This window comes from Streptosporangium roseum DSM 43021 (assembly GCF_000024865.1).
Lineage (GTDB): Bacteria > Actinomycetota > Actinomycetes > Streptosporangiales > Streptosporangiaceae > Streptosporangium > Streptosporangium roseum.
The window spans coordinates 1,592,470-1,650,140 of the sequence record NC_013595.1 but is presented as its reverse complement, the minus strand read 5'-3'; the positions used below and the strand labels follow the sequence as shown (position 1 = coordinate 1,650,140).

Sequence of the window (57,671 nt, the reverse complement as noted above, 5' to 3'; positions counted from 1 at the left end):
TCGAGCTGGGCCCGGACCAGCTCGGGCGACATCGTCGTCTTGGCGTGCGGGACCAGGATCAGCCCGTGATCCCGGGCGAAGGCCGCGAGCGTCGCGATGTTGTGCTCCAGCGCGCTGCGGTGCGCCACCATCACGGGGAAGCTGAACGCCCCTCCGAACAGCGACGACCCCACTGCCCTCTCGGGATCCACGATCCCCTTCACCCGATGCCCCCTTTGGTTGCCTGGGTGGACCCTATCCTCAAGGGCGCAGCGCCCGGCCGGGGGTGGCCCCGGTGAGCTCTCCCCCCGCGAGGACGGGGACTCCGGAGATCAGGACGTCGTCGACGCCGGTGGCCAGGGTGCGCGGGGCGGCGTAGGTGGCCCGGTCGGAGACCGTCTCGGAGTCGAAGACGACGACGTCGGCGGCCTGCCCGGGGCGGATCAGGCCCCGGTCGGCGAGGCCGAAGCGGCGGGCGGGGTGGGAGGCGAGGTGGACGGCGGCCTGCTCCAGGGTCCAGTCGCCGGTCTCGCGGACGTGGCGGCCCAGCATGCGGGCGAACGCGCCGTAGCCCCGGGGATGGGGGTGCCCGCCGACGTAGATGCCGTCGGAGCCGCCCGTGTGCCCGGGGTGGCGCAGGATCGCGCGCACCGACTCCTCGCCTTCGGGACCCTCGTCGGGCCGGGCCGTCACGCAGCCGGCCTCAAGCCGGGTGTCGATCAGGATGCGGCGGCAGAACTCCCCCGGCTCGACCCCGGCCTTGGCGGCGGCGGCCGGGAGCGACAGCCCCTCGGCCCACTCGGCCCCGGGCACGTGGGAGAAGGTGATCCTCGGCCAGAGCTCCGGATCCCAGTCGACCGGCTCGGACTCCAGCAGCTCCAGCGCCCGGTCGGTGTCGGCGGCGGGGATCCACGACGGCAGCGCGACCATCGCCAGGATCGTGCTGCCCCGCAGGTAGGGGTAGGTGTCGAAGGTGACGTCCAGCCCGGCGAGACGGGCCTCGTCGACCAGCGGCAGCAGGGTGGACGCCGGGCCGTGGTAGTGCGAGACGTGCACGGCGGCACCCGACCGCCGGGCGATGTCCGTCACCTCGGCCATGCCCGTCTTGGCCAGCGCGCCGTACCCGCGCATGTGCGTCACGTACGGCAGGCCGCCCAGCGGCGCGCAGAGCGCGGCGATCTCCTCGGCGTCGGCGTAGCGCCCCGGGGCGTACTCCAGGCCGGTGGACAGCCCCACCGCGCCCTCGGACAGGCCGCGCTCGACGCGGGCGAGCATCCCGGCCCGCTCCCCGGGGGAGGCGGCCCGCTCGGCGGCGCCCATCACGTCGTAGCGGATCGTGCCGTGCGGCAGCAGGTAGGCGGTGTTCAGCGCGGTGGCGCGGTCGTAGCCGGCCAGCAGCTCCCGCACGCTGAGCGGCCCGTCGGCCGACGGGTGGGTGCCGTTGACGGCCGCGAAGTAGCGGGTGGCGTAGGCGAAGGTCTCCGGTGTGGATGCGGGAGCGAAGGACAGGCCGTCCTGGCCGAGGACGAACGTGGTCACGCCCTGGCGGAGCGCGGCGAGCTGCACCTCCGGGTCGAACACCAGGGCGTCCCCGTGGGCATGGCAGTCGATCAGGCCGGGCATGACGTGCCGGCCCGGTGCGTCGATCACCGTCGCGGCCTCCGCGCCGGTCAGCCGTCCCACCGCGGCGATCCGGTCTCCGGTGATGCCGACATCCGCCCGGAAGGCCGGGGCACCCGTGCCGTCCAGCACCCAGCCGCCCTTGATCAACACATCGAATGACATGTTGGGATTCAATCATTCACGGGGAATTCAACGCATCCAGAGGTGCCTGTCAGATCCGGAGGGCGCCGCAGCCCGTCACCCGGAGGCCGTACCGGCCCGCGATAATTTAGGCCCCCCATCCCCCTTGACCTGACATATCAGAAATGGTGCCATCTTTCCCTAGTTAGGAATCTTTCCTAACTAGTTGATCGCAGAGAGGGCAGACCCTGTGCATGCGAGACCCCGTCTCCGTCACCCCTCGACCATCCTCATCCCCGCACTGGCGTCGGCACTGATCGCGTCGGTGCTCGTCCTGGCGGCACCGCCCGGCTTCGCCGCCGACTCCCTCCTGTCCCAGGGCCGTCCGGCCACCGCCTCCTCCAGCGAGGACTCCACGCTGGTCCCGGCCAAGGCCTTCGACGGAAGCGGCTCGACCCGCTGGGCCTCCGTGGAGGGCCACGACCCCGAGTGGCTCCGCGTCGACCTCGGCCAGTCCGCCACGATCTCCCGGGTCAAGCTGACCTGGGAGGCGGCGTACGGCAAGGCGTACCGGATCCAGACCTCGGCCGACGGCTCGGCCTGGACCGACGTCTACTCGACCACCGCCGGCGACGGCGCCGTGGACGACCTGACCCTGTCCGGCACCGGCCGCTACGTGCGGCTGTACGGCACGGCCCGCGGCACCGCCTACGGCTACTCGCTGTACGAGATGGAGGTCTACGGCAGCACCGGCGGGAACCCCAGCCCCACCCCGACGGTCACCCCCACCCCCACCCCGACGCCGACCGCGGGCGGACCGGCGGTGCCCTTCGGCGGGCACACGATCCCCTACGCCGCCGGGATGCTGCGTCCCGGCGGCGGCCAGGCCGCGCTCGACCAGAAGGTGGTCGACTACTACAAGCGCTGGAAGGCCGCCTTCGTCAAGCAGAACTGCGGCAACGGCTGGTACCAGATCATCTCCCCCGACGCCGACCACCCGTACGTGGCCGAGGCGCAGGGCTACGGCATGGTCATCGCCGCCACCATGGCGGGGGCCGACCCCGACGCCAAGAAGATCTTCGACGGCCTGCTGAAGTACGTCCTGGCCCATCCCTCGTCGATCACCCCCGGCCTGCTCGCCGCCGAGCAGGACACCTCCTGCAAGAGCGTCAACGGCGGGGACTCCGCCACCGACGGCGACCTGGACGTCGCCTACGGCCTGCTCCTGGCCGACCGGCAGTGGGGCAGCGCGGGCGCCTACGACTACAAGCAGCTGGCGATCAAGACCATCAACGCCATCAAGTCCGGCGAGGTCAACCCGACCACCAAGCTGATGAAGCTCGGCGACTGGACGAGCTCCGGCGACCAGTACTACTGGATCAGCCGCTCCTCGGACTGGATGATCGACCACTTCCGGGCGTTCCGTAAGGCCACCGGCGACGCGACCTGGGACACCGTCCGCACCAACCACCAGAATCTCATCACCTCCCAGCAGGCGACCTACGCCGCGAGCACCGGCCTGCTGGCCGACTTCGTGGTCAACACCAACACCACCCCGAAGCCCGCCTCTGGCCAGGTCCTGGAGGACCCCAACGACGGCAAGTACTGGTGGAACGCCTGCCGTGACCCGTGGCGGATCGGCGCCGACGCGGTGACCAGCGGCGACGCCAAGTCGCTCGCCGCCGCACGCAAGCTGAACACCTGGATCAAGGGCAAGACCGGCGGCGACCCGAGCAAGATCGCCGTCGGCTACTCCCTCAGCGGCACGCAGATCTCCAGCGGCAGCGAGCCGGCCTACTTCGCCCCGTTCGCGGTGGCGGCGATGACCGACTCCGGCAGCCAGGCCTGGCTGGACGCCCTCTGGAACAAGATGCTGAACACCTCGTTCACGCCCACCGACTACTTCTCCACCAGCATCCAGCTCCAGGTCATGATCACGGTGACCGGCAACCACTGGGTGCCCTGACCCTCCCGTCCGGTACGGCTCCCGCCCGCGGGCGGGAGCCGCACCGCGTCAGTCCTGGTAGGGGATGATGTCCAGGCGGGAGACCGTCCGGGGGCACGTGACGTTCGCGAGCACCGGCCGCCGGCCGAGCAGTTCCCGCGCCTGCTCCCGGGCGAGGTTCCAGCCGTTCCAGGGGTCGGGTGAGTACAGGCCGTTGGCCTGGACCACGTCCCGCAGCACGCAGCTCCGGGCCGGCTCGGGCAGCCGGTCCAGCGCCGGTACGGCCTCCGCCCCGAGGCTGCCCAGGTAGTCCTGGTCGATCTGCGCCAGGGTCCGGACGGCGAGCTGGGTCTCCGCGACCCGCAGGTCCGGGTTCCACACCGCGAACGCCAGCAGCGCGGCGCCCGTCATCACGACGAGGGTCCTGGGGAACCATCCGGCGTTCCCGCGCCGGGTCAGCCGTGCCGCGCCGGCGACCAGGACCAGCGCGAAGATCCCGCCCAGCCACCAGATTGCCGCCTCCACCGAGGCTCGCAGCCGGGAGAACCCGTAGGCGTCGACGTACAGGTCCAGCCGGTGCAGCGCGGAGACCAGGATCACCATGGTCAGCGCGCACAGCAGGCCGAGCAGCCCGGCCATCAGCCACCGGTCCCGCCCCGCGAGTTCGAGTGCCCCCGAGGCGACCGCCACGATCGCCAGCACGAACACGCTGACCACGACGAGCTGGAAGAACCCCGAGCGGGCGTACTCGGCGTAGGTCAGCCCGGTGGCCGACACCAACCACCGGGTGCTGCCGAACAGCACCGTCACCTGCATCGCCACGAACACCGCGAACAGCAGGTTGAGCGCGGTGAGCGGGGTCACCCAGAGACTGCGGCTCACCCTGAACCGCAGGTCCGGAGCCTTCGGCTCGGCCACGGGCCGCAGGCCCACCAGCACGGCGGAGGCGACCACGACGGTGAAGACCGCGAACAGCAGGATCCTCAGCGGCACCGACTCCGCCCAGTCCTGCGCGGTGAACACCCGCTCGACGGCTTCGGCGAAGACCGCGTCCGCCGAGGCGAACAGCGCCCCGAACACCGCCACCAGCCCGACGGTCAGGCCGCCCCCGAGCAGCACGGGCACCATCCGCCTGTGCAGCGGCGCCCCCTTCACCTTGACCGCCGCCGCCAGGAACCACGGCACCGGCAGCAGCCCCAGCACCACCGACGCCCCGCCTCTGGCCACGCCGAGCCAGCCCCGCCCGGCCCCCGACAGGGCGAGCGCGGCCAGCAGGAACCCGGCCAGCAGGAGCAGGCCGACGAGCCAGTCCGCGTCCCTGAACACCGCCACCGCGACCAGCCCGTACGCGATCGCCCCCAGCGTCGCCGACCACGGAGTGATCCTCTCGCGCGCGGCCGGCAGCACCGCCGCCCCCATGGCCACGGCGACCAGCACGACCCCCAGTCCCATGACGCCGTCCGGCAGCGCGAGCGCCGCGAGGAGCCCCGCGGCGGCACACGCCGGCAGCACCCAGCGGGCGGTGGGCGGCAGCTCCGGCCGGGGCAGCAACGGCGGCGCCACGTATCCCCCGGACGGCAGGCCGCCGCCCGGGGGACGCGGCACGTCCCCGTACGGCGGGCCGCCGGCCTGAGAACGCGGCACGTCCCCGTACGGCGGGCCGCCGGCCTGGTCGGGCCGCCCGGGGCTCTCCCCCGGCTTCGGTACGGCGAGGCGCCCCGGAGGGAGTCCCTGGGGCACGGACGGGTGTGCGGGCGTCCCATGACCGATCCAGGCGTCGCTGGAGCCCGGAGTGCTGGTGGCCCCGATGACCGTGCCGACGAACGCACCGGCCGCCGTGATGAGGACCCCGACCAGCGCACCCAGCAAAGGAGCCATGGCCCCGACGGCGACGGCCGGCAGCACAGCGCACACGAGGCCGATGATGCCGCCGAGGATGACGCCGAGGAACGCCGCGCCCCAGTTGCGGACCGGGGCGGGCCTGGGAGCCGGGACGGGCCGGCCGGGTGCGGCGGCCCAGCGCTCCGGTTCGGACCACGCGGGTCGGGCCACATCGTGGAACTCCCCGGGAAGGGGGTGGGGCCCCGGCCCGGAAGAAAAGGGCCCGGGTCCGGAGACGAGAGGCCCAGGACCGGAGGCGGACAGCCCGGCGGCGGGAGCGGGCATGCCGGGGCCGGGGGCGGGCAGGCCCGGGGCAGGAGCGGGCAGGCCGGGAGCGGGGACCGGCCCGTGCTCGGCCGCCTCCGACCTGACCGGCACCTCAGACGTGGTCGGCACCTCCGACGTGACCCGCCCCTCCGACGTGATCGGCACCGGGACGTCCCGGTGGTCGGGAAGGGGCTCCCCGCTGGGAGGAGGGCCGGGCACGAGCGCCTCGGGGGCAGGGGAGGCCTCGGGGGCAGGGGAGGTGGAGGGCGCCGGGACAGAGGAGGAGCCGGAGTGGGGGGTCGGCGGAACCCCGGGCGCGGGAGAGGCGGATCCCTCCGGGACGGAAGGCGGCCGGAGTCCCGGGGACGGGGACGGCCTGGAGAGGTCGTGGTCGGGTGGGTCGTCCATCGTGGTCCTTCCTGGAAGGCCGACCGCGATGCGGCAGCCGGTGCCCTCTTCGACATGGATGGAGCCGCCGTGAAGTTCGACGATCTCCTTGGTGATGGCCAGCCCGAGACCGGCGCCCCCGTCGTCGGCGGCCCGGCCCGCGTCGAGACGGGAGAAGCGTTCGAACGCCCGCGCCCGGTCCTCCGGCGGGATGCCCGGCCCCTCGTCGGTGACGCGGAGCCGGACCCCGTCTCCCTCGGCGTCCGCCGCCAGCACCACGACCCCGCCGTCGGGGCTGTGCCGTACCGCGTTGTCCAGCAGGTTCGCGAGCACCTGGGCCAGCAGGTCGGGGTCGGCACGGACGCTCAGCCCGGCGGGCACCTCGCAGCGGGCCGTGATCCCGTCCCTGACCAGCACCGCCTCGCGCAGCGCCTGGTCGCACAGCGGCCCGAGCCCGACGTCCTCAAGCTCGATCAGCCGGGCCCCCGACTCCAGCCGGGACAGGTCGAGCAGCTGGGCGACCAGCCGGCCGAGCCGCTCCGTCTGGGCCAGCGCCGTCTCCAGCGTCGCCTGGTCGGGTGCCGAGACGCCGTCCACCACGTTCTCCAGCACCGCGCGGAGGGCGGTGATCGGGGTGCGGAGCTCGTGGCTGACGTTGGCCACCAGCTCGCGCCGCTGCCGGTCCACCTCGCCCAGGTCGGCCGCCATCGCGTTGAAGGCACGCGCGAGCTCGCCGACCTCGTCGCGGGAGGTCGCGGTGACCCGCAGGCCGTAGCGTCCCTTGGCGATGGTCTGCGCGGCGGCGGCCATCTCGCGCAGCGGCTTGGTCATGCCCCGCGCGAGTAGCTGGACCATGATCAGGGCCAGCACCGCGGCCACGGCGACGCGCACGTTGCGCGAGTAGCCGGCGTTGATGCCGACCTCGTTGACGACGAACGCCGCCGCCACGGCCAGCAGGATCACCATGCCGAGCTTGACCTTGATCCGGCCGAGGAAGTCGAGGGGTCTCAATGTTTGACGCATCCCAGTGTTCGAGTGGCGGGGACGGCAGTTGGTTCACCGGCGGACGAGGGCGTATCCGACTCCGTGGACGGTCCGGACGACGCCGGGGCCGAGCTTGCGGCGCAGGGCGCGCACGTGGCTGTCGACCGTGCGGGTGGCGGCGGCCTCGGAGAAGCCCCAGATGTCGTTCAGCAGCCGTTCCCGCTCGAACACCTGACCCGGCCGCTCGGCGAGACGGCAGAGCAGGTCGAACTCCGTCCGGGTGAGCTGGGCCTCCGCTCCCCGCACGTAGACCCGGCGCTCGGCGGTGTCGATCTCGACGTCGCCGGCGCGGATGACCGGGTCCGCCACGGCGAGCTGGGAGGCCCGCTCCACCCGCCGCAGCAGCGCGTGCACCCGGGCGACCAGCTCGCGCATGCTGAACGGCTTGGTCATGTAGTCGTCGGCTCCGACCCCGAGCCCCACGAGCAGGTCGGTCTCCTCGCCCAGCGCGGTGAGCATGAGCACGGGCACCGGCCGGGCCGCCTGCATCCGCCGGCAGACCTCCAGCCCGTCAAGGCCCGGCAGCAGCCGGTCGAGCACCACCACGTCGGGGCCGGACCTGGCGTAGGCCGCGAGCGCGCCCTCGCCGTCCCCGACGACCTGGACGTCGAAGCCCTCGGCGGCCAGCCGGTGCCGTACGGCCCGCGCGATCGTCTCGTCGTCCTCCACCACGAGGACACGTCGTTGCTGAGGGGTTGCCATGTCCGGGAGCGTAGACCGCACCCGTGCAGATGACATGCAGGGAATTGTGCAGGTTTCGCGCACCCCGGATCCGCGCCCCCGACGAGGCGGAAGCCTCCGCGTCCGCGCACCCCGGCGAGGCACGGTCTCCGCTTCCGCACACCCCGCTGAGGCAGGGCCTCCGCGTGGACGGAGGCCCTGCTGGGGGGTCAGATCATGATCAGCCGGCGGCCGATGATCCGGTAGCCGACCCGGGCGAACGAGGCCGCCATGGGCGTGTTGCCCAGGTCGGTGGAGTCCCGCACCTCGGGTTCGCCCTCGGCGGTGAAGATGTGCAGCGTCTCGGCGACCAGGTCGTCGGCGTAGCCGTGGCCCCGGTGGGCGGGATCCACCCCGATGTAGCCGATCGTCGCGAACTTGGAGTTGCGGGTGGGCATCACGATGCCGACCAGGTCACCGGAGGCGTCGTGGGCCAGCCGCCACCGGCCGCGTCCTCCGGGGAACCCCGCGACGTCGGCCAGAGTCTCCTTCGCGGTCCCCATCACCCCCTTCTCCGCGAGGGTCCGCCGGTCCCAGGCGTCCAGGCTGCCCTCGGTGATCCTGGCCAGCAGGTCCACCACGGTCCCGTCGTCGTCGGCGGGAGTGAAGGTGAGCCGGGTGGACCTGGGGGGCAGGCCGTACTCGGGGATCCAGCGCAGGTTGAGCCGCTCGACGGAGTGGCGCAGCCCGGCCTCCGCCGCCGCCTCGATCCGGTCGGTGGCGTCGGCCAGGGAGTCCGGCCGCTCGCGCCAGTCACCCGGCAGGAACAGGTGGAAGTCGGGCCGCGCGCCGGAGGGGCTGGAGTATCCGGGTGTGACCAGCGCGGCGTAGGCGGCCCGCAGCAGGGCGGCGCCCACCTCGATCCGGTCGGGGCCGGTGCCGGGGTCGAACCAGTCGAGGCTGAAGGGATGCTCGGAGCCCGGCGGGCCCCAGAACGCGGCCCGCGCCACCACCTCGTCGCCGCGCAGCGCGACCCAGACCCAGTCGGACCGGTAGCCGAGCTCGTCGAAGGGGAGGTCGCGGGCGCCGACGCCGGAGGCCGGAAGCGGGCCGTAGCTGTGGAACAGGTCGAACCCGTCCGCTTCGAGCGGACGGAAGATCAGATCAGACAAGTCGAACTCCAGAAAGCGTGCGCTCCCCGGGTCTCAGGCGGTCTGTCGCCCGAGGCGGGAGCGCGTGACCAGGATGGCGGACATCTACTCCTCACCTCCTCTTGCTCGAAGGGATCATTAGGTTATCGATGGATTTGTCACTTCATCAAGCCAATAATCCGGCGTTATGGTGACGGCGTGATCGACACCAGTGCATACCTCCGCCGGATCGGCTCCAAGATCGACGGACCGCCGAGCGCGGAGTCCCTGCGCCTGCTGCACCGGGCCCACATGGAGCGCGTGCCGTACGAATGCCTGGAGATCTGGCTGGGCCGTCCGACGACCGTGGACCCGGTGGAGTCGGCCGCGCGGATCATCGGCGGCCGAGGCGGCTACTGCTTCCACCTGAACGGCGCCTTCTCGCTGCTGCTGGAGGCGCTCGGCTACAGGGTGACCCGCCACTTCGGCGGGCCGCAGCACGGCCCCGGAGATCCGGCGGGCGCCGACGGCGGCCACCTCTCCCTCACGGTCTCCGGCCTGCCCTCCGAGGACAACCCCGGGGGCGAGTGGATGGTGGACCAGGGCCTCGGCGACGGGTTCCACGAGCCGCTCCCGCTCGTCGAGGGCATCTACCGGCAGGGCCCGTTCACCTACGGCCTGCGGCCCTCACAGGCCGAACCCGGCGGATGGCGGTTCGACCACGACCCGCGCGGCACCTTCCTCGGCCTGGACTTTCGGGCCGGGCGTGCCGAGATGCCGGCGTTCGCCGCGATGCACGAGCACCTGTCCACCTCACCCGAGTCCGGCTTCGTGCGCGTGGCCACCGTCCAGCGGCGCGACGCGGGCGGCGTCGACATCCTGCGGGGCCTGGTGCTCACCCGTCTCGGCGACCGCGAGCACTCCCTGACCGTGGAGACCGAACGCGACTACTTCGAGCTGCTGGCCGACGTCTTCGCCCTGCCGCTGGACGACGTCACCCCCGCCGAGCGCGCCAAGCTCTGGCAGCGCCTGTGGACCGCCCACGAACAGTGGTCCGGCCTGCGCTGATCCCGGGCATCAGGAGGGCAGGGTGACGGCGAAGGCCGCGACGGTGGTGCAGCTTCCGCCGATGTTCAGCGTGAGCGCCGTGCGGGCCCCCGGGACCTGGCACTCGCCCGCCGTACCCGTGACCTGACGGCAGGCGTCCAGCATCATCCGCACCCCGGTCGCGCCCACCGGATGGCCGAGGCCGATCAGGCCGCCCGACGGGTTCACCGGCAGGGACCCGTCGAAGTCGATCGTCCCGGCCTCCACGGCCTTCCACGACTCGCCGGGCGGGGTCAGCCCCAGGTGGTCGAGCGCGACGTACTCGGTGACCGTGAAGCAGTCGTGCGTCTCGATGACGTCCAGGTCCCCGGGGCCGGCCAGACCGGCGCGGGCGTAGGTGTCCAGGGCGGCCTGACGCAGGTGCGGGAAGAGGTACGGCCCGCCCGCGGAGAGGCGGAGCTTGTCGGCCAGCAGCATGGGCGCGGTCCGGTGCCCCCAGCCGGAGATCACCGGCCTGCCCGAGGCCGCCGGATGCCGCGAGGAGGCCAGCACCACCGCCGAGGCCCCGTCGGTGATGCGGCCGCAGTCGTACTTGCGCAGCCGTCCCTCGACCACCGGGTTGAGCGTGTCGTCCGGGCCGAAGCACCCGTCGGGGAACGACCACGACCGCGCCTGGGCCAGCGGGTTGCGCAGCGCGTTGCCGTGGTTGATCTCCGCGATCCGCGCGAGATGGGCGGAGTCGAGCCCGTGACGCGCGTCCACCGTGTCGGCGATCTCGGCGAACAGGCTCGGCCACGGGAAGTCGGCGCCGGAGGCCTCCCGGCCCGCCCAGGCGGCGCTGCCCAGGTGCCGGGCCGCCTGCCGGGCCCCGACGTTGCGCATCAGCTCGACCCCGGCCACCAGCGCGACGTCGTAGCGCCCGGCCTCCAGATCGGCCATCGCGGCCAGCAGCGCCATCGACCCGGACGCGCAGGCGGCCTCGTGCCGGGAGGTCGGCAGCATCGCCCACGCGGGATCCATCGAGGCGATCATGCCGCCGAGCTGGGCCTGCCCGGCGAACAGCTCCCCCGCCAGGTTCCCCACGTGCGCGACCTGGATCTCGGAGGCCGGTACGCCGGCGGCCTCCAGCGCCCCCAGGGAGGTCTCCCTGAGCATGTCGAACAGGCCGAGCCCCTCCGCTGCCCAGTTGCGGGCGAAATCCGTCTGGTGCCCCCCGAGGACGTGAACCGCGCTCATCGGCCGTTCACCCCTTCCGGGAGCCCGCCCAGCGACTCCTTCAGGTCCCTCTTGAGGATCTTGCCCAGGGGGTTCCTGGGCAGCGCCCCGACGACCTCCAGGCGCTCGGGCAGCTTGTAGGAGGCGATGCCCCTCTCCCGGAGGAAGCCGACGACCGAGGCGAGGTCCACGCTCCGGCCCGGCTCGGGGACGACCACGGCGCAGACCCGCTCGCCGAGCACCTCGTCGGCGTATCCGACGACCGCCACCTCGGCCACCGCCGGATGCCCGGCGACCAGTGACTCCAGCTCGGCCGGGGCGATGTTCATCCCGCCCCGGATGACCAGGTCCTTGGCCCGGTCCACGTACCGCAGGTACTGCCCCTCGTCCCCGGCGATCTCGAACACGTCTCCGGTCAAGAGGTAGCCCTCGTCGTCGAACGGGTCGGCGGAGGCCGTACCGGGAAGGTAGCCGGAGAAGACCGTCGGGCCGGCCAGGCGGAGCTCTCCCGGGACCCCGTGCTCGGTGATCTCACCCCCGAGGGGGTCGACCAGCCTGGTCCTGACGGCGCCCAGGGTGCCGGGCCAGGTGGTGCCGGGGGCGTCGGGCCGGGGGAAGAACCGCGCCCGATCCTCGGGGTCGGGCATGTGGACCGGGTCGGAGAGCAGGGCGACCCCCTCGTTGGACCCGAAGAAGTTGATGATCGCGATGCCGTACCTGTCCTGCCAGCCCTTCACCATCGGCGGCGGGAGCGGTGCGGAGCCGGAGCCGATCCGGGTCAGCGTGGTCAGGTCGGTCCGGGCCAGGACCGCCTCCTGCTGGAGGAGCATCGTCAGCAGCGCGGGCGGCGCGAGGGTGTAGGTGACGCGTTCGGCGGCGATCTGCCCCAGGTAGGTCGGAAGGTCGAAGGGGTGGTGCTGGACGAGCACGGCACCGGTCTTCAGCCAGGGCAGGAACACCCCGCCGATCCCGGCCATGTTGACCATCGGGAACGGGTTGAGGATGACGTCGCCGGCGGTGAGCCCGGGGGCGGCGACGCAGGTGACGGCGACCGCGAGCCAGTCGTAGTGGCACCTGGGCACCCCCTTGGGGGTGGCCTCGGTGCCGGAGGTCCAGCAGATGGTCACGGGGTCGGCCGGGTGGGCCGCGTAGCCACCGGAGGGGTCGGCGGCGGGATCACCGGTCGCGGTGTCGAGCTCGCCTCCCCAGACGAGGACCGGGACGCCCTCCGGCGCCCGGACGGCGGAGTGCGGCCCGGACGCGGTGACGAAGGCCTTCGCGCGGGCCAGCGCGCCGAGCTGGTTCAGCTCGTACTCGCGGTACTGCACCGGGAACGGGGTGACCACCGCGCCGATCCGGATCACCGCCAGGAAGGTGACCGCCAGCTCCACGCTGTTGGGGAGCTGCACGGCGACCACGTCACCCGCGCCGATGCCCCGGCCGAGCAGGACCCGGGCCACCCTGTCCACCTCGCGGTCGAGCTCGGCCCAGGTCAGCCGCTTGACGTCGCCCGGCAGCAGGCCGGCCTTGTTGGGCGGGTCCACGATCGCGGGCGCGTCCGGCCGGGCCTCGACCTGGGCGCGGAGCAGCCCGTCGACCGTGTCCTCGGTCCACCAGCCTTCGGCGGTGTAACGGGCGATCCGCTCTTCCGTGTGCAGGCGCTTCATCGCGACTCCAGGCGCTAGGGAGGATGCCCGCGACACTACGAAAACAGAAGCCAGGGGTCAATGGGCGGGTATTGATCCTTCTTCATTGGTCCATAGAGCGGTAAGTGGCTATGTTTCTGTCCGCGATGGGACATCGAACGGGGTGAGCAGGATCGACACTCGAGTGCTAGCGGGCCGCTACAGGCTGCTCAATCCCCTCGCCGAGGGCGGGATGGGCACGGTCTGGCTCGCCGCCGACGAGATGCTCGGCCGGGACGTGGCGGTCAAGGAGGTACGGCTCCCGCCGGACCTCGACCCCGTCAGACGGCAGGAGATCTGCGCCGCGGCGCTCCGCGAGGCGAACGTGGCCGCCCGGCTCAAACATCCGTCGATCGTGACCGTCCACGACGTGATCGTCGAGCAGGAGCGGCCCTGGCTCGTCATGGAGCTGCTGTCGGGCGCCTCCCTGGAGCAGACGGTCCGCGAACGGCAGCCGCTACCGGTGCGCCAGGCGGCCAGGGTCGGCGTGGGCATCCTCAGCGCGCTCGCCGCCGCGCACGCCGCCGGGGTGGTGCACCGGGACGTCAAACCGGGCAACGTCTTCCTCACCCGGAGCGGCCGGGCCGTCCTCACCGACTTCGGCATCGCCATGCTTGAGGACGAGACGGCGGACGGGCTCACCAGCCGCCTGGTCGGCTCGCCCAACTACATCGCCCCCGAGCGCCTGCGCGGCGAGCGCGGCGGCCCCGCCTCCGACCTGTGGTCGCTGGGCGCCACCCTCTACTTCGCCGTCGAGGGCCTGCCGCCGCACCCGGCGGAGACGCCCATCTCGGCGATCAGCCGGGTGCTCACCGAACCGGCCAGGCCGCCCGAGCGGGCAGGCGCGCTGGGCCCGTTGCTGATGCTCATGCTCGCCCCATGGCCAGACGCCCGGCCGTCCTTCGACGCCGTCGCCCAGACCCTGCAGGAGCTCGCCCTCGGCCGCCCGGCCGTCCCACTCCCGCTCCCCTCCCGACCGGCCGCGGCCCTCCCGCCCCCGTCCCACCCGCAGCCGATCCCCCTGCGCCCGGCGGCGCCCGCGCCCGCCCCGCGCGGGGGACGACGCACGGCCCTGTGGGCCGCCGCCGAGGTGGCGGCGGTCGCGGCGGTCATCGGGGCCGCCATGGGCGTGACCCACCTGCTCGCGGACCGTACGGTCCCGGACGAGCCGGTGCGGCTCAGCGAGAGGCCCGGCGTCTTCGCCACCCCGGTGAACCTGTGCGAACTGGTCCCCACGGCCACGTTCAAGGAGCTCCTGCCCGCCCTGAAGACGGAGGGACAGCCGACCAACGAGGGGGGCTGCCAGTGGACGACCCCCGGGATCGGCCTGGAGGTCCACCCGTCGGGCGCGGCCAAGCAGTGGGGCAAGAGCCCGCGCCAGGCCCACGAACTCTTCGTGAACCAGCGCAACGGCATCCTCCCCAACGGGGAGACCGCCTGGAGCTGGTCGGGCATCCAGGCCGGGAGCCGTTCGGCCAGGGCCACCGGCCCGCAGACGGTCAAGCCGGTCGGGGACGAGGCCTTCGGCTACGACCTCTACGAGAACCGGAAGACCGGCAGGCTCGAAAAGAGCCACGTGGTGCTCCGCGTCGACAACCTCGTCGTCGACGTCAGCTACACCGTGGTGGACGGCAGCAAGGACGGCCCCGCGATCCAGACCGGCACTCATACCGCCGCCACCTGGATCGCGAACGCGCTGAACAAGCAGAAAGCGACCGGATGAACCACCCAGACGTCCCTCGATCGCAGGGCAGGCACGCCGGCGGGCCCGCCTCCACCGGGGCACCGAGCCCGGCGGTGCTGGAACAGGCCTCGCTGGAGCAGGTGATCGGGCGGCTCGGGCCCATGGCGCCGCAGCAGGCCGCCACCGTCGGCCTCGCCGTGCTGGACCAGCTCGTGGTCGTGCACGGCCAGGGGATGCTCCACGGTGACGTACGGCCCGGCTCGGTGCTGCTCGGTCCCTACGACCAGATCATCCTCAGCGCGCCGACCTTCCGGTCCCCGACCTTCACCGCCCCCGAGGGCGTGACGGGCCCGGCGGCCGACCTGTGGTCGCTCGGTGCCACCCTCTACACCGCCGTCGAGGGGCGGGCGCCGTCACCCGGGGGATCCCTCGAGAACGCGGGCCCGATCGCGCCGGTCCTGTTCCAGCTGCTCTCCGGCGACCCCGCCCGGCGGCCCGACCCCGGCACCCTGCGCAACATCCTGCTCGGCATCTCCCAGAGCCGCGGCGAGGCCCCGGCCCCGCTGCCCCCCGCCCCCGCGGACCTGCTCTCTCCTCCGGATCCGCTGCCCTCCGCGGACCCGCTGTCGGGGCCGCCTCCCGCGGACGCGCTGTCGGGTCCCCCGGACGCGAGATCCGCCGCCCCCTCCTCCCACGCGCCGTCCCCCTCGGACGCGCTGTCCGGAGTCCCGCTCCCCTCGGCGCCCTTCGAGACGCAGTCCACCGTCCCGGTGCTGACCGCGACGGCGCAGCCCTCCACCCCGGAGGCGGCCTCACCGCCCCAGCCCGTCTTCGACTCCGCGGACACCATGCCGCCCCGGGCCGCCTCCGATCCGGCGGCCATCGCGCCGATCCCCGCGGATCCGCGCGGGCCGGGGGTTCCCCCGCAGGCCCCGCCCCCTTCCGGCGCCCCCGCCTCGCAGGAACTCGTCCCCGCCACCGGCGGGCCACGCGAGGTTCTCCCCGCCTCTCCGGCGCAGGGCGAATCGACGGGCCCGACCAGTCCCGCCGGTCCGGCCGGACCGGCCGGACCGGCCGGACGCTCCGACCGGCGGGCCGGGGTGCTGGTGCCCCGCCCGGTCGTGGCGCTGACCGGTGTCCTGGTCCTCGGCATGGCGGTCGCCATCGGCGTCCTGCTCGCCTCGCCGGGCGACGGCTCCGGCGAGGGCGACGCCACCGCCGCACCCGCCGCCGGCGCCAAGGGCCTGTTCGCCACCGCGCCTCGCGCCTGCAGCCTGCTCGACGACAAGCAGGTGAACGAGCTCGTGCCGGGCTTCAGGAGCTCGGAGGTCGAGCCCGCCGCGTGCGACTGGCTCAATCAGCATGACTGGCGCAAGCCCAGCCCGGAGAAGTTCGACCTCCGCGTACGGCTGGTCGCCCAGAAGCCGGACGCCTCCGGGGTCGAGCGGGCGAAGGAGTATCTGTCCGGCAAGAGGACGGACCTCGTGGCGAGCGGCAAGTTCGCGACCCCGAAGCCCGCGCCGCCCCAGAGCCTGAAGGGGATAGGCGAGGAGGCCTTCACCACGGGCGGCTACAACTCGATCAACCTCTACGGCGGCTCCTACAAGGCGACCGTGCTCTTCCGGGTCGGCAACCTGATCGCCCAGGTCGAGTACGAACGGGGCGGCGTCAAGGAGGACCGCGACGGCGAGATCGCGGCGGGCGCCCAGAAGGCCGCCCGCTGGCTCACCCAGTCGTTGAAGACCGATGGCTGATCAGCCGCTGCCCGTGCTCGCGGGCCGCTACCGGGCGCTGGGGCAGCTCGGCGCGGGCGGCATGGGCGTGGTCTGGCGGGCCCAGGACGAGCTGCTCCACCGCGAGGTGGCGATCAAGGAGGTCAAGCTCGGCCCGGGCCTCCCCGAGGCGCAGCGTGCCGAGATGCGGGAGCGCACCCTCCGCGAGGCCCGCGCCGCCGCCCGGCTGGGCCACCCGTCCATCGTGGCCGTGCACGACGTCATCGCCCAGGACGGCCGCCCCTGGATCGTGATGGACCTGATCCGGGGCCGCTCCCTGGCCCAGGTGATCCGCCAGGACGGGCCGCTCCCGGCGGAGCGGGTGGCGGCGATCGGCCTGGCCGTGCTCGACGCGCTGGCCCTGGCGCACAGCCGGGGCATCATGCACCGCGACGTGAAACCGGCCAACATCATGCTCGCCCACGACGGCGGAGTGCTGCTGACCGACTTCGGCATCGCCACGCTGGAGGGCGACGTCCAGCTCACCTCCCCGGACGCGCTGGTCGGCTCCCCCGGCTACATGGCCCCGGAACGGCTGCGCGGCACCGGCGACGGCCCGGCGGCCGACCTGTGGTCCCTGGGCGCGACCCTCTACGCCGCCGTCGAGGGGCAGAGCCCGTTCCAGCGCAGCGTGCCGGTCGCCACCCTGGGCGCGGTGCTCACCGAGGAGACCCCGTTCCCCTCCCGGGCGGGCGGCCTGGCCCCCGTCCTGCTCGCCATGCTGGTCAAGGATCCCCGGGACCGTCCCGGAGCGGCTGTTCTCCGCACGGCCCTGCACCGGGTCGCCCAGGGACTGCCCGCCGGTCCGCTCTCCCCTCAGACGCAAACGCAAACGCAAACGCAGACGCAGACGCAGCTGCAGGCGCAGGCGCGGGAGCCGGCCCGGGGGGCGGCGCCGGCTCCCGCGCCCCGCCGTACGGGATGGCTCGTCGGGGCGGGGCTGGCGGTGGTGGTGGCGGCGGGCGTGACCGCGGCGGTGCTCGTGACGACCCCGGGCGCCTCCGGGACGCCCGCGGCCTCTCCCGGCGCCTCCGACCCGCGGGCCGGGCAGTTCGCCGCCGCCCCCGAGCCGTGCACCCTGCTGACCCGGGCGCAGAGCCGGACCGTGGTGCCCGGCGCGACCCCGACGGACATGAAGGCCGAAGGGGACCGGGAGGCCTACTGCAGCTGGGACGGTCCGTCCGACGTGCGCCGGCTGCGCGTCTCCGTCGCCCACCAGGCGGCCGTGCCGGGGAGGACCGCCCACGTCGCGGCCCACGAGTTCTTCGCCGCCGAACGCACCAAGATCGCCGCCGACGAGGGGACCGGCCTCCTCGGCGCGACCGGTCCCCTCAGGAACGTGAGCCGGGTCGGAACGGAGGCGTTCTCCTACGACATCGTCGCCCTGGATCGGGCCCACGCCATCATCCGCTTCCGGGTGAGCAACCTGCTGGTCGAGGTCAACGTGTCAGAGGAGGGGAAACGCGCCGGCACGGAGCTGCGCAAGCACGCCCTCCACGCCGCGCGCCTGGTCGCCGAGGAGCTGAACAGCCGTGACTGAGGGCACCTCTCCGCCGGGGCCCGCACCGGAGCGGCGGGCATGAGCGACCCGAACCTGCTCGCCGGGCGCTACCGGCTGCTGGAGCGCCGCGACCGCACGGGCACCTCGTGGCGGTCCCGCGACGAGCTGCTCAACCGCGACGTCACGATCACCGAGGTACGGCTCCCGCCTCCGGGACCGCACCGCGACTGGCTCATCGGCCAGATCCGTGCGGCGGCCGACCTCCGGCACCCCGGCATCACCACCCTCCACGACGTGATCTCCACCCCCGAGCGGATGTGGCTGGTCCTGGAGTCGGTCGAGGGCCGTTCACTGCTCCAGACCGTCCGCTCCGACGGGCCGCTCTCCTCCGAGCGCGCGGCCGAGATCGGCCTGCGCGTTCTGGACACGCTGACCGCCGCCCATGAGCGGGGCTTCCACCTCGCGGCCACGCCCGAGACCGTGCTGCTCACCCCTGACGGCCGGGTCGTGCTGACCGGCGTGGCGGACCCCGCGCCCGCCGGGAATCTGCGCGACCTGGGCACCACCCTGTTCACCGCCATCGAGGGCCGGGCGCCGGACACCGGGCCCCAGACCGTCCCCCGCATGGCGGACGGGACTCCGATGGCCGCCCCCGCCGCCGCCGGGCCGACCGGTTCCGGGCCGCTGGCCCCGCTCGTGGAAGGCCTGCTGTCGGCCGACCCCTCCCACCGGCCCGACGCCACCTCGGTCCGCCTGTCCCTGGAGCGGGTCGCTCCCCACCCCGTCACCTCCCGCTCCCGGCGCGGGCCCCTCGTCATCGCCGCGGCCGCCGCGATCGTCACCGCCGTCGCCGCGGGCGCCTTCTGGCTCTGGCCCCGTCCGGCCCCGCCGGCGCCCGCCGTCCCCGTACCGCTCCCCGCCTCCTTCGCCAAGGCTCCCGACCCCTGCGCCCTCATCTCCGGGGAGCAGGCGGCCGAGCTGTCGCTGAACCCCCGCCCGTCGAAGGATGGGCCCGGCCGGTGCGCCTGGAAGAGCGACGACACCGGCCAGCCGACGAACATGCGCTACCGGCTCTGGATCCAGACCATACGGTTCTCCTCCGGAGAGAAGGCGCACGCCGGCTACACGCGCTTCCTCAAGGAGGACGGCGACCGGACCAGGACCTCGACCAACCTGCCGCTCATCCTGACCCGGCCTCCGAAGGCCCTGCCCGGGGTCGCCGCAGAGGCCTACTCCCTGGAGGCCACCAACCAGCTCACCTACTACACGGGGGTGGTCTTCCGGGCGGCCAACCTCGTGGTTTCCGTCCAGTACCAGCGCGGCGGCGAGACCGACCCCGGCGGCGACACCCGCGAGGCCGCGCTCCGGACCGGCCGGTGGGTCCTCGGAAGCCTCAGCCGGACGCGCTGAAGCGGGGCCGGCCGGTTCACGACGCGGTGGCCGCCTCCGGCTGCGGACCGTCGATGTGGGACCTGCGGGAGGTCTCCCACATCCGGACGTACACGACGAGGGAGACCAGTGCGCACCCGGCGACGTACCAGAAGAACAGGGATTCGTTCCCGGCCTGCTTGAACCAGAGGGCCACGTACTCCGCGGTGCCGCCGAAGAGCGCCACCGTGACCGCGTACGGCAGGCCGACCCCGAGCGCCCGGATGTGGGTCGGGAACATCTCCGCCTTCACCACCGCGTTGATCGAGGTGTATCCGGTCACGAAGCACAGGGCCGACAGCATCAGGAAGAACGCGCCCACCGGGCTGTCGGTGCCGGACAGCAGGGTGAGGATCGGCACGGTGAGCAGCGTCCCGCCGACGCCGAAGAACATCAGCAGCGCGCGGCGGCCGATCCGGTCGGACAGCGCTCCGGCGATCGGCTGCAGGCAGATGAAGACGAGCAGGGCCAGGAAGTTGATCCAGGAGACCGTCTCCTTCTCGATGCCCACCGTGTTCACCATGAACTTCTGCATGTACGTGGTGTAGGTGTAGAAGGCGACGGTCCCGCCGAGGGTCAGTCCGACGACGGTGAAGACCTCCTTCGGATACCCCATCAGGGTGCGGAGCGTGCCCTGCCCGTGCACCGGACCGGCGGCCCGGGACTGGTTGGTGAAACTCTCGGACTCCTCCATGCCGCGGCGCAGCCACATGACCGCCAGCGCCCCGAGCGTGCCGATGCCGAAGGCGATGCGCCAGCCCCAGTCCTGCATCTGGCCGGCGGTGAGCATCTGCTGCAGGATGATCTGCACGGTGAGCGCGACCAGCTGCCCCGCGACGAGCGTGACGTACTGGAAGCTTGAGTAGAAGCCGCGTTTTCCCGGGGTGGCGACCTCGGAGAGGTAGGTGGCGGAGGTGGAGTACTCCCCTCCGACCGAGAGGCCCTGCAGCAGCCGGGCCGCCACGAGGAGCACCGGGGCCATGACCCCGATGGAGGAGTGGCCCGGAGCCACCGTGATGATCAGGGATCCGGCCGCCATCATGAGGACCGACAGCGTCAGGCCGTTGCGGCGGCCGTAGCGGTCGGCGTACCGGCCGAGCAGCCAGCCGCCCAGCGGTCGCATGAGGAAGCCGACCGCGAAGACGGCGGCGGTGTTCAGCAGCTGTGCCGTCGAGTCCCCCTTGGGGAAGAAGACGGGCGCGAAGTAGATCGCGAAGGCGGCGTAGGTGTACCAGTCGTACCACTCGATGAGATTGCCGACGGATCCCCTGAGGATGTTGGCGACGACCCGCCGCTCGCCCGCCGTACGCTCCGGCGGTCCGTCTTGGCCGAGGTGAGGACCTGTTTCGGTGCTGCTCACAGCGCGTCTCCTTCGTTGTGATCGGGGGGTTGCCGTGACCTTACGGACGGCGCCGCGGCACGGCGAGGGGTACGCGCCCAGATCTGAGCTACCGTTGAGCCTTCGACTCCCTGGAGACATGGACATGCGCATCCTCCTCGTCGAGGACGACGACAGGTTCGCCGACGCGCTGACGACGGCTCTGCGGCGCCATGGCCACCAGGTCGAACGGGCCCGCTCGGGGGGTGAGGCGCTGGCCGCGGCCCCGGCGGAGCTGGTGCTGCTGGATCTCGGCCTGCCCGACGTCGACGGCGTCGACGTGCTGCGCCAGGTCCGCGCGGACTCCCAGATCGGGATCATCGTGGTGACGGCACGGGGCGAGGAGGCGCAGCGCGTCCGGGGCCTGCGGGCGGGCGCGGACGACTACATCGTCAAACCGTTCGGGATCGCCGAGCTGGAGGCGCGCATCGAAGCGGTCATGCGGCGGGTCAGGAGCCATCGCCGCGCGGCGCCCGGATCCGCCCGCTTCGGTCCCGTCGAGGTGGACCACGTCCGCCGGTCGGTCCGCCGGGACGGTGTGGAGGTCCCGCTGACGCGCAAGGAGTTCGACCTGCTGGCGGTCCTGGTCCGGGCGGAGGGGGCGGTGGTCACCCGGGAGGGCATCCTCGCGGAGGTGTGGCAGACCACCTGGGGCGGCGCCACGCGCTCCCTGGAGGTGCACGTGGCCAGTCTCCGCGCGAAGCTGAGCGAGCCGGGGCTGATCGAGACCGTGCGCGGGATCGGCTACCGCATCCGGAAACCCTGACATGCGCCGCCGCCTGCTGATCATTTACATGTCGCTGCTGGCCCTGTCGCTGGTCGCGCTCACGGTGCCGTTCGCGGCCAACGTGGCCGCGAACGGCACCCAGACCGCCTTCATCGAGCAGCAGGGGGACACGCTGCGGTTCGCCTCGCTGGCCGAGTCCGCGCTGAGCACCGGGCAGAGCGAACGGCTACGCGCCGAGCTCGCCCGCTACCACGAGCTGTTCGGCATCGGTGCCGCGGTGGTGGACCGGGACGGTCGGGCCGTCGCGGCCTGGCCGCCCGCCCTGTCGCTCACCGGCGCGCGGACGCGGAAGCTGATCGAGCGGGGGCTCTCCGCGGACCGGCCCGAACTCGGGACCATCTGGCCGTGGCGGGGCGAGGAGCTGGTGATCGTCGAGCCGGTGATCCGGGAGGGGGAGGTGGTGGGGGCGGCGGTCACCGCCGGGCCCACCGACCGGTTGCGCGGCCGGATCGCCAGGGTCTGGGCGATGATCGTTCTTGGCTGCCTGGTCGCGCTCGGCCTGACCTGGGCCGCCGCCAGACGCCTGGCCCGCTGGACGCTCCGTCCCGTGCACGAGCTCGACGCGGTCACCCACGACATCACGCAGGGGCGGCTGGACGCCCGGGCCGCCCGCACCACCGGGCCGCCGGAGCTGCGGCGCCTGGCGGCCTCCTTCAACGTGATGGCGGACACCGTGACCGACATGCTCGACCGGCAGCGCGCCTTCGTCTCCCAGGCCGGCCACCAGCTGCGCACCCCTCTCGGCGTGCTGCGGCTGCGGGTGGAGAACCTCGCGGATCATCTGCGCGCGAGTGGCCTGCGCGAGCACGAGCTCACCCTCGACGAGACCGACCGCCTGGCCCGCACGCTGGAGGGGCTGCTCGCGCTCGCCCGCGCGCAGAGGCACGAGGACGAGACGGCCGGAGCCGGGCTGGTCGCGGTCGACGCCGACGACGTCGCCGACCGGCGGGTGGACGCCTGGCGTCCCCGGGCGGCGGAGCTCGGGGTGACGCTCCGCCGTACCGGCGACGTCGGCAGGCCTGTCATGACCGTGCCCGAGGCGCTCGACCAGCTGCTGGACGCTCTGATCGACAACTCGCTGAAGTTCGGGGCGGAGGAGGTGACGGTGCACGTCGAACCGGCGGGCGACCTCGCGGAGATCCACGTCGTCGACGACGGGCCGGGGCTTTCCGGAGAGGCCCTCACGCGGGCGCTGGAGCGGTTCTGGCGGTCTCCCGCCCACCAGAACGTGGACGGCTCGGGGCTCGGCCTGTCGATCGTGGCGGTTCTGGTGACGGCTTCCGGCGGCTCCGTCGACCTGCTCGCGCGGGAACCGCGCGGCCTGGACGTCAGGGTCCGGCTGCGCCTGAAGCCTCAGGACCGGGTGCCGCGGTAGTAGCGGACCGCGCCGGGATGCAGGATGACCGGGTCCGTCGAGAGCGCGGCGCGCACGTTGAGCCTGCGGGCCTCCGGATGCGCCTGTTCCAGGGCCTCGCGATGGGTGAACAGCAGCTCGGTCAGGGCGTAGGCCAGCGTGTCGTCCATGTCCTCCCGCACGATCAGGTAGTCGGGTATGCCGATCGTGCCGCTCTCCGGCAGGCCGTAGGTGGAGGCGGGGATGGTGCGCTCGCTGTAGAACTCGCCGTGGCGCCGCCTCATCGGGCCCGCGTACGACCGCAGATCGACGAGGCGGATGATCCGCCGGGCCGCGAGCTCGCTGATCGTCTTGGTGGGCAGCCCCCCGGAGAAGAAGAACGCGTCGATCGTCCCGGCGCGCAGCGCCTCCGCCGAGGCCTCCAGATCCATGCTGCGCACTGTCAGATCCCGGTCCGGATCGAGGTCCGCGACGCGCAGCAGCCGTTCCGCGATGACCTCCGTCCCCGATCCGGCCGCGCCGCCGGCGATCACCTTGCCGCGCAGCCCGGCCAGCGACGTGATGCCCGAATCGGCCCGGACGACCAGATGGACGTAGTTGTCGTACAGCCGGGCGAGCGCCCGCACCGGCTGCGGGCGGTCGAAGGGCGGGGCGCCCCGTACGGCGAGCGCCGCCGAGTCGGCCAGGGCGAACGCGACGTCGGCCCGCCGGGCCGTGATCATCCTCAGGTTGTCCACCGAGGCGCCGGTGGTCAGCACCTGCGGGCGGATCCCGGGAAGGGCGCTGGAGACGGCCTTGGCGAGCCCGGTGCCGTAGTCGAGGTAGACGCCCCCGTGCTGGCCGGTGGCGATCAGCAGCGACGACGGCCGGGGCCTGTCGGCGCCGCACGCGACCACGACGGTCAGCAGCACGGACAGGACCGCCAGAGCCCTGGCCGCGGCCATGTGACAGCGCATGCGTGCGGCCTCCCGTCGCCGGTGGTGGGCAGCCTATTGGCCGTCGAGGACGAAGCGCACCTCCCGGCGGCGCAGGGGCTGGGTGCAGGCCGCGCAGAGCAGGACCGGGTCGAGGGAGGCGCCGCAGGGGCGGTGGGTGATGGCCAGGGCGGAGCCCTCGGGGGCGGCGAGCTCGTGCTGGGCCCAGTCGACCAGGAAGGCGAAGACCTCGAAGAAGGCCAGGCCCTTGTCGGTGAGGCGGTAGGAGCCGTCGGGGCGCGGGTCGAAGACTCCGAGCTCGACGAAGCGGCGCAGGCGGTCGGTGAGGACCGAGGGGGCGATGCCGAGGCCCTCCTGGAAGTCGACGAAGCGGCGGGTGCCCAGGAAGGCGCCGGCCAGGATGCTGGTGCTCCAGCGGTCGCCGAGGATCTCCATCGAGTCCGGGCAGTAGCCGATCAGGTCGGGGGCGGCGTCGGGGCGGACCGTACGCCGGTGCCGGCGGGGCGGGCCGCTCCGGGAGAAGGTGGCCAGCGGACCGGGCTCGGTGTGGGTGTCGCGGGCGCTCATCGGTTCCCGGCACGCGCCGCACCCGAGGTACGGCTCCGCGTCGTGGCCGCACAGGTGGTGCAGGAGCGGCGGGAGCCGTCCCCGGTCCGCCCAGTCCCGCTCCCATGTGTGGATGGCCACCAGCAGCGTCCACAGGCGCAGTCCCCGCTCCGTCAGCCGGTATTCGTAGCGGGTCCGCCCGTCGCGGTAGGCGGCCAGCTCGAAGATCCCGTGGTCGACCAGCTCCTTGAGCCTGGCCGCGAGCACCGACTCGGAGATCCCCAGCGCGTCCCGCCACCCGGCGAAGGTCCGGATCCGCAGCAGGAAGGCCCGCTGCAGGATGAGCAGGACCCACCGGTCCCCCAGGATCGCCAGTGCCTGCCCGATCGCACTGAGCTCAGCCCGCGCCGTCCTCCGCTCGGTGCCGCTCACGATCCGTCCTCCGGTGCCGCCTCGAATCCGCTGATGAAGTGCCACGCTAACCAACTCGATCTTGCCTTGGATAGTTTGACCCACTCCCTGACGGGACGATCAGGACCTCATGACCGTTGACGGGCTGACTTCTTTTATCGTAGCTTCCGGGGTATGGCGGAACCTGTGGTGGTCATCGACGAGTCGGGCGAGCCGAATCCGTACCTGATGGGCGTCTACGCCCCGGTCCAGGACGAGATCACGGCGGAGAACCTCAAGGTCGTCGGGGAGATCCCGAAGGATCTCAACGGCGTCTACCTGCGCAACGGGCCGAACGCGCGGTTCCCGGCCAAGGGGCGCTACCACTGGTTCGACGGGGACGGCATGGTGCACGCCGTGCACTTCGAGAACGGCAGGGCCCGCTACCGCAACCGCTATGTCAGGACCAGGGCGTTCGAGGCGGAGTCGGCCGCCGGAAGATCGCTCTGGACCGGCGTCATGGAGAACCCCAAGGGCAACCCGTTCGGCAACACCCGCGGGCTCAACCTCAAGGACTCGGCCAACACCGATGTGATCTTCCATCGGGGCAAGGTCCTCACGACCTGGTACCTGTGCGGCGCGCCGTACGGCATGGACCCCCTCAGCCTGGAGGCGCTGGGCGCGGAGACCTTCCTCGACACCCTGACCGGCGACTTCATGGCGCACCCCAAGCTGGACGAGCGGACCGGGGAGCTGTTCTGGTTCGACTACGGGCCCGGCAGGCCCTATCTGCGCTACGGGGTGGTCGGCGCCGGAGGCCGGGTGGAGCACTGCGTGGAGCCGGACCTGCCCGGGGCACGGCTGCCGCACGACATGGCGATCACCGCCAACCACGCGATCCTCATGGACCTGCCGCTCTACCAGGACATGGACGCCGCCCGGCAGGGCCGCTACAAGCTGACCTTCAACCGGGAGCTGCCCTCCCGCTTCGGGGTCATCCCGCGCCGGGGCCAGGCGCACGAGATCCGCTGGTTCGAGGCGGAACCCTGCTACATCTACCACGTCGTCAACTCCTGGGAGGAGAGCGACGAGATCGTCATGGACGTGTGCCGGGTGTCGCGGCCCGCGCCCGCCGGGAGCGGGAGCCCGCTGGCCCGGATGATCTCCTACCTCAAGCTCGACGCCCGGATGCACCGCTACCGGTTCGACCTGCGCACCGGCCGGACGCACGAGGAGTCCGTCGACCCGGACCACAACACCGAGTTCCCGTCGATCGACGCCCGCCTGACCGGCCGGAGGTCGCGCTACGCCTACAACGTCTCGGTCAAGGACGCCGCCACCAACCTCTTCGACGGCCTGGTCCGCTACGACAACGTGACCGGCGCCAAGGAGACCTACTCCTACGGCGAGCACCGCTACGGCAGCGAGGCGCCGTTCGCCCCGCGTGACGGCGCCACCGCCGAGGAGGACGGCTACCTCGTCAGCTTCGTCACCGACGAGCGCGAGGGCACCTCCGAGGTGCAGGTCCTGCACGCCGCGGACCTGAGTGCCGGGCCGGTAGCCCGGATCATCCTCCCCCAGCGCGTGCCGCTCGGCTTCCACGCCACCTGGGTCCGCGCCGACCAGCTGAAGGGCGGGACCGGATGAGACCGCCGCACGGGGCCCGGCGCGGCACGCCACGGGCGGGCTCGCGGCGCGCGTCACGGGCGGGCGCCGCGAGCACTTCACGGACGGGTGCCCGGAGCACGTCACGGGCGGGCTCGCGGCGCACGTCACGGGCGGGTGCCCGGAGCACGTCATGGACGCGTGAGACCCGGCGGGGGCCGCTCCGATGACGGCCTACCTCTACGACGCGGTCCGGACCCCGCGGGGCAAGGCCAGGCCGGGCGGCGGGCTGGCCGGCGTGACGCCGCTGGCCATGCTGGAGAGGCTGCTGCACGGCCTGCGCGAGCGGACCGGCGTCGAACGGGCCGACGACATGGTCGTCGGCTGCGCCTCGCAGAACGGCGACCAGGGCGGCAACCTGGCCCGGACCGCCGCGCTGACCGCCGGGTTCGACACCCCGGGCATGACCGTCAACCGCTACTGCACCTCGGGCATCGACGCGATCCGCACCGCCTTCGCGCTGGTGGAGTCGGGCCAGGGCGGCACCGTGATCGCCGGTGGGGTCGAGTCGGTCTCCCGGGTGCCGATGTTCTCCGACGGCGGGCCGTTGTGGGCCGACCCGGCGGTGGTGGACAAGGTCGGGTCGATCCACATGGGCATCGCGGCCGACGTGGTCGCGACGGCCGAGGGCTTCGAGCGCGAGGAGCTCGACGCCTACGGCCTGCGCACCCAGACCCTGGCGGCGCGGGCCTGGGCGGCCGGGCGCTACGAGCGCTCGCTGCTGCCGGTGAACGGCCTCCGGCACGACGAGCACGTACGGCCGGGGCTGACCCTGGAGGCGTTCACCGCGATGGCCCCCGCCTTCGCCGGGCAGGACGACCAGGACGCCATCGTCCGCAGGCACCGGCCCGGCCTCGGCGAGATCCGCCACCTGCACACCCGGGGCACCTCCCCCAGCCTGTGCGACGCGGCGGGCCTGGTCCTGGTCGGCTCGGAGCGGGCCGCCGCGGACCTGAGGACGCCGCCCCGGGCCAGGATCGTCGCCACCGCGACCGCCGTCGTCGACCCCGTCACCATGCTCACCGCGGGCCAGCTCGCGGTCGAGCGGGTCGTCGCCAAGGCCGGGCTGACCCCCGGCGACGTCGAGGTCTACGAGTTCGCCGAGGCCTTCGCGGCCCTGTGCCTGAAGTTCCAGCGGGACCTGAAGGTCGGCGACGACCGTTTCAACGTCAACGGCGGCACCATCGCCATGGGCCACGCCTTCGGCGCCACCGGCGCCCTCCTCGTCGCCGCCTGTCTCGACGAGCTCGACCGCCGCCGGGCCCGCTACGGCGTCGCCGCCGTCAGCGGCGCCGCGGGCAGCGGTTCGGCCCTCCTCCTGGAGCGCGCCGGATGAGGCCCGCGGCGGGTCCCGTGAAGCTGGGCGTCTCGCTCGGGTTGTGGCAGGACCGGCCCGCCGGTGAGGCCCTGCTGACGGCGAGGGCGGCCGACGAGCTGGGATACGGCGAGCTGTGGGTGGGCGAGATGGCCACCTACGACGCGTTCGCGCTGGCCACCGCCGTAGGGCTGGCCACGGGGCGGATCGGGCTCACCGTCGGGCCGCTGGCGGTCACCGTACGGGATCCCATGATGATCGCCATGGGGGTGGCCTCGGTGTCCGACCTCGTCGGCAGGCCGGTCGACGTGGCGGTCGGGACGTCGAGCCCGCTGGTCGTGGAGGGCTGGCACGGCCGCTCCCGGGCGCGGGCGGCGACGGCGCTGCGGGAGGCGGTGCGGGCGCTCAGGCCGCTGCTCGACGGCGGCAGGTCGGATTTCGCGGGCGAATGCCTGAGCAGCCGCGGCTACCACCTCCGGCTCCCGGCCCCGCGCTCCGAGCTGAGCGTGGCGGCCTTCGGCGCCTCCGCCGTGCGGACCGCCGCGACGGCCGACCGGATGGTGCTCAACCTGGTCACCCCGGCCTCCGCCGCCCGCCTGGTCGCCGACCTCCGTACCGCGTCCGAGGGGCCCCCGCCGAGGGTGGCGGCCTGGGTGACGGCCGCCGTCGACCCCGGCCGCGAGGCGGTCGACCGGATACGGCGGGGCGTCGTCGGCTACCTGGCCGCGCCGGGATACGGCGAGATGTTCGCCGAGGCCGGGTTCGGGGACGTCGTGGAGTTCGCCAGGACCCGGCCGCACCCCCGGGAACTGCTGGCCGCCATCCCCGACGGCCTGCTGGAGTCGGTCGCCCTCCTCGGCGACGTGGGGGCGGTGCGCGAGCGGCTCGGTGCCTACGCCGAGGCGGGCGTGGACGAGGTGGCCCTGGTGCCCGTCGCGACGGACGCCGACCCCGGCGGCGTCGCGACGCTCAGGGCACTGGCCGGATAATCACGATATATCTCGGATGGAACGCGGTGACGCACCCACACGTTGGACGGACGACGCAGAATGAACAGAGGCGGGGCGTCGGCTCCGCGTTCGGAGGATGTTGAGGATGTCGCCCGTCCAGAAATACGCGATCGGCGCCGGGGTAGCTGTGGTCCTGGCGTGGCTGCTCCTGCCCGGCTGGCTGACCCTGCTGGTCGTCCTTGGCGTCGTCGCCGCCCCGGTCGTCGGCTACCTGATGCTCGATCCGTCCCAGCGCGAGCGGCTCAAGCGCGCCCGCAGGCGCGGTCTGGGCCGCTGACGCGGTGCCGGGAGGCTCGCTTCCCACCGGGAGGCGAGCCCCGGCCCGTCGGTGCCGGCGGCTCCCGCCGGCGGACGGCCGTGAGCCGGTGGACGCCGGGGCGGGACCGGCTGCCGGGTGGCCGTGAAACGGCTGGTCAGGCTGGCGTCGGGGCCGCCGCGAGCTCGGCCTCCACGCGCCGGGTGACCTTGCGCTCGAACACGAACGACAGCAGCGGCACGGTGCCCGCCAGCATCACGCCCACGATGTACTGCCATGACCAGCGGGCCTTCATGCCCAGGTTCATCGCGGCCACCAGGTACAGCATGTAGAGGAAGCCGTGGATCGGAGAGACGATCTTCGACGGGCCCTCGATGCCGAACCCGTACCTGAGCACGATGCACGTGACCAGGACGAGCAGCATCACGCCGACGATGTACGCCAGGATGCGGAAGGGCTTGAGGGCGGAGTCCACGGTCATCTACCTCGGTCTTGGGGTTCGGACACTGAAACGATATGCGGCCTCAGGCTGCGGCCGGTTCGGGGCCGGGCTTCTGCTCCCGCTCAGCCGTACGGCCGCGCAGGATGTCGCGCACGAAGTGCCACCACATGAAGACCGCGAACAGGCCGAAGATCCACCACTGGGCGGCGTAGGCGAGGTTGCGCCAGGTGAGGCCGCCGGCCACGGTCGGCGGGAGCACGCTCACCGGCTTGGCCGCGACGGCCGGGGCCGGTGACTGCGCACCGGCCACCACGAACCCGTCGCGCAGTTTCGTGCCCCGCCACAGGTTGACCAGCTCGGCCGACGACACGGTCAGCACCTGGCCCTGCGGCAGTTGCCGGATACGGCGCTGCACGCTGTCGGTGGCCTCCGAGGGCTGCAGCCGTCCGGTGACGGTCACCTTGCCCGCCGGTACGGCGACGGCCGGGTCGCCGGCCCGGGGCACCCAGCCGCGCACGACGGGGATCGAGGTGCCGTCGCCGAGGTCGAGCGGGGTGAGCAGCCACAGGCCGCCGTCCCGTTCGGCCACCAGGAGCTGCTTGGACCCGTCGAAGGTCCCCTCCGCCGTCACCTGGCGGCTGACCGCGTCACTCGTCAGGTGCCTGCCGGGCTGGGTGAGGGTGCCGACCGCCACCGGGGCGGGGTCCCGGGTCGCCTGGGGCTTGCCGGAATCCTCGAAGACGCCGAGCTGCCAGCGGCCGAGCAGTCCGCACACGACAAGCGCTCCGATCGCGAGCAGGTGGAGCACCAGCACGCGAGGAGAGAACAGGATCCGGAGCATGACACCACGCTATCCGCCCCGGTCGGCGGTCCCGTCCCCAGGACCGCACCTCACGGGCGCCACCGGCCCCACACGTCACCGGCTCTCCGCGAAAGTGGCACAAATCGGTGTCGGAGGGCATGCCATATCGCTAAAGTCGACCCATGTCTGATCCTCAGATTGACCCGGCTGGCAACACCCAGCAGTTCCGCGCGTTCGCTCAGCGGAAGGAGCCGGAGGCCGCCCCCCAGAAGCGGTCGCCGGTCGTGCCGATCGTCGTGGTGGTCGCGGTGCTGGTCGTCGCCGCCATAGCCGCCTATCTGATCCTCTAGGGATCGGGCAACCGACAGCGCCGACGGCATCGCCCTCGGCGCTTTTCGCGTTCCCCGGGAGTCTTTCCACGCCGTTCCGGGAAGGATGCATACCGACCAGTCGGTGTGAGGCGGCTCACCCGCCCGAGTATGGACGGCCCGGGGATCCGCCAACTACATTGGACGAGTCGTCCAATAGTACGGAACGCCCTCGCCACCTGGGCTGCGCCGTACGCCAGGAGGCTCCAGACCCATGCGCCGCCAGGAGAGCCAGCAGGGAGACCGTATGAGCACGCGTCCCGGGATAACGATCATCGGCTCCGGCTTCGCCGGGCTGGGCATGGCGATCAAGCTGAAGGAAGCCGGCTACCACGACTTCGTGATCCTGGAGAAGGCGGCCGACATCGGCGGCACCTGGCGGGACAACACCTACCCGGGCTGCGCCTGCGACGTCCCCTCGCACATGTACTCCTTCTCCTTCGAGCTCAACCCCGGCTGGTCGCGCATGTTCTCCCCGCAGACCGAGATCTGGGACTACATGCGGACATGCATCGCCAAGTACGGCCTGGCACCGCACTTCCGGTTCGGCAAGGACGTCGTCGGGCTGGAGTACGACGACGACGCCGGCCACTGGCGGGTGAGCACCGGCGACGGCGGGACGCTCAGCACCAACGCGGTGGTCTCGGGGATCGGCGCCCTGCACGTGCCGTCGCTCCCGGAGATCCCGGGCCGCGAGAGCTTCCGCGGCCCCTCCTTCCACTCGGCCGAGTGGGACCACTCGGTGGACCTGACCGGCAGGCGGGTCGCGGTGATCGGCACCGGCGCCTCGGCCATCCAGTTCGTGCCGCGGATCGCCCGGCAGGTCTCCCGGCTCCACCTGTTCCAGCGGACGCCCCCGTGGATCCAGCCCAAGCCCGACTTCCCCATCTCGCCCCGGATGAAGAAGGCCCTCGCCCTGCCCGGCGCCGCGCGGGCGCTGCGCAACTCGATCTACTGGGCACTGGAGACCCGCGCGCTCGGCTTCACCATCGACCCGCGCCTGATGAAGGCGCACCAGACGATGGCCCTGCGCCACCTGGCCCGGCAGGTCCCCGACCCGGGGCTGCGCGCCAAACTGACCCCCGACTACACGATCGGCTGCAAGCGCATCCTCATCTCCAACGACTACTATCCCGCCCTGAGCAGGGACAACGTCGAAGTGATCACCGACGGGGTGGCCGAGATCCGGGAGAACTCGATCATCGACTCCACCGGCCGGGAGATCGAGGTGGATGTGATCGTCTACGGCACCGGATTCAAGGTCACCGACGCGCTGAACGAGCAGCGGATCGTCGGCAGGAACGGCCGGAAGATCCAGGAGGCCTGGCAGGACGGCATCGAGGCCTACTACGGGATCACCACCGCCGGATTCCCGAACCTGTTCTTCCTGCTCGGCCCCAACACCGGCCTGGGTCACAACTCGGTCGTCTTCATGATCGAGTCTCAGGTCCGCTACGTGATCGACTGCCTGCGCCTGCTGTCGAGGACCGGGGCCAGAGCCCTGGACGTCCGGCCCGAGGTCCAGCGCGAGTTCAACGACCGCCTCCAGAGCCGCCTGCACGACCTGGTCTGGAACGAGGGCGGCTGCAAGAGCTGGTACCTGGACGAGCACGGCGTGAACCGGACGGTCTGGCCGGGCTTCACCTTCGAGTACTGGGCGCGCACCCGGAGGATGCGGCCCGAGGCCTACGAGCTCATCCACTGATCCCCGGCGTCCCTCCGGGCACGACCTGTCACGGAGGTGACGGCCCGTAAGGAACCCGGCCCGCCTGCTCGTCCCCGGCGTCCTCGCGGCGGGGACCGGCACCGCCGCGCTCGTCCGGGGCGAATTCCGAATTTTACGGGGAAGATGGATTATCCATCGCCGAAGCAGATCAGGGCATGTGTATGGACGTAGGCCCGCTGCTGCTCTTCGTCGTGGTCGCGACGGCGCTGGTCTTCGCCTTCAGCAACGGGTTCCATGACACCGCCAACGCGATGGCGACGTCCATCGTGACCGGGGCGCTGCGGCCGCACATGGCCGTCGCACTGGCGGCCGTCCTGAACTTCGTCGGAGCCTTCCTGTCACTGAAGGTGGCGGCCACGATCGCCGAGAGGATCGTGAGCGGCGACGCGATCACGCTGATGGTCGTCTTCGCCGGCCTGCTGGGCGGGCTGGTGTGGAACCTGGTGACCTGGTACTTCGGCCTTCCGTCAAGCTCGACGCACGCCCTCATCGGCGGCGTGGTGGGCGCGACCCTCGTCTCGGCGGGCACCTCCGCGGTCCATGGGCAGAAGATCGTGTCGGACATCCTCATCCCGGCGGTCCTCTCTCCGCTGGCGGCCGTTCTCGTGGCGGCCAGCGGCACCTACCTCGTCTACAGGATCACCAGGAACGTGTCCGGCCGCCTGCGCGAACGAGGGTTCCGGATCGGGCAGATCGGCTCGGCCTCGCTGGTGTCGCTGGCCCACGGCAACAACGACGCCCAGAACACCATGGGCGTCATCACGCTCGCGCTGATCGCCAGCGGCGCGATCGGCGACGGCGCCACCGTGCCGACGTGGGTGATCGTGAGCAGCGCGACCGCGATGGCCCTGGGAACCTATGTCGGCGGATGGCGGATCATCCGGACCGTCGGCAAGGGACTGATGGACATCGCGAGCCCGCAGGGGTTCGCCGCCGAGACATCCTCGGCCGCGATGATCCTCGCCGCGTCGAGCTTCGGCTTCCCGCTGTCGACCACCCACGTGTGCTGTGGCTCGATCCTGGGCTCGGGACTGGGAAGGCGCAGGATCCGGTGGGGTCTGGTGTCCCGGATGGGGGCGGTGTGGCTGATCACCCTGCCGGCGTCCGCTCTGGTGGGGGCGGCCGCGTGGAAGGGCGCCCAGGCCATCGGGGGGTTCCCCGGCGTCGCCGTGATGTTCGTGGTGGCGCTGGCCTTCGCCCTGGAGATCTACGTGGCCGCGGACATGAGGCCGGTCAACGCCTCCAACGTCAACGCCGAGTGGAAGGAGGACGGGTCGCCCCCGACCTGTGTCCCGGAGCCCTATCTCCCGGAGCCCGCGCCGCTGGACGGGACGGCACAGGCCGGCGAGCCGGATTCGCGGGAGGGGCCGGCACCGAGAAGGGAGCCGATGTCGTGAGCGGCCCATCGGCCGGGGCGCCCTGACCCCACTCCCCCCACTCCCAAGCGCCCTCCGCCGCCCTCCGAACGGCCTCCCTGCGTGGAAAACCGTTCGCCCGCCCGCCGTGCCGGCGGACAGACTGGCCGGATGGATCGAGGATCAGGCCGGACGGTGAGCGCGCTGGTGACCGTCGGCGACCGGCGGCTCGGGGCCTTCGGCCCGTTTCCGGTGGACAGTCCCTGGTGGGCCGATGTCGAGCCGGTCGTCGCGCACCTGGCGTCGGCACTCGGTGTGCCCGTGACAGTGCTGCGCCTGCTCGACGTGGACGGCGGCGAGGGCGCCCGGGACGGGCACGTGACCTACCACGTCGAAGCACTGGGGCCTCCCCGCCACGGCCTGCCGTCGCCCTGGCCCGACGGCGCCGGCGATCTGGTGGGCCCGTCCGCGCGGCGGGCCGGCTGGGCCACGGCCTCGGGCGTGCGTGAGGCGCTGGACTGGGCGGGTTCCGCGCTCCGCGCCTCGGGCCGGCCACCGAGCGGACCCGCCGATCAGATGAGGACGTGGAACCTGTCCGGGCTGTTCCGGCTGCCGACCATGCAGGGCCCGGCCTGGCTCAAGATCACCCCCGGGTTCGCGACCTGCGAGGCGCGCGTGATCGAGACGTTCGCCCGGGTGGACGCGGACTCCGTGCCCACCGTGCTGGCCGCCGATCCGGCCCGCCGGCGGGTGCTGCTGGACCACGTGCCCGGAGTGGACTGCTGGGCCGCGTCCGAGGACGTCATCGGCGCCGCGGTGCGCCGCCTGGTCGCGGCGCAGGCGGCGATCGCGGAGCGGGGCGAGGGGGTCCCCGACGGGCTGCCCGACCGTACGCCGCGCGTCCTCGCCGCCATGGTCGACGAGCTGCTCGACGGCGAGGTGGCCGGCGAGCTGAGCGCCGATGAGCTGTCGTCGGCCCGCGGGCTGGCCGGGCGGCTGCCGGCGCTCGTCTCCTCGCTGGAGGCGTGCGGCCTGCCGTACACCGTGGTGCACGGCGACTTCCATCCCGGCAACGTGAGGTCGGACGGCATGCGCACGGTCATGGTGGACTTCGCCGACAGCCATTTCGGGCACCCCGTGCTGGACGGCCTGCGGATGCGCGACTTCGTGCACGGCGGCGAGCGGTCGGCGCGGGTGGAGCGTGTCTGGGCCGAGGAGTGGTCGGCCCGCGTTCCCGGCTCGGACCCGGCCCGCGCGCTGGCCCTCGCGGAACCGCTCGCGCACCTGGCATACGCCGTGAGATACCAGGAGTTCCTGGACAACATCGAGCCGAGCGAGCGGCGCTACCACGCGGGCGACCCCGCCTCGGAGGTCCGCGCCGCCCTGGAGTGCGTCCGGCCGCCCGCCTCCTGACGGAGCCCGCCGCCCGCCGCGGCCCATGGAGCCGCGGCCACCGGGGAGCCGTGGCCACCCGGGGGCCGCGGGCGGGCGGGGAAGGGTCCTACCGGCGCTCGCTCACCACCAGGGCGCTGCCGCCACCCCGCCGGGTGGGCTCGGCGACGGCCTGGAGCCTGCCGTGGCGGAGGAACTCGACGGCGGTGGCCGCGCCGATCTCCGGGTTCGGCACCAGGCTGTGCCCCTTGGCCGTGAGCCCGGCACCGTAGCGGTCGATGAAGCCCTGCTCGGCCTGGGTCTGGGCGGTGTTGCGCTGGGTGGCGCGGGGGGCGGCCAGCGCGTCCGGCAGTGACATGCCGAGGTCCCAGCGGTTGACCAGGATCTGCAGGACGGTCGTGATGATCGTGGAGCCGCCCGGCGAGCCGAGCGCGAGCAGCGGCTTGCCGTCGGCCAGGACGATCGTCGGAGCCATCGAGGAGCGGGGACGCTTGCCGGGCGCGGGCAGGTTGGGGTCGCCCGGGGCGGGCCCGAAGGTGAAGTCGGTCAGCTCGTTGTTGAGCAGGAAGCCCCGGCCGGGGACGACGATGCCGTTGCCGCCGGTGGACTCGATGGTGATGTTGTAGGCGACCACGTTGCCCCAGCGGTCCGTCACGACCAGGTGAGTGGTCTCCGGCCCTTCGGCGGGCGTCGGGGTGGCCTGCGCCGGAGGCGCGGCCTGGCACGGCCCGTAGGCGCCGTCGGGGTCTCCCGCCGGGGCCGGGTGGGCCAGCGCCCGATCACCGATCAGGCAGGCCCGCTCCTTGGCGAACCCGTCGGACAGCAGCTCCTTCAGCGGCACGCCCGGGATGTCGCCGACATACTTGCCCCGGTCGGCGAACGAGAGCCGGGAGGCCTCCAGATACTCGTGCACGCCGACCTCGGGAAGGGTCTCCAGGATGTTGAGCGCCTCACCGACCGTCGAGCCGCCCGATGACGGGGGCGCCATGCCGTACACGTCCATGCCCTTGTAGGTCATCTTCGTGGGTGGCCGCTCGATCGCCCGGTAGGCCCGCAGGTCGGGCAGTTCCATCAGGCCGGGCCGCACGTTGCGGGTGGAGCCGGGCGTGACCGGCGGGCTCTTCACCGTGGCCACCACCTCCGAGCCGAGCCGCCCGCCGTACAGCCAGCCGCCGCCCTCCCTGCCGAGCCGGCGGTAGGTGTCGGCGAGCTCGGGGTTGCGGAAGGTGGAGCCGACCGGTGGCGGGGCGCCGCCGGGGAGGTACAGCTTGGCGGTGGAGGTGAAGTCCTTGAACCGGGCCGCGTTGGCGGCGGTCTGGTCGTAGAAGGTCTGGTCGACGGTGAACCCCTCGGAGGCCACCTTGACCGCGGGCTTGAGCGCCTGTCCGAGCGAGAGCGTGCCGAACCGGCGCAGGGCCAGCTCCCACTGCGCCACGCTACCCGGCACCCCCGCCGACAGCCCGCTGGTGACCGCCTCGTCGAACGGGATGCCCTCCAGGGACGTCGCGGTCATCGCCCGGGGCGCCGTCTCCCTGCCGTCGATCGTGTGGACCTTCCTGTGCCGGGCGTCGTAGTAGACGAGGAACCCGCCCCCGGCCAGCCCGGCGGAGTAGGGCTCGGTCACCCCCAGCGTGGCCGCCGCCGCGACGGCCGCGTCGACCGCGTTGCCGCCCCGGCGCAGCACCCCCAGCGCGGCCTCGCTCGCGTCCAGGTCGACGGTCGCGACCGCCCCGCCGTACCCCTCGGCGACGGGTCTCTTCTCCGCCGGGCCAGGCGGCGACACCTGGCCCGGCAGCGACACCTGGCCCGGCGGCGACGCCGCCACGGCGGGCTGCACCAACAGAACGGAGCCACCGGCCAGGATCCCGGCGAGCGGCACGGCTAAGCGACGAGCGATCATGATGGCCTCCTGCAGACAGCTTGTCTCAGCTCGCCTGCCCTGTCAGCCCCTCGGCTACCACGAGCGTCGTAGTGCCTCATGCCCCGGAGGGTGGACGCGCTGGTCAGCGGGGTGGACATAAGGTTCTGGGCGTGCGCGCCAAACCCCGATGGATCGAACCGCTGCTCCCGCTGTTCGTGGCGGTCCTCCAGGTCACGATGACCTGGGCCGCCCAGTGGAACCAGCCCGAGCGCGTCCAGGCGGACGCGGTCGGCGTCGCGCTGCTGGTGGCCGGGCCGCTCGCGCTGGTCGCGCGGCGCCGCCACCCGGTGCTCACCCTGATCGCCACCCTGGCCGTGACCTGCGTCTTCATCGCCCGAGGCCACGCGTACGGCCCGATCTTCTTCAGCCTGGTCATCGCACTCCACAACGCCGTCGTCCTCGGCCGGCGGCGCGCCGCCTGGGCGGTCTCGGTCGTGGCCTACGTGTTCTTCGTCGTCTACACGACCTGGCTGGCCCCCGTCCCCAGCCCCGGGCTGTGGCACATGTTCGCGGTGGCGACGGCCATCGGGGTCGTCCTGGCGCTGGGCGAGTTCGTCCGGGCCAGGAGAGAACGGCTGGCCGAGCACGAGCGGGTGGTCCAGGAGGAGACCCGGCGGCAGGCCAGCGAGGAGCGGCTGACCATGGCCCAGGAGCTGCACGACGTGCTCGCGCACAACATCTCCCTCATCCACGTCCAGGCCTCCACCGCGCTGCACCTGATCGACGACCAGCCCGAGCAGGCCCGCACCGCCCTCACCACCATCAAGCAGGCCTCCAAGGACGTGCTGACCGAGATGCGCTCGGTGCTCAACGTGCTCCGCGACGGTGCGCCCCGCTCCCCCACCGCCGGGCTGGAGCGGCTGGAGGAGCTCGTCGAGCGCAGCGGGCTGCCGGTCACCAGACAGGTCACCGGCGAGGTCAGGGCGCTGCCGCCGGAGGTGGACCGGGCCGGCTACCGCATCGTCCAGGAGGCGCTGACCAACGTCACCCGGCACGCGCCGGGCGCCGCGGTCACCGTCCTGCTGGACTACGGCCCCCGCGAGCTGCTGATCCAGGTCACCGACTCCGGCGGCGGAGCCCCGGGGGAGAGCCTGGGCGGCGGGAACGGCGTCCCCGGCATGCGGGAGCGGGCGGCCGCCCTCGGCGGCTCGCTGACCGCCAGGCATCATGGACAGGGCTTCCGTGTCGAGGCGCGGCTGCCGATCCCGGAGGGACCCGAATGATCAAGATCGTTCTCGCCGACGACCAGGCCCTGGTCAGGGCCGGGTTCCGAGCCCTGCTCGACGCGCAGCCGGGGATGACCGTGGTGGCCGAGGCCGCCGACGGCGCCCAGGCCGTACGGCTGGCCGCCGAGCACGAGCCCGACGTGGTGCTGATGGACATCCGGATGCCGGGCATGGACGGCCTGACCGCCACCCGGGAGATGCCCCCGGGACCGAGGATCATCATCCTGACGACCTTCGAGCTCGACGAATACGTCTTCGAGGCGCTCCGCAACGGCGCCAGCGGGTTCCTGGTCAAGGACACCGAGCCGGCCGAGCTGATCCAGGCCGTCCGCGTCGTCGCCGACGGCGACGCCCTGCTCTCCCCCGGCGTCACGCGCCGCCTGATCGCCGAGTACGCCAGCCGCGCCAAGCCGCCCCACCCCTCCCAGGACCTCGGCATGCTCACCGACCGCGAGCGCGAGGTCCTGTCCCTGGTCGGCACCGGCATGACCAACGACGAGATCGCCGGCAAGCTCTTCATGAGCCCGGCCACCGCCAAGACCCACGTCAGCCGCACCATGATGAAGCTGCACGCCCGCGACCGCGCCCAGCTCGTCGTCATCGCCTACGAGTCCGGCCTGGTCCGTCCCGGCTGGGTCTAGGCCCTGCGCGTCTTTGCCGATCCCTCACACTCCGACGGCACGCTTTGGATACTCACCGTGTTCACGAGGACACGAAGGGGCACATACTCATGCTCATGACATCACGACGGCGCCCGGCCGACCTGAGGCCCTCCCCCGAAACCGCGTCCCAGCCCCTGCCCGGTACGGCCCGCGAGCTCTTCGACGCGCTCCCGCAACTGCCCGGGCTCCGCACCGAAGTCATCGACGGGAGACTCATAGTGAGCCCGGTAGGCACCCCCGAGCACGGCTGGCTGGCGATGCTTCTCTCTTACGAGCTGTATCCGCTGATCCTGGATCGTGACTGGCATGGGTATGCCGGCAACGTCGACGTCTGCATCGACGGGCCCCGCGACCCGGTCGAGCCGGACTTCGTCCTGGCCCCGGCCGACTGCCCCCGCTGGGGCGATCGCAAGCTGCTCTCCTCCGGCCTGATCATGGTCGCCGAGATCGTGTCGCCGGGGAGCGTCGTCGACGACCGGGACCGCAAGCCGGGCATCTACGCCTCCGGCCAGGTCCCCATCATGATCATTGTCGATCCCGTCGCCACCCCCGCCACCGTGACCGTTCTCAGCGACCCGAAGGACGGCGTCTACCTGACCTCCACCCGCGTCGCGGTGGGCAGTCCGGTGCACATCCCCGAGCCGGTCGGCTTCACGCTGGACACCTCCGTCTTCGAGAAGGCGCTGGGCAACCCGTAACGGGGGCGGGAGCACGGCCGGGGCGACAAGTCCGCGATTACGCTCCGCCGCCGCGCACTCACATGTCACCCTGTGGACTGTCGACGAGGAGGGTGGCATGGGGTGGTGGCAGGGCGACCGGGAGACGCCTGGTGTCTCGGCACCCACCCCGCCGGGCGTGGAGCACGGGATCGGCCCGGAGGGCGAGGCCGGGCTGCTGCTGGCCGCGCACGGTGGCGACGTCCGGGCCGCGCACCTGCTCGGCCGCCACTTCACGCAGCGGGGCGACCGTTCGGCGGCGCGGCACTGGTGGGAGCGGGCCGCGGCCGCGGGCAACATGGACAGCGCCTACAACCTCGGCGTCTGGCACGAGAAGCACGGCAGCCTGGAGGAGGCCGTGAGGTGGTACGGACTGGCCGCGGGCGTCGGCGACGTCGAGGCCGCGGCGAACCTGGCGACGCTCCTGCTGGAGCAGCGCGGCGACATGGCCGCCGCCCGGCGCTGGTTCGAGACGGCGGCGCGGGCGGGCTCCCGGCCCGCCGCCCGGCGGCTCGCGCTGATCTGCGAGGACGGCGGCGAGACGGAGGCCGCCGTGGAATGGCACCGGCGAGCGGCGATGGGCGGTGACCTGGCCTCCGCCCATGACCTGGGGTTCCTGGCCTACGCCTTCGGCGAGGAGGACGAGGCGCTGCGCTGGTGGGAGCTGGCCGCCCGGGGCGGCCACGCCGACGCGGCCTACCATCTGGGCCTGTTCCTGCGGGCCAACCGGGATCCGGAGGGCGCCGAGGCGTTCTACCGGCTGGCCGCCGGGAACGAGCATCCCGGGGCGGCGTCCCAGCTCGGCGGGATCGCGCTGTCCCGGGGGGAGCTGCGCACCGCCCGCGCCTGGTTCGAACGGGCCGCCCGCACCGGGCGGGTCGACGACCAGCGGACGGCCGGGTTCGTGTGCGTGGAGCTGGGCGACTCCCCGGCGGCCGGCCACTGGTTCGCCAGGGCCGCGGCCTGCGGCGATCCGGAGGCCGCGTTCAACTACGGCCTGCTGCTCATCGCCGAGCACGACGACCTGGAGGGCGGGCAGCGCTGGTTCCGCCAGGCGGCACAGGCCGGGCACCGCCGGGCGGCGGTCGAGCTGGCCTCGCTGCTGCCGGCGACCGGTCTCTCCCATGAGGCGGAGCAGTGGCCGGCGGATCCGCCGTCCCCGGTCCGGGACCGGGCCGCCGAGCCCGAGCTCGTCGCCCGCGCGGAGCTGACCTCCGCCGCCGTGGCCCGGCGGGGCGGGACCCCGCTGAGGGCCGGCGACCTGGCCGAGATCCTCGGGACCTGGGATGCGGTCACCCGGCCGCTGCGCGACCACACCGAGGTGACGGCCTGGCTGGCCGGGCAGAGCGGCCTGCCGCGAGGCGCGGTCGAGCGTCTGGCCTCGGTCCGGGCCACGCTGCTCCGGCCCGGCGGCGCTCCCTGGCCGACCGCCGCCGAGGTCGAGCAGGTCCTGGCCACCGTCCGCGACCTGCGGGCCCGCCTGGCATCGCGGTGAGTACGGCGGGACGGCCCGCGCCGCACCCGGTGGGCGCGGGGCACGGGCCGTCCCGTCATGTCCAGGCGGCTGTTCCGTCGCGTCTAGGCGGCGATGACCTGCGAGACCGGCACGTACGGCAGGTCGAGGGCGAGCGCGACCTGGTCGTTGGTGAGCCGGCCCGCGTGGGTGTTGAGGCCCAGCGCGAGGCCGGCGTCCTGCTGGAGCGCGGACTTCCAGCCCAGACCGGCGAGCTTGACCGCGTAGGGCAGGGTCGCGTTGGTCAGCGCGTAGGTGGAGGTGTTGGCCACCGAACCCGGCATGTTGGCCACGCAGTAGAAGATCGAGCCGTGGACCTGGTAGGTCGGCTCGGCGTGCGTGGTCGGGCGGGAGTCCTCGAAGCAGCCGCCCTGGTCGATGGCGATGTCGACGAGCACGGAGCCCGGCCTCATGCGGGAGACCAGCTCGTTGGAGACGAGGGTCGGGGCCTTGGCGCCCGGGATCAGCACCGCGCCGATGACCAGGTCGGCCTCCAGGACCTCCTTCTCGATGGCGTAGGAGGTCGAGACGAGGGTCTTCAGGCGGCCCTGGTAGATGGCGTCGATGGAGCGCAGGCGGTCGATGTTGAGGTCGAGGACCGTGACGTCCGCGCCCATGCCGACCGCGATCTGCGCCGCGTTGAGGCCGGAGACGCCGGCGCCGATGACGACGACCTTGGCCGGGGCCACACCGGGCACGCCGCCGGGCAGCACGCCGCGGCCGCCGTTGAAGCGCATCAGGTTGTAGGCGCCGACCTGCGGGGCCAGGCGGCCCGCGACCTCGGACATCGGGGCCAGCAGCGGCAGGGTGTTGCCGACCTGGACCGTCTCGTACGCGATACCGGTGACCTGCTGCTTGAGCAGGGCGTCGGCGCACGCGCGGCCCGCCGCCAGGTGCAGGTAGGTGAAGAGCACCTGCCCGGCACGCATGCGGTCGTACTCCTCCGCGATCGGCTCCTTGACCTTGAGGATCATGTCGGCCTCGCCCCACACCTCGTCTGCGGTGTCGAGGATCTTGGCGCCGGCGAAGAGGTAGTCCTCGTCGGGAAGGTGCGAGCCGAGGCCCGCGCCGCGCTGGACGTAGACGTCATGGCCGTGACGGACCAGTTCGTGCACGCCCGCCGGGGTGGCGGCGACGCGGTACTCATGGTTCTTCACCTCGGCGGGCACGCCGATCTTCATTACGGGTCCTTTCGGAGTTTCGGCTGGGGGGTCAGAGCACGGGTCGAACGGGTGCGGGTGTGTCTGGGCGAGCCGGGCGCGGCGGCGAACTACAGCCGGCTCCATGCCTCCGTAAGCACGGAGCGGAGGATCGACTCGATCTCGTCGAACTCCTTGGGACCGCAGATGAGCGGCGGGGCGAGCTGGATCACGGGGTCGCCGCGGTCGTCGGCGCGGCAGTACAGGCCCGCGTCGTAGAGGGCCTTGGACAGGAAGCCGCGGAGCAGGCGCTCGGACTCGTCGGCGTTGAAGGTCTCCTTGGTGTCCTTGTCCTTGACCAGCTCGATGCCCCAGAAGTAGCCGGAGCCGCGCACGTCGCCGACGATCGGCAGGTCGCGGAGACGCTCCAGGGTGGAGCGGAAGACCGGCTCGTTGCGGGTCACGTGACCGAGCAGGTCCTCGCGCTCGAACAGGTCGAGGTTGGCCAGGGCGACCGCGGCGGAGACGGGGTGTCCGCCGAAGGTGTAGCCGTGGGCGAACATCTCGGTGCCGTTGCTGAACGGCTCGAACAGCCGGTCCGAGGCGATCATGGCGCCGATCGGCGAGTAACCGCTGGTCATGCCCTTGGCACAGGTGATGATGTCGGGGACGTAGTCGAACTTCTGCCCGCCGAACATGGTGCCGAGGCGGCCGAAGGCGCAGATGACCTCGTCGGAGACGAGCAGGACGTCGTACTCGTCGCAGATCTCACGCAGGCGCTGGAAGTAGCCGGGCGGCGGCGGGAAGCAGCCGCCGGCGTTCTGCACCGGCTCGACGAAGACGGCGGCCACGGTGTCGGGGCCCTCCATCTCGATGGCGCGGGCGACGCGCTCGGCGGCCCAGTAGCCGTACTGCTCCGGGGTCATGCCGGGGACGCCGGTGATCTCGTCGGCCCGGTAGTGGTTGGTGTTCGGCACGCGGACCGAGCCCGGGACCAGCGGCTCGAACATCTGCTTGAAGGCCGGGATGCCGGTGATCGACAGGGCGCCCTGCGGGGTGCCGTGGTAGGCGATCTGGCGGCTGATGACCTTGTGCTTGAGCGGCTTGCCGGTCAGCTTGAAGTACTGCTTGGCGAGCTTCCACGCGCTCTCGACGGCCTCGCCGCCGCCGGTGGTGAAGAAGACGCGGTTGAGGTCGCCGGGGGTCTCGGCCGCCAGCCGCTGGGCCAGCTCGACGGCCTTGGGGTGCGCGTAGGACCAGAGCGGGAAGAACGCCAGCTCCTGGGCCTGCTTGGCGGCGGCCTCGGCCAGCTCGCTGCGACCGTGCCCCGCCTGGACCACGAACAGGCCGGCGAGTCCGTCAAGGTAGCGCTTGCCGTGCACGTCGTAGATGTATGCGCCCTCACCGCGCACGATCATCGGGACTTCGGCACCCCTGTCAGAGCTGTGCCGGCTGAAGTGCATCCACAGGTGGTCCTGCGCGGCCTGCATGAGCGAGGCCACGTCGGTGTTTTCAGGGTGGGTCATAGCTATCTTCCCTCGGTGATCTGAGCTCCCCACAGTCTGCATCCCAGCAGAACGTCTTGCCAAGTGAAAACGTGGCAATAGAGTGCAAGAACTTCGGAATCCGCAAAACAGGCATGTAACAACAACGAAATCCGCGTACAGAATTCGGGAGTGTCCGGGCCACGCGCAACCCTCGGTTCCGTTTGACGGAATGCTGGTGTGCTGGAATCGGGGTGAACCACAGCCACATGCCGACTGTGATCAAATAGGACGACCAGATATTGAGATGCGAGGGAAAGTCGTGACTCCTGCCGAGATCGAAGGCGCCGTCGCCGCCGGCCTGCCCCAGGCGGTCGAAGACCTCAAGCGGCTCGTCGCCATCCCCTCGGTGGCCTTCCCCGGCCACCCGGAGGAGCCGGTGCGCGCGGCCGCCGCGGCGACCGAGGAGCTGCTGCGCAGCGCCGGACTGCCGCACGTCCGGCAGATTCCGGTCGAGGGAAGCTTCCCCGCCGTCTACGCCGAGGCACCGGCCCCGCCCGGCGCGCCGACCGTGCTGCTCTACGCCCACTATGACGTGCAGCCCGCGGGCGACCCCGCGCTGTGGCGCACCCCGGCCTTCGAGCCGACGGAGGTCGACGGGGCCATCCACGGCCGCGGCGCCGCCGACGACAAGTCCGGCATCATCTCCCACGTCGCCGCGCTCCGGGCCTTCCGGGGAGACTTCCCGGTGGGCATCAAGGTGATCATCGAGGGCCAGGAGGAGTACGCCGGGGAGCGCCTTGAGGCCTTCGTCGAGCAGAACCCCGAGCTGCTCCGCGCCGACGCGATCATCGTCGCCGACTGCGGCAACCCGAGCGTGGGCGACCCGGCGGTGACCACCTCGCTGCGCGGCATGGGCGCCTTCACCGTCGAGGTGCGCACCCTGAAGGAGTCGCTGCACAGCGGCTCGTTCGGCGGCGCCGCCCCGGACGCGCTCGCCGCGCTGATCCGGATGCTGGCCGGCCTGCACGACGACCACGGCGACATCCGCGTCCCCGGCCTGCCACGCGGCAGCTTCCTCGGCTCCGGCCCCTCGGAGGAGGAGTTCCGGGCCACGGCGGGCGTGCTCGACGGCGTCTCGCTGGTCGGCTCGGGTTCGCTGGCCGACCGCCTGTGGGCCTCCTACGCCATCACGGTCACCGGCCTGGACGTGCCGACCGTCTCCGGCGCCATCAACGCGGTCCAGGCGGTCGCGCGCGCCCGGGTGACCGTACGCGTGCCTCCGGCGGGCGACCCGAAGACGACCGTGGACGCCGTGGTCGACTTCCTCCGTCAGGTTGCTCCCTGGGGTGTCGAGGTCCACGTCACCGACTACGTGCTGGGCTCCGGCTACCTCGCCGACTCCGGCGGAGCCGCCCGCGCCGCGCTGAACCGGGCGATGGAGCACGCCTTCGGCCGTCCGCCGCGCGACGTCGGCGCCGGCGGCTCGATCCCGCTGGTCTCCACGCTCGTCAAGCAGTTCCCCGCCGCGTCGATCCTGCTGTTCGGCGCCGAGGACGACGACGCCTCGATCCACGCGCCCAACGAGCGGGTCAACATCGAGGAGCTCCGCCGCACGGCCCTCGCGGAAGCGCTCTTCCTCCAGGAGTACGGCTCCGCGACGGTCTAGCACGACCGTTCGAGAGGACCCGTCCCCATCCGGCATGACCGGCGGGGGCGGGTCCTCTCCGCGTTGTCGCGAGCCGTCTGTCTCGTCGAAACGAGTAGCCCGGCCATGGACCCGGTCCTAGCGATCGTTGCGCTACGCGCTCAGGCATGATCGCTTTCACGGACGTGGTGCCCGGGTTCCACCGGTGGCGGGCGGCGGCAGCGATGCCCGTTCGCCTCCGTTCCATCCCAGGGCCGCCCCTTTTACGCGGCGCCGTACGGGGTGGAAGGTCAAAAGCGCGGCGAGGGGCGGGTGGGGTGGCCCGGGGCCGGCCCTTCGTGCGGCGCCGTACCGGGTGGAAAGTCAAAAGCTCGACGAGGGGTGAGTGGAGTGGCCCGGGACCGGCCCCTTCGTGCGGGGCCGTACCGGGTGCTCCCCGCTGCGCGGGCTAGGGAGGGAGCGGGGCGGGGGTTTTCCTTGATCTGTTGGGATTGGGCGTCCTATAGCACCGCTAATCCCAACAGATCATGGAAAACCCCTGATCACTACCGCTCCCGGGGCTCATCGTCGCCCGCCCTGCCTCGCCCGGTCCAGCACCGGCCCCTCACCAGACCTTCCCCCCACCCACCCACGGCCCCTCCTGAGCCCCCGGACCACGCGACACCGGCCCGCACGGAAGGAGCGGCCCCGGCCACCCCACCCACCCTCGCCGCGCTTTTGACCTTCCACCCCAGTACGGCGCCGCACAGAAGAAGCGGCCCCCGGCCACCCCACCCACCCTCGCCGCGCTTTTGACCTTCCACCCCGTACAGCGCCGCTCCGGTTGACGGTGAACGACCCCGACGCCCCCGATCCCGGCCTCACCCTCGCCCCCAGCCCCGACGTCGGATACTCCTACAGCATGCCGCTGGACGTGGCCTCACCGCTGGTACGGCGGATCGGCTGGACCGACGACGGCCCCCTCCTCCCCGAGAGCTGCACACCGGAGACGGGGGAAGAACGGCCTGGGCCGGAGACAGGAACACCCACCGCCGCCCGGTCACCCACACGGCCAAGCCAGGTGAGTGACCGGCTTGCGTGAGAATCGACACCTTTGCCGGGCCGGTCACCTGGGGAAACTTTTGCGTGATATTTTTGTACTGACTGGTCAGTTTAAAGAGTCGGAGGGCGCGGTGTTCCACGGGGTCGCGGTGCACGCGGTCGGTCTGTCCCTCAAGGGCGAGCACGGGTGGGTCTACCGCGACGTCGGCGTCACCGCCGAGCCGGGCAGCCTCACCGTCGTCACCGGGCAGGCGGGCAGCGGGCGCACGAGCCTGTTGCTGACCCTGGCGGGACGGATGAGTCCCACCGAGGGCACGCTCACCGTCGGGCGGTACGGCAGGCCGAGGGCGATCCGGCGGGTCGCCGCGCTCGGCCTGGTGGACGGGGTCAACGACCTGGAGAAGGCGCTGACGGTCCGCGAGCACCTGCACGAGCGGTCGCCGGGCATGTTCTGGGGCGGACGGCAGGAGGCACGGGCCGGGACCGCGCTGACCCTGGCCGGCCTGGAGCTGTCCCCCGGCGACCGCACCCTCATCCGCGATCTGAGCCGGGAGGAGCGGGTGCGGCTCGGGATCGCGCTCGCGCTGCTCGACACCCCGGGGCTGCTGGTCCTCGACAACGTGGACACCGGCCTCGCCCAGGACCGTCAGGAGGCGCTCTTGGCGACGCTGGGCGAGCTGGGCGAGCGGGGGCTGACCGTCGTCGCCGCCTGCACGGAGAGCGAGCGGGCGGCGGCGATCCACCTGCCCTCCGGGACCTCCGGCCCTCTCGGGGATCCCGGCGACGCCGCGAACCTCCCCGCCCCCTCCAGGCCCGCCCGCCCGGCGGAGCCGGAGAGCACGGCGGAGCCGGAGAGTACGGCGGACGGGCGGGACGGGGAGGCGGCAGCGCGGGCCGTACCGGCCGAGGAGACCGAGGAGACCGAGGAGAAGGACCGATGAGATCGTTGCGGCTGGGACGGCTGGAGCTGCGGCGGTTCACCCGGTCGCGGCTGACCCGGGCGGCGCTGGCGGGCGTGGTGATGCTGCCGCTGCTGTACGCCGGGCTGTACCTGTGGTCCTTCTGGGACCCGCAGGGCAACCTGCAGAACATCCCGGTGGCGCTGGTCGTGGAGGACCGGCCCGCGACCGTCGACGGCAAGACGGTCGACGCGGGCCGCGAGCTGGCCGACGAGCTGCGTGACCGCAAGGTCCTGGGCTGGCACACGGTCGACGCCCGGCAGGCCGCCGACGGCGTGAACGACGGCAGCTTCTACCTGTCCCTGACCATCCCCGCCGACTTCAGCGCCCGGCTCGCCTCGCCCTCCGGCGACGGCACGCCGACCCCCGCCGAGCTCGGCGTGCGGGTCGACACCGGCCGCAGCTACATCATGGGAACGATCTCCGACGCGGTGTTCACCGAGGTCAAGGACGCGGCGGGCCGTACCGCGCTGAAGGACTACTGGGACAACGTCTTCGTGTCCTTCGGCGAGCTGCACGACGCCACCGCCAAGGCCGCGGACGGCGCGGACGATCTCCACGACGGTACGGCGGAGGCCGGAAAGGGCGCGTCCACCCTGAACGCGGGCCTCAGCCAGGCCAAGACCGGCACCCACCAGCTCACCGTGGGCCTGGGCAGCGCCAACACCGCCACCGGCCGGCTGTCGGCCGGGGCGGACAAGCTGGCCGCAGGCCTGGGCCAGGCGGAGAGCGGCTCGCGCGAGCTGGGCCGGGGGCTGGCGAAGCTGGAGAAGGGCGCCAAGCAGGTGGCCGACGGCAACGCTCAGGTCTACGAGCAGGTCCACGCCCAGGTGCCGAAGATCAACAAGGTGGCCGACGAGGTCGTCCCGGTGCTGGAGGAGAACGGCGCGCGGCTGCGGTCGCTCGCGGAGGCCGTCGAGCGGGGCGCCGGCCTGGTCGCCGACGGCGCGGGAGCGCTGCCCGGCGGGATCAAGCAGGGGGCGGAACAGGCCCGGCAGCAGGCTCAGCAGCTGCAGAACTGGCTGGACGGCAATCCGGACGCCGATCCGCGGCTGCGGGCCATCGCCGAGCGCCTCACCCAGTCCACCCAGGAGGTGGCCACCGGGCTGGAGGGCGCCGCGGGTGACGGCGGCGGCGCCGCGGCCCAGCTGCAGCGGGACGCCCGCAGGATCGCGGAGGTCGCGGGCCGGACGGCGGAGGTCGCGCCGACCGCCGGCCGGCAGCTCGACCAGGCCAGAGACAAGATCAACCAGTTGGACGAGGGGCTCGGCAAGCTGGCCGCCGGCTCGGCGGAGCTCCACTCGGGCCTCGGTGACGCGGCGGCCGCCAACGGAAAGATCACTTCGGGGATCTCCCGGCTCGGCGACGGCTCCGCCCAGCTCAGCCAGGGGCTGACCCGGCTCGGCGGCGGCATCGTCAAGCTGAGCGACGGCGCGGCCCGGGTGGACAGCGGGGTGGGCCGCCTGCACGAGGGCGCCGGGGAGCTCACCACCGGCATCGGCAAGCTGGCCGACGGGTCCAGGGAGCTGAGCGACAAGCTCGGAGACGGCGCCGAGCAGATCCCCGACTACGGCGGGGACGAGCGCGCGGACCGCAGCGACATGATGAGCGAGCCGGTCAAGCTGGCCGGCCAGGTCCTCAACGAGGTGCCCAACTACGGCACCGGGTTCGCGCCGTTCTTCGTCCCGCTGGCCCTCTGGGTCGGCGCGATGGTGAGCTACATGGTGCTGCGCCCGCTCAACCCCCGCCTCCTGGCCGGTACGGCATCCGCCTGGCGGATCGCGGTGGCCGGCTGGCTGCCGGGACTGGTCCTGGGCGCCGCGCAGGTGGGCGTGCTGATGGCGGTGATCAGGTTCGGGCTCGGCATGGAGGCCGCGCACTGGGCCGGGATCGCCGGGGTCCTGCTGCTCACCGTGGCGGCCTTCCTGGCGATCGTGCAGGCGGTCAACGCCCTGCTCGGCGCGCCGGGGCGGGTCGTGGTGCTGGCGCTGCTGATGCTCCAGCTGACCTCGGCCGCCGGGACGTACCCGATCGAGACCTCGCCGGGCTTCTTCCAGACGATCTCGCCGTGGCTCCCGATGAGCTGGGTGGTCAGCGCGCTGCGGCGGCTGATCAGCGGCGGCGACCTCGCGGTGGTCTGGCAGGCCTGCGGGGTGCTGACCCTGACCGTGGCGCTGGGCCTGAGCCTGACCGTCTACGCCGTGCACAAGGGGCGCACCTGGTCGATGCGGCGCCTCCACCCCGAGCTCGCGCTCTGACTACGGTTTCCTCCATGACGCAGCAGCGGGCCGGGGCCAGAGACGCCGACACGGGGCGGGATCGCCGGGAATCCGGGACGGGTGCGACCACGAGGAAGGGGGACGGCCGCCGGGCCGGGACGAGGCTCAGGCTGTTCACGGCGGCGGTGGAGGTGATCGCGGAGCAGGGCTACACCGCCGCCACGGTGGACGCGATCGCCGAACGGGCCGGGGTGGCCAAGGGCACCGTGTTCTACAACTTCGGCAGCAAGGAGGCGCTCTTCGCCGCGCTGCTCGAACACGGCATCCAGCGGCTGGCCGACGCGATGGGCGAGGCGGACACCGGACAGGCGGCGCTCGACGCCCTCGACTCGGTGGTCATGGCGCAGCTGCGGTTCTTCGAGGAGTACGGCGCGTTCGCCCGGGTGCTGCTCGCCGAGATGTGGCGTACGTCCTGGCAGGACGCGGTCGCCCGGCTGCGCGAGCAGGCGCTGGGGGTCTACGCGGGCGCGCTGCGCCGGGCGGTGGCCGAGGGCGCGATCCGGGAGGACCTGGACGTGGAGACCGCGGCGACCGCCGTGTTCGGCATGGTGCTGACCGTCTCGATCGAGCGCCGGGCGCTGCACCCGGACCGTCCGATCGAGCAGGTGCACGCCACCCTCGTCGATCTCCTGCACGGGCGGGTCTCCGGCTAGAACGTCCCCGGCGGAGGGCGGTCCGGCCGGAGACCCGGTCCGCGGGGGGCGGTGTCCCGGTCCGGCGGGAGGCGGTGACGGCCGACACGGTGAAAGATGGCTTCCCGGCCCCGTCGGAGACGATCACCCGGCCCCGCGGAAGGCGGCGACCCGACCTCGTAGGAGACGGCCGGCCCAAGCGAAATGACGGAAACCTTGTCCAGGTAAATCAGTTCTTCCTACGATCATCGGATGGCCTACTCCCCCGCACGACCCCGCCGGCGGATCCTGCCCTACCTCCTGGCCGTGGTGCTGGCCATCGGGCTGATCGCAGGACTGCGCTGGTTCGTCGGCCGGAGCGGGGAGAGCGAGCCGAGCGCCTGCTCGGGCGAGTCGGCGAAGATCCGGGTGGCGTCCTCGCAGGACAAGATCTGGATCCTGCGGGAGGTCGCCAAGGAGTACAGCGGGCGGACCGTGGCCGGGCGCTGCGCCGAGGTGGTCATCGACGAGGCCAACTCGGGCACCGCGATGCGGGCGCTGGCCAGGGGGTGGAAGGAGCAGACCGACGGCGAGCGGCCGGACGTGTGGTCCCCCGCCGCCTCCGCGTGGGTGACGCTGCTGCGCCAGCAGGCCGGGGGCGCCGACGGCACCGTACCGGTCGCCGATGGGAAGCCGGTCCCGATCGTGACCGCGCCGCTGGTCTTCGCGATGCCCAAGCCGATGGCCGAGGCACTGGGCTGGCCGGGCAAGGCGATCGGCTGGGCGGAGCTGGCCGGGCTGGCGGCCGACCCCAAGGGCTGGGCGAAGTACGGTCACCCCGAGTGGGGCCAGTTCAAGCTGGGCAAGACCAACCCCAACTACTCGACCAGCGGCCTGAACGCCACCATCGGCGCCTACTTCGCCGCGACCGGCACCACCTCGGACCTGACCGCCGGCGACATCGCCGACGCCAAGACCCGCGAGTTCGTCAAGGGCGTCGAGCAGTCGATCGTGCACTACGGTGACATCTCGATGACCTTCCTGGGCAACCTGCTCCGCGCGGACGACCGGGGCGAGTCCATGGCCTACATCTCCGCGATCACCATCGAGGAGAACTCGGTCACCGACTACAACCGGGGCAACCCGTCGGGCAACCCGGCCACGCTGGGCAAGCACGCCCCGCCGCGCACCCCGCTGGTGGCCGTCAACCCCAAGGAGGGCACGCTCTTCTCCGACCATCCCTACGTCCCGCTGACCTGGATGGACCCGGCCAGGAAGGCCGTCGCCGACGACTTCCTGACCTACCTGCACAGCGCCCCGGTGCAGGCGAGGTTCCAGTCGTACGGCTACCGCGGCTTCGACGGCAAGCTCGGTCCCCAGGCCACCAGGGAGAACGGCGTCATCCCCGACGCCACGATCACCACCCTCAACCTGCCCACCCCGACCGTCCTGGACAAGGTCCTGGGGAGCTGGTCGGAGCTGCGCAAGCGGGCCAACGTGCTGATCGTGGTGGACAAGTCAGGCTCGATGGAGGAGGAGGCTGCGGGCACCGGCGAGAGCCGCCTGGAGCTGGCCAAGAAGGCCGCGATCAACGCGCTGCCGCAGTTCCGCGGGGACGACAAGGTCGGCCTGTGGGCCTTCTCCACCAGGCAGGACGGCGACAGGGACTACCGGGAGCTGGTCCCGATCGACTCGGTGTCGAAGATCGGCCCGGCGCTCCGCGACGAGCTCGACGGGCTGACCGCCGGGGGCGGGACCGGGCTCTACGACACCACGCTCGCGGCCGTCGAGCGGATGCGCGGGGCCAGGGACGCCGGGGCGATCAACGCGGTGGTCTTCCTCACCGACGGCAAGAACGAGAAGACCGGCGGCAGCGACCTGGACAACCTGCTCGGCAAGCTCAACCCCGACGTGCGCCTGTTCACCATCGGATACGGCGAGGGCGCCGACCAGGGCGTGCTCAAGCGGATCGCCGAGGCCACCGACGGAGCCGCCTACGACTCCTCCCGGGCGGACACCATCGACCAGGTCTTCACCAGCGTGATCTCCAACTTCTGACCGCGTTCTCGTCACGGCGAACTATGGCAAGGGCTCATTCGTCGGATAAGTACTGACACCATGGAGGCCGGGTTGTACCAGCAGCCGCAGCGACCGCGCAGGAACTTCGCTCCCTTCATCATCGCGATCATTCTCGCCGGGGCGTTGATCGTCGGTCTGCGGCTGTACGTCGGGAGCGCCGAGCCGGAGCGGCCGCGGAACGCCAAGCAGACCACGGCCTGCGGCGCCGGCGGGGTCACCCTGACCGTGGCGGCGTCGTCGGAGAAGGCCGAGCTGCTGCGGACGGTCGCGGCCGGCTACAACGGCAGGAAGGTCGGCGAGCGCTGCGCCGACGTGGTCGTCGTGACCAAGGCCAGCGGCGGCGCGATGCAGGCGCTGGCCCGCGGCTGGGACGAGCGCCAGGACGGCCCGCGGCCGGATGTCTGGTCCCCGGCGAGCAGCGGCTGGGTCACCCTGCTCCAGCAGCGCGCCCAGGGAAACGACACCGGCTCCCTGGTCGCCGCGGAGAACCCGTCGATCGCCAAGACCCCCCTGGTCATCGCGATGCCCAAGCCGATGGCCGAGGCCCTGGGCTGGCCGGGCAAGAAGCTCGGCTGGGCCGACCTGCTCGACCTGTCGGCCGGCTCCTGGGCCAAGTACGACCATCCGGAGTGGGGCGACTTCCGCCTGGGGAAGACCAACCCCAATTTCTCGACCAGCGGCCTGAACGCCACCGTCGGCGCCTACTTCGCGGCCACCGGCCTGTCGGGCGACCTGTCGGAGAAGAACGTGGCCGATCCCAGGACGCGGGACTTCGTCCAGGGCGTGGAGCGCTCGATCGTGCACTACGGCGACACGACACTGACGTTCCTGTCGAACCTGCAGCGGGCCGACGACGCGGGGGCGGGCCTGAGCTACATCTCCGCGGTGGCCGTGGAGGAGAAGTCGGTCTGGGACTACAACCAGGGCAACCCGACGGGCGACCCGAAGACGCTGGGCAAGCACGGCAAGCCCAAGGTGCCGCTGGTGGCGATCTACCCCAAGGAGGGCACGCTCTACTCCGACAACCCCTACGCCGTGCTGACCGCGCCGTGGGTGGACGACGCCAAGCGGCAGGTGGCCGCCGACTTCCTGGCCCACCTGCAGGCCCCGGAGCAGCAGAGGCGCTTCGCCGACTTCGCCTTCCGGTCGCACGAGGGGAAGGCGGGCAAGCTGATCACCGAGGCGAACGGCCTGCTGCCCGCCGAGCCCAGGACCGCGCTCAGCCCGCCCGCCCCCAACGTGCTGGACAAGGTGCTCTCCAGCTGGGCCGACCTGCGCAAGCCCGCCAACGTGCTCATGGTGATCGACGTGTCCGGCTCGATGGGCGCCGGCGTGCCGGACACCGGCAGGAGCAAGCTGGACCTGGCCAAGCAGGCCGCGATCAACGCGCTGCCCCAGTTCGGCCCGCACGACAAGGTCGGCCTGTGGATGTTCTCCACCAAGCGGGACGGTGAGAAGGACCATCTGGAGCTGGCCCCGCTGGACACCGTGGACGCCGCCCAGCGCAAGACCCTGCGTACCCGCCTCGACGGCCTGACCCCCGACGGCGGGACCGGCCTCTACGACACCGCGCTCGCCGCCTACCAGCACGTGCGCGACCGGCACAGCGGAGAGGCGATCAACGCGGTGATCTTCCTGACCGACGGCAAGAACGAGGACAACAACAGCCTGTCGCTGGAGAACCTGCTGCCCGATTTGCGCGCCGAGTCCGCCGAGGAGTCGGTGCGGATGTTCACGATCGCCTACGGCCAGGACGCCGACCTCGGCGTGCTCAAGCAGATCTCCGAGACGACCAACGCGGCCGCCTACGACTCCCGCGAGTCGGGAAGTATCGACCAGGTGTTCACCGCGGTGGTATCCAACTTCTGATGTCCCGTTTCCTCGATGAACTACGAGATCCGTGGGGTCTGCTGCTCGGTGCGACCGCCGGGGGCGCCGCCTGGGCCGTCAGCGTGCACCCGGCCGCCGCCGGGGCCGTCGGGGTCGCCGTCTGGCTGGCCAAGACGGCCATCGCCACCGTCCAGGGGCGGGACGGCGGCGGCCGTACCGCGCCGGACGTCACCGCCGGCAGCAGGGAGGCCCACTGGCTGGAGCGGGCCGGCTCGGCCGCGCGCGGCTTCGGCGAGCTGAGCGCCTCCATGGGAGCAGGCCCGCTGGCCGAGCGGATCGCACTGATGCGGTCCCAGGTCGACGACTCCACTGCCACGCTGGAACGCCTGGCCGAGCAGGCCTCGCTGACCGGCACCGCGCTCGCCAGGTTCGACCTCGAACGGCTCCGGAACGAGCGCACGCGGCTCACCCGGACCCGGAAGAACGCCCGCGAGGAGCTGGTCCACGACCTCGACCGCGCCCTCGCCTCGCTGGCCTCCCAGCAGGCCGTGGTCGAGCGGCTCTCCCAGACCTACAGCCAGGTGCTCGCCCGGATGGAGTCGAGCACGATCAGCATCGAGGGACTCCTCGCCCGGCTGGTGGAGCTGTCGGCGATGGCGGCACCCGGAGCCCTGGAGCCGACCCGGGTGCTCGACGAGCTCGCGGACAACCTCGAAGGGGTCCGCCAGGGCCTGCACGAAACCGAACAGATCACCCGCGACGCGCTGGATCGCTAAGGAGCCCCCCATGTTCAAGGTCATCCGCCGGGCCTGGCGCTACATGGTCTTCGCCCTGTCCGGCCGGTTGGACGAGCTGTCCGACCCGCGGATCCAGATCGAGCAGGCCATCCAGGAGGCCAAGGAGCAGCACCAGCGGCTGTCCCAGCAGGCGGCCGCGGTCATCGGCAACGAGCGCGAGCTGGAGATGAAGCTCGCCCGCTCGCTGGAGGAGACCGAGAAGCTCCAGGCCAACGCCCGCCAGGCGGTCCTGCTGGCCGACCAGGCGCGGGCCGCGGGCGACGAGCGCAAGGCGCTGTCCTACGAGGACTCCGCCCGCGCCTTCGCCTCCCGGCTGGTGGCGGCCGAGACCGCGATGGGGGACGTCCAGCTCATGCACGAGCGGGCCAGGCAGTCCTCCGCCCAGGCCCGCGCGGCGGTCGAGAACAACGCCATGGCCCTGCAGAAGAAGATCGCCGAGCGGATGCGCCTGCTCTCCCAGCTCGACCAGGCCAAGATGCAGGAGCAGCTCAACAAGGCCATGGGCGACCTGTCCGGCCTCACCCCCGCCGGCGACACCCCGACCATGGACCAGGTCCGCGAGAAGATCGAGAAGCGCTACGCCCGCGCCCTCGGCGAGGCCGAGCTGACCTCCAACTCCGTCGAGGCCCGGATGATCGAGGTCGAACGCGCCGCCATCGACGTCGAGGGCGCCGCCCGCCTGGAGGCCATCAAGGAGAGCCTCCGCCAGGACCGCAAGCCCGAGGTGGAGAGCTGACCCGGGCCGCGGTCCCCTACCCGGGCCGTGCCCTCACGAGTGCGGACAGGCGCTCCACCTCCGGGTGGCCCGGGTCGAGGGCGCGGCGCTTGATGCGCAGGGCGTCCCGGTAGCGTCGGCCCGCCTCCTCCGCGCGGCCCTGGAGATCGTCCAGGTGCGCCAGGTTGACCTGGCACACCGCCACCTCGTAGTGATCGGCTCCCAGGCGCTCGCGGAAGATGCTCATGGCCCGATGCAGCGCTTCCGCCGCCTCGGCGTGCCTGCCCTGGTCCGCGAGCACCGCGCCGAGCACGGCCAGATCCGCCGCGACGTGGTCGTGGTGAGGGCCGAGCGCTCTCTGCCGGATCTCGATCGCGGCCCGCGCGTGGTGTTCTCCGGCGGGATCGCCGCCGCCCCGGGCGTGCGCGAGCCCCGCGAGGTTGTGCAGGGCGTCGGCGCGCATCGGGTGGTCGGCTCCGTGCCGCTCCAGGCAGGCCAGCGCCTCCCGGTAGTGCGTCTCGGCCTCGTCGTACCGGCCGGTCTCCTTGCACAGTACGCCCAGGGCCAGCCGCACGGTCGCGGCCCGCTCCCGGTCCGGCTCGTCCACCAGCCCGGACGCCCGGCGCAGGTGCGCCTCGGCCGTGGCGTACCTGGCCTGCCGGCGCTCGACGTCGCCCATCCGGACCAGCGCGTCGGCGAGCGGTCCGTCGCGGCCGGGGCCGGGGGGCTCCGCGGCCGACGACTCCACTGCCATCCGGGCGCACTCATGCGCCTCCGCGTAGCGCGTGAGCCCGTGCCAGAGCGACGCCAGATCCACCAGGAGCGTCGCGTGCCCGGCCAGATCCGCCTGGCGCGCCGCCTCGGTCGCCCGCCGCGCCCACCGCTCGGCCTCGGCGTGCCATCCGCGCCTGCGGCAGTGGACAGCCCGTATGAGGCACCGCCGGATCACCCTGATCCGGCGGTGCCGTACATACCGCTCAAACACCGTCAGGGGACGACGGCTCGCAGTGGTTGGCGATGCGGATGGCCTCCGCGGTGCCGGACAGCAGCACGGAGAAGACGGGTACGGCCGTGGCGAGGACCAGCATGTACAGGCGCGTGATCTTACGCATGACTCGCTCCTTTCCGGAGAAACCGGGACGCCCTCATCGTGGCCTCGGGGGCTTGTCGCCGACTTGGAGGTGACTGGCGCGCACCTGCCGGGGGAGAGCCGGCGGATGTCAGCGGACGGGCAGGTCGTAGACCCGGCGGATGCTGCTCGGAGCGGCGCCGAGGTCGGCGCCGTAGATGTGAAGGGAGATCGCCGTGCTGTCGCCGGTGTTGCGGACCCGGTGGATGTCTCCGGGCGGGGCGAAGCCGCTGACCTCCCCCGCCTGGTTGGCCGTCCGGCCGATCTCCGTCAGATGGTCTCCGTCGAGGCGGTAGAGCGTCTCGTATTCGACCCCTTGCAGGATCCCGAACACGCACCAGGCGATGTGGTCGTGGATCACGGTCTCCTGACCGGGCCGCCAGACGACCGCCATGATCGAGAAGGCCGCCTCGGTGTGGAGGGGGTGGCTGATGTAGTGGCCGGGGTCTCCCAGACGTTCCTCCTCGGTGAGGATCTCGGGAGAGGGCAGCCGTTCACGCAACATGTCGGCCACGGCGAAAGCCGTCGTCCGGGGGGTGGCGGATCTGTCGACCAGCTCTCGGACTCCCGCGACCAGCTCCGCCAAGCCGGGACGGGCGAGCGTCATGATTCCCATGTCTCAAGAGTGCGCCGGACAATACATGCCGTCTAATGTCTATCTTGCTCTTTATTCATAGATAATGTTGATACATGCTCGATGTCGTACGGCTCCGCGTGCTCGCCGCCGTGGCCAGGCACGGATCGGTCACCGCCGCGGCCAGGGAGCTGCACTACTCACAGCCCTCGGTCAGCCACCACCTGGCCAAACTCGAAGCCGAGACCGGGGCCAAGCT

General features: G+C 72.4%; 48 protein-coding genes (2 of these 48 only partly in view). 30 read left to right on the top strand and 18 right to left on the bottom strand.

Annotation, left to right across the window (positions count from 1 at the left end):
* Positions 1 to 203 carry the 5' portion of an alanine racemase gene (locus tag SROS_RS07470; RefSeq protein WP_012888291.1) on the bottom strand. It extends 907 nt beyond the left edge of the window, so the window shows 203 of its 1,110 coding nt (coding positions 1–203); its start codon is at positions 201 to 203; its stop codon lies beyond the left edge, outside the window.
* Positions 204 to 240: 37 nt separating this feature from the next.
* The gene (locus tag SROS_RS07465) at positions 241 to 1,764 is read right to left on the bottom strand and encodes an N-acyl-D-amino-acid deacylase family protein (protein WP_012888290.1); all 1,524 of its coding nucleotides are present in this window, start codon (positions 1,762 to 1,764) and stop codon (positions 241 to 243) included.
* A 208-nt stretch (positions 1,765 to 1,972) separates the two neighbouring features.
* Here SROS_RS07465 and SROS_RS07460 point away from each other — a divergent pair, with 208 nt between their 5' ends.
* Positions 1,973 to 3,688, top strand: a complete 1,716-nt coding sequence (locus SROS_RS07460) for a glycosyl hydrolase family 8 (RefSeq protein ID WP_012888289.1) — start codon at positions 1,973 to 1,975, stop codon at positions 3,686 to 3,688.
* Positions 3,689 to 3,736: 48 nt separating this feature from the next.
* On the opposite strand, the gene SROS_RS46860 is transcribed toward SROS_RS07460, so the two are convergent.
* The 3 genes from SROS_RS46860 to SROS_RS07440 all read right to left on the bottom strand — a co-directional run bounded on the left by SROS_RS46860 (position 3,737) and on the right by SROS_RS07440 (position 9,078).
* Positions 3,737 to 7,213: a DUF4153 domain-containing protein gene (locus SROS_RS46860; RefSeq protein ID WP_169369268.1), complete on the bottom strand. Its 3,477-nt coding sequence runs from the start codon at positions 7,211 to 7,213 to the stop codon at positions 3,737 to 3,739.
* 45 nt (positions 7,214 to 7,258) lie between these two features.
* On the bottom strand, positions 7,259 to 7,948 hold the full coding sequence (locus tag SROS_RS07445) for a response regulator transcription factor (protein WP_043651548.1): 690 nt from the start codon (positions 7,946 to 7,948) through the stop codon (positions 7,259 to 7,261).
* Positions 7,949 to 8,136: 188 nt separating this feature from the next.
* A complete protein-coding gene (locus tag SROS_RS07440) occupies positions 8,137 to 9,078 on the bottom strand; it encodes a GNAT family N-acetyltransferase (protein WP_012888286.1) in 942 nt (313 codons plus the stop codon).
* Positions 9,079 to 9,255: 177 nt separating this feature from the next.
* Between SROS_RS07440 and SROS_RS07435 the strand changes: the two genes are divergently transcribed.
* Entirely contained in the window at positions 9,256 to 10,104 is an 849-nt protein-coding gene (locus tag SROS_RS07435) for an arylamine N-acetyltransferase family protein (protein WP_012888285.1), read from the top strand.
* A 9-nt stretch (positions 10,105 to 10,113) separates the two neighbouring features.
* Here SROS_RS07435 and SROS_RS07430 read toward each other — a convergent pair whose 3' ends face one another.
* Positions 10,114 to 11,319 carry an acetyl-CoA acetyltransferase gene (locus tag SROS_RS07430; RefSeq protein ID WP_012888284.1) on the bottom strand — a complete coding sequence of 402 codons (1,206 nt, stop codon included), beginning with the start codon at positions 11,317 to 11,319 and terminating at the stop codon, positions 10,114 to 10,116.
* Complete coding sequence (locus tag SROS_RS07425) at positions 11,316 to 12,965, bottom strand: class I adenylate-forming enzyme family protein (protein ID WP_012888283.1); 1,650 nt, start codon at positions 12,963 to 12,965, stop codon at positions 11,316 to 11,318. The genes SROS_RS07430 and SROS_RS07425 overlap by 4 nt, the downstream gene beginning before the upstream one ends.
* Positions 12,966 to 13,107: 142 nt before the next feature.
* Here SROS_RS07425 and SROS_RS45770 point away from each other — a divergent pair, with 142 nt between their 5' ends.
* The 4 genes from SROS_RS45770 to SROS_RS07405 are packed head-to-tail and all read left to right on the top strand — an operon-like array spanning position 13,108 to position 19,350.
* Positions 13,108 to 14,706 carry a serine/threonine-protein kinase gene (locus SROS_RS45770; RefSeq protein WP_012888282.1) on the top strand — a complete coding sequence of 533 codons (1,599 nt, stop codon included), beginning with the start codon at positions 13,108 to 13,110 and terminating at the stop codon, positions 14,704 to 14,706.
* Positions 14,703 to 16,421, top strand: coding sequence for a serine/threonine-protein kinase (locus SROS_RS07415; RefSeq protein ID WP_012888281.1), 1,719 nt, complete (start codon positions 14,703 to 14,705; stop codon positions 16,419 to 16,421). Before SROS_RS45770 ends, SROS_RS07415 begins: the two co-directional genes overlap by 4 nt.
* Positions 16,414 to 17,979 (top strand): serine/threonine-protein kinase, encoded by a 1,566-nt coding sequence (locus SROS_RS45765; RefSeq protein WP_012888280.1) that lies wholly within the window; start codon positions 16,414 to 16,416, stop codon positions 17,977 to 17,979. The genes SROS_RS07415 and SROS_RS45765 overlap by 8 nt, the downstream gene beginning before the upstream one ends.
* A gap of 39 nt (positions 17,980 to 18,018) precedes the next feature.
* A complete protein-coding gene (locus tag SROS_RS07405) occupies positions 18,019 to 19,350 on the top strand; it encodes a serine/threonine-protein kinase (protein ID WP_012888279.1) in 1,332 nt (443 codons plus the stop codon).
* Positions 19,351 to 19,366: 16 nt separating this feature from the next.
* Here the strand turns inward: SROS_RS07405 and SROS_RS07400 are convergent, their stop codons facing one another.
* Positions 19,367 to 20,728, bottom strand: coding sequence for an MFS transporter (locus SROS_RS07400; protein WP_012888278.1), 1,362 nt, complete (start codon positions 20,726 to 20,728; stop codon positions 19,367 to 19,369).
* Between the two features lie 124 nt (positions 20,729 to 20,852).
* Here SROS_RS07400 and SROS_RS07395 point away from each other — a divergent pair, with 124 nt between their 5' ends.
* Positions 20,853 to 21,512, top strand: a complete 660-nt coding sequence (locus tag SROS_RS07395) for a response regulator transcription factor (RefSeq protein WP_012888277.1) — start codon at positions 20,853 to 20,855, stop codon at positions 21,510 to 21,512.
* Between the two features lies 1 nt (position 21,513).
* Positions 21,514 to 22,908, top strand: a complete 1,395-nt coding sequence (locus tag SROS_RS07390; RefSeq protein WP_012888276.1) for a sensor histidine kinase — start codon at positions 21,514 to 21,516, stop codon at positions 22,906 to 22,908.
* Here SROS_RS07390 and SROS_RS07385 read toward each other — a convergent pair.
* Positions 22,887 to 23,843, bottom strand: a complete 957-nt coding sequence (locus SROS_RS07385; RefSeq protein ID WP_012888275.1) for a TAXI family TRAP transporter solute-binding subunit — start codon at positions 23,841 to 23,843, stop codon at positions 22,887 to 22,889. The two genes, SROS_RS07390 and SROS_RS07385, sit on opposite strands and share 22 nt — an antisense overlap.
* A gap of 33 nt (positions 23,844 to 23,876) precedes the next feature.
* Positions 23,877 to 24,800, bottom strand: a complete 924-nt coding sequence (locus tag SROS_RS07380; protein ID WP_012888274.1) for a winged helix-turn-helix transcriptional regulator — start codon at positions 24,798 to 24,800, stop codon at positions 23,877 to 23,879.
* Positions 24,801 to 24,953: 153 nt separating this feature from the next.
* Between SROS_RS07380 and SROS_RS07375 the strand changes: the two genes are divergently transcribed.
* From SROS_RS07375 to SROS_RS07360, 4 genes are all read left to right on the top strand, one after another.
* Positions 24,954 to 26,405: a carotenoid oxygenase family protein gene (locus SROS_RS07375; RefSeq protein ID WP_012888273.1), complete on the top strand. Its 1,452-nt coding sequence runs from the start codon at positions 24,954 to 24,956 to the stop codon at positions 26,403 to 26,405.
* A gap of 184 nt (positions 26,406 to 26,589) precedes the next feature.
* Positions 26,590 to 27,759 (top strand): acetyl-CoA C-acyltransferase, encoded by a 1,170-nt coding sequence (locus tag SROS_RS07370; RefSeq protein ID WP_012888272.1) that lies wholly within the window; start codon positions 26,590 to 26,592, stop codon positions 27,757 to 27,759.
* Positions 27,756 to 28,727, top strand: a complete 972-nt coding sequence (locus SROS_RS07365; protein ID WP_012888271.1) for an LLM class F420-dependent oxidoreductase — start codon at positions 27,756 to 27,758, stop codon at positions 28,725 to 28,727. The genes SROS_RS07370 and SROS_RS07365 overlap by 4 nt, the downstream gene beginning before the upstream one ends.
* A gap of 106 nt (positions 28,728 to 28,833) precedes the next feature.
* Positions 28,834 to 29,025: a hypothetical protein gene (locus tag SROS_RS07360; protein ID WP_012888270.1), complete on the top strand. Its 192-nt coding sequence runs from the start codon at positions 28,834 to 28,836 to the stop codon at positions 29,023 to 29,025.
* A gap of 136 nt (positions 29,026 to 29,161) precedes the next feature.
* Here the strand turns inward: SROS_RS07360 and SROS_RS07355 are convergent, their stop codons facing one another.
* Both SROS_RS07355 and SROS_RS07350 read right to left on the bottom strand, forming a co-directional pair.
* Complete coding sequence (locus SROS_RS07355; protein WP_043651538.1) at positions 29,162 to 29,485, bottom strand: DUF3817 domain-containing protein; 324 nt, start codon at positions 29,483 to 29,485, stop codon at positions 29,162 to 29,164.
* A 43-nt stretch (positions 29,486 to 29,528) separates the two neighbouring features.
* The gene (locus tag SROS_RS07350) at positions 29,529 to 30,287 is read right to left on the bottom strand and encodes an SURF1 family protein (RefSeq protein WP_012888268.1); all 759 of its coding nucleotides are present in this window, start codon (positions 30,285 to 30,287) and stop codon (positions 29,529 to 29,531) included.
* A 143-nt stretch (positions 30,288 to 30,430) separates the two neighbouring features.
* Here SROS_RS07350 and SROS_RS50790 point away from each other — a divergent pair, with 143 nt between their 5' ends.
* From SROS_RS50790 to SROS_RS07335, 4 genes are all read left to right on the top strand, one after another.
* The gene (locus SROS_RS50790; RefSeq protein WP_012888267.1) at positions 30,431 to 30,598 is read left to right on the top strand and encodes a hypothetical protein; all 168 of its coding nucleotides are present in this window, start codon (positions 30,431 to 30,433) and stop codon (positions 30,596 to 30,598) included.
* Between the two features lie 265 nt (positions 30,599 to 30,863).
* Positions 30,864 to 32,321 (top strand): flavin-containing monooxygenase, encoded by a 1,458-nt coding sequence (locus SROS_RS07345; protein WP_043651536.1) that lies wholly within the window; start codon positions 30,864 to 30,866, stop codon positions 32,319 to 32,321.
* Between the two features lie 176 nt (positions 32,322 to 32,497).
* Positions 32,498 to 33,739 (top strand): inorganic phosphate transporter, encoded by a 1,242-nt coding sequence (locus SROS_RS07340; RefSeq protein ID WP_218919823.1) that lies wholly within the window; start codon positions 32,498 to 32,500, stop codon positions 33,737 to 33,739.
* A 129-nt stretch (positions 33,740 to 33,868) separates the two neighbouring features.
* The gene (locus SROS_RS07335) at positions 33,869 to 35,110 is read left to right on the top strand and encodes a phosphotransferase family protein (protein WP_052316889.1); all 1,242 of its coding nucleotides are present in this window, start codon (positions 33,869 to 33,871) and stop codon (positions 35,108 to 35,110) included.
* Between the two features lie 88 nt (positions 35,111 to 35,198).
* Here SROS_RS07335 and SROS_RS07330 read toward each other — a convergent pair whose 3' ends face one another.
* Positions 35,199 to 36,989 (bottom strand): gamma-glutamyltransferase family protein, encoded by a 1,791-nt coding sequence (locus SROS_RS07330; protein ID WP_012888263.1) that lies wholly within the window; start codon positions 36,987 to 36,989, stop codon positions 35,199 to 35,201.
* A 131-nt stretch (positions 36,990 to 37,120) separates the two neighbouring features.
* On the opposite strand from SROS_RS07330, the gene SROS_RS07325 reads away from it, so the two are divergent.
* The 4 genes from SROS_RS07325 to SROS_RS07310 all read left to right on the top strand — a co-directional run bounded on the left by SROS_RS07325 (position 37,121) and on the right by SROS_RS07310 (position 41,109).
* Positions 37,121 to 38,233, top strand: a complete 1,113-nt coding sequence (locus tag SROS_RS07325) for a sensor histidine kinase (RefSeq protein WP_012888262.1) — start codon at positions 37,121 to 37,123, stop codon at positions 38,231 to 38,233.
* On the top strand, positions 38,230 to 38,877 hold the full coding sequence (locus tag SROS_RS07320) for a response regulator transcription factor (protein WP_012888261.1): 648 nt from the start codon (positions 38,230 to 38,232) through the stop codon (positions 38,875 to 38,877). The genes SROS_RS07325 and SROS_RS07320 overlap by 4 nt, the downstream gene beginning before the upstream one ends.
* A 95-nt stretch (positions 38,878 to 38,972) precedes the next feature.
* Positions 38,973 to 39,596, top strand: coding sequence for a Uma2 family endonuclease (locus tag SROS_RS07315; RefSeq protein WP_245564582.1), 624 nt, complete (start codon positions 38,973 to 38,975; stop codon positions 39,594 to 39,596).
* Positions 39,597 to 39,693: 97 nt separating this feature from the next.
* Entirely contained in the window at positions 39,694 to 41,109 is a 1,416-nt protein-coding gene (locus SROS_RS07310; protein ID WP_012888259.1) for a tetratricopeptide repeat protein, read from the top strand.
* Between the two features lie 83 nt (positions 41,110 to 41,192).
* Here the strand turns inward: SROS_RS07310 and ald are convergent, their stop codons facing one another.
* A complete protein-coding gene (ald, locus tag SROS_RS07305; protein WP_012888258.1) occupies positions 41,193 to 42,308 on the bottom strand; it encodes an alanine dehydrogenase in 1,116 nt (371 codons plus the stop codon).
* Between the two features lie 89 nt (positions 42,309 to 42,397).
* Complete coding sequence (locus tag SROS_RS07300; RefSeq protein WP_012888257.1) at positions 42,398 to 43,792, bottom strand: aspartate aminotransferase family protein; 1,395 nt, start codon at positions 43,790 to 43,792, stop codon at positions 42,398 to 42,400.
* A 280-nt stretch (positions 43,793 to 44,072) separates the two neighbouring features.
* Between SROS_RS07300 and SROS_RS07295 the strand changes: the two genes are divergently transcribed.
* From SROS_RS07295 to SROS_RS07260, 9 genes are all read left to right on the top strand, one after another.
* Complete coding sequence (locus tag SROS_RS07295) at positions 44,073 to 45,419, top strand: M20/M25/M40 family metallo-hydrolase (RefSeq protein WP_012888256.1); 1,347 nt, start codon at positions 44,073 to 44,075, stop codon at positions 45,417 to 45,419.
* An 802-nt stretch (positions 45,420 to 46,221) separates the two neighbouring features.
* Complete coding sequence (locus SROS_RS49325) at positions 46,222 to 46,479, top strand: hypothetical protein (protein WP_148268978.1); 258 nt, start codon at positions 46,222 to 46,224, stop codon at positions 46,477 to 46,479.
* Positions 46,480 to 46,570: 91 nt separating this feature from the next.
* Positions 46,571 to 47,380 (top strand): ABC transporter ATP-binding protein, encoded by an 810-nt coding sequence (locus SROS_RS07290; protein WP_012888255.1) that lies wholly within the window; start codon positions 46,571 to 46,573, stop codon positions 47,378 to 47,380.
* Positions 47,377 to 49,656, top strand: a complete 2,280-nt coding sequence (locus SROS_RS07285; protein WP_012888254.1) for a YhgE/Pip family protein — start codon at positions 47,377 to 47,379, stop codon at positions 49,654 to 49,656. The genes SROS_RS07290 and SROS_RS07285 overlap by 4 nt, the downstream gene beginning before the upstream one ends.
* Before the next feature lie 14 nt (positions 49,657 to 49,670).
* Positions 49,671 to 50,330 (top strand): TetR/AcrR family transcriptional regulator, encoded by a 660-nt coding sequence (locus SROS_RS07280; RefSeq protein ID WP_012888253.1) that lies wholly within the window; start codon positions 49,671 to 49,673, stop codon positions 50,328 to 50,330.
* A gap of 231 nt (positions 50,331 to 50,561) precedes the next feature.
* The gene (locus SROS_RS07275) at positions 50,562 to 52,346 is read left to right on the top strand and encodes a substrate-binding and VWA domain-containing protein (protein ID WP_012888252.1); all 1,785 of its coding nucleotides are present in this window, start codon (positions 50,562 to 50,564) and stop codon (positions 52,344 to 52,346) included.
* A 60-nt stretch (positions 52,347 to 52,406) separates the two neighbouring features.
* Complete coding sequence (locus SROS_RS07270; RefSeq protein WP_043651531.1) at positions 52,407 to 54,236, top strand: substrate-binding and VWA domain-containing protein; 1,830 nt, start codon at positions 52,407 to 52,409, stop codon at positions 54,234 to 54,236.
* A complete protein-coding gene (locus tag SROS_RS07265) occupies positions 54,236 to 54,973 on the top strand; it encodes a hypothetical protein (protein WP_012888250.1) in 738 nt (245 codons plus the stop codon). Before SROS_RS07270 ends, SROS_RS07265 begins: the two co-directional genes overlap by 1 nt.
* Before the next feature lie 10 nt (positions 54,974 to 54,983).
* Positions 54,984 to 55,730, top strand: a complete 747-nt coding sequence (locus SROS_RS07260; protein WP_012888249.1) for a PspA/IM30 family protein — start codon at positions 54,984 to 54,986, stop codon at positions 55,728 to 55,730.
* 16 nt (positions 55,731 to 55,746) lie between these two features.
* On the opposite strand, the gene SROS_RS45760 is transcribed toward SROS_RS07260, so the two are convergent.
* The 3 genes from SROS_RS45760 to SROS_RS07250 form a co-directional block, all read right to left on the bottom strand.
* On the bottom strand, positions 55,747 to 56,694 hold the full coding sequence (locus SROS_RS45760; RefSeq protein WP_148268977.1) for a tetratricopeptide repeat protein: 948 nt from the start codon (positions 56,692 to 56,694) through the stop codon (positions 55,747 to 55,749).
* Positions 56,687 to 56,821, bottom strand: coding sequence for a hypothetical protein (locus SROS_RS53790; RefSeq protein WP_012888247.1), 135 nt, complete (start codon positions 56,819 to 56,821; stop codon positions 56,687 to 56,689). The genes SROS_RS45760 and SROS_RS53790 overlap by 8 nt, the downstream gene beginning before the upstream one ends.
* A 108-nt stretch (positions 56,822 to 56,929) precedes the next feature.
* Positions 56,930 to 57,454: a cysteine dioxygenase family protein gene (locus tag SROS_RS07250; RefSeq protein WP_148268976.1), complete on the bottom strand. Its 525-nt coding sequence runs from the start codon at positions 57,452 to 57,454 to the stop codon at positions 56,930 to 56,932.
* Between the two features lie 74 nt (positions 57,455 to 57,528).
* On the opposite strand from SROS_RS07250, the gene SROS_RS07245 reads away from it, so the two are divergent.
* Positions 57,529 to 57,671 carry the 5' end (the start) of a LysR family transcriptional regulator gene (locus SROS_RS07245; RefSeq protein ID WP_012888245.1) on the top strand. The gene runs 724 nt beyond the window's last position, so 143 of the gene's 867 nt are visible here — the first part of the coding sequence; it begins with the start codon at positions 57,529 to 57,531; the stop codon falls past the right edge of the window.

Coding starts and splice junctions, on each gene's coding strand:
- SROS_RS07320 (WP_012888261.1), top strand. CDS start 38,230: ATGATCAAGATCGTTCTCGCCGACGACCAGGCCCTGGTCAGGGCCGGG.
- SROS_RS07375 (WP_012888273.1), top strand. CDS start 24,954: ATGGCGGAACCTGTGGTGGTCATCGACGAGTCGGGCGAGCCGAATCCG.
- SROS_RS07395 (WP_012888277.1), top strand. CDS start 20,853: ATGCGCATCCTCCTCGTCGAGGACGACGACAGGTTCGCCGACGCGCTG.
- ald (WP_012888258.1), bottom strand. CDS start 42,308: ATGAAGATCGGCGTGCCCGCCGAGGTGAAGAACCATGAGTACCGCGTC.
- SROS_RS07250 (WP_148268976.1), bottom strand. CDS start 57,454: ATGGGAATCATGACGCTCGCCCGTCCCGGCTTGGCGGAGCTGGTCGCG.
- SROS_RS07405 (WP_012888279.1), top strand. CDS start 18,019: ATGAGCGACCCGAACCTGCTCGCCGGGCGCTACCGGCTGCTGGAGCGC.
- SROS_RS07300 (WP_012888257.1), bottom strand. CDS start 43,792: ATGACCCACCCTGAAAACACCGACGTGGCCTCGCTCATGCAGGCCGCG.
- SROS_RS07370 (WP_012888272.1), top strand. CDS start 26,590: ATGACGGCCTACCTCTACGACGCGGTCCGGACCCCGCGGGGCAAGGCC.
- SROS_RS50790 (WP_012888267.1), top strand. CDS start 30,431: ATGTCTGATCCTCAGATTGACCCGGCTGGCAACACCCAGCAGTTCCGC.
- SROS_RS07465 (WP_012888290.1), bottom strand. CDS start 1,764: ATGTCATTCGATGTGTTGATCAAGGGCGGCTGGGTGCTGGACGGCACG.
- SROS_RS07275 (WP_012888252.1), top strand. CDS start 50,562: ATGGCCTACTCCCCCGCACGACCCCGCCGGCGGATCCTGCCCTACCTC.
- SROS_RS07430 (WP_012888284.1), bottom strand. CDS start 11,319: ATGAGCGCGGTTCACGTCCTCGGGGGGCACCAGACGGATTTCGCCCGC.
- SROS_RS07355 (WP_043651538.1), bottom strand. CDS start 29,485: ATGACCGTGGACTCCGCCCTCAAGCCCTTCCGCATCCTGGCGTACATC.
- SROS_RS07360 (WP_012888270.1), top strand. CDS start 28,834: ATGTCGCCCGTCCAGAAATACGCGATCGGCGCCGGGGTAGCTGTGGTC.
- SROS_RS07425 (WP_012888283.1), bottom strand. CDS start 12,965: ATGAAGCGCCTGCACACGGAAGAGCGGATCGCCCGTTACACCGCCGAA.
- SROS_RS07315 (WP_245564582.1), top strand. CDS start 38,973: ATGACATCACGACGGCGCCCGGCCGACCTGAGGCCCTCCCCCGAAACC.
- SROS_RS07415 (WP_012888281.1), top strand. CDS start 14,703: ATGAACCACCCAGACGTCCCTCGATCGCAGGGCAGGCACGCCGGCGGG.
- SROS_RS07340 (WP_218919823.1), top strand. CDS start 32,498: ATGTGTATGGACGTAGGCCCGCTGCTGCTCTTCGTCGTGGTCGCGACG.
- SROS_RS53790 (WP_012888247.1), bottom strand. CDS start 56,821: ATGCGTAAGATCACGCGCCTGTACATGCTGGTCCTCGCCACGGCCGTA.
- SROS_RS07265 (WP_012888250.1), top strand. CDS start 54,236: ATGTCCCGTTTCCTCGATGAACTACGAGATCCGTGGGGTCTGCTGCTC.
- SROS_RS07280 (WP_012888253.1), top strand. CDS start 49,671: ATGACGCAGCAGCGGGCCGGGGCCAGAGACGCCGACACGGGGCGGGAT.
- SROS_RS07385 (WP_012888275.1), bottom strand. CDS start 23,843: ATGCGCTGTCACATGGCCGCGGCCAGGGCTCTGGCGGTCCTGTCCGTG.
- SROS_RS07345 (WP_043651536.1), top strand. CDS start 30,864: ATGAGCACGCGTCCCGGGATAACGATCATCGGCTCCGGCTTCGCCGGG.
- SROS_RS07285 (WP_012888254.1), top strand. CDS start 47,377: ATGAGATCGTTGCGGCTGGGACGGCTGGAGCTGCGGCGGTTCACCCGG.
- SROS_RS07335 (WP_052316889.1), top strand. CDS start 33,869: ATGGATCGAGGATCAGGCCGGACGGTGAGCGCGCTGGTGACCGTCGGC.
- SROS_RS07270 (WP_043651531.1), top strand. CDS start 52,407: ATGGAGGCCGGGTTGTACCAGCAGCCGCAGCGACCGCGCAGGAACTTC.
- SROS_RS07390 (WP_012888276.1), top strand. CDS start 21,514: ATGCGCCGCCGCCTGCTGATCATTTACATGTCGCTGCTGGCCCTGTCG.
- SROS_RS07310 (WP_012888259.1), top strand. CDS start 39,694: ATGGGGTGGTGGCAGGGCGACCGGGAGACGCCTGGTGTCTCGGCACCC.
- SROS_RS45765 (WP_012888280.1), top strand. CDS start 16,414: ATGGCTGATCAGCCGCTGCCCGTGCTCGCGGGCCGCTACCGGGCGCTG.
- SROS_RS07260 (WP_012888249.1), top strand. CDS start 54,984: ATGTTCAAGGTCATCCGCCGGGCCTGGCGCTACATGGTCTTCGCCCTG.
- SROS_RS07330 (WP_012888263.1), bottom strand. CDS start 36,989: ATGATCGCTCGTCGCTTAGCCGTGCCGCTCGCCGGGATCCTGGCCGGT.
- SROS_RS07350 (WP_012888268.1), bottom strand. CDS start 30,287: ATGCTCCGGATCCTGTTCTCTCCTCGCGTGCTGGTGCTCCACCTGCTC.
- SROS_RS07365 (WP_012888271.1), top strand. CDS start 27,756: ATGAGGCCCGCGGCGGGTCCCGTGAAGCTGGGCGTCTCGCTCGGGTTG.
- SROS_RS07445 (WP_043651548.1), bottom strand. CDS start 7,948: ATGGCAACCCCTCAGCAACGACGTGTCCTCGTGGTGGAGGACGACGAG.